This window comes from Bacillus sp. AP50, assembly GCF_040492675.1.
GTDB classification, from domain to species: domain Bacteria; phylum Bacillota; class Bacilli; order Bacillales; family Bacillaceae_G; genus Bacillus_A; species Bacillus_A cereus.
Map to the genome: position 1 here is coordinate 1 of NZ_JBEUTW010000012.1, position 57,671 is coordinate 57,671.

The following is a 57,671-nucleotide window of genomic DNA, read 5'->3' on the forward strand; positions in this document are numbered from 1 at the left end:
GATGTGTATAAGAGACAGAACCAAAAGGAACTGTTCGCATTTTTAGAAGAAAATTAGCTCCAACAAAAAAAATGGTTATTTTTTCTTTTTATTGATATAATTGTTATATAGAAATATTCTTTATAAGGGAGTGTTCATAATGATTTGGATTTCACTAATCGTATTAGCTTATTTCATCATTCTCGTCCCAATACAGTACAACTACATTAAAATGCTCAAAGAAAAACAGAAAAAAATGAATGTCTCACAAAACGAACTATATGACAATATGTCTTATGAAGAATCCCAAGTACATTACCATTATCAAAGTAACGTATTTACAATACCTGCTTCGCTTGTCGCAAGTATTATTTATAAAGTGAAACATACAGCATAATATGTACGCTGTAAAATTATTGTTTGAGTCTGTTCATTCTAGTGAGCCTAATTCTACGAAAATTGATGGGCATTATGAAGAGAATCACAATACACTTTTTGAAGAAAGCATTATTCTTGTTAAAGCAAACAGTTTAGAGGATGCTCACGAACTTGGTAAAAAAATTGCTATGCAATCTGAAGATACGTACGATAATATGTACGATGAGCAAGTAACGTGGACGTTTCGAAAAGTGTTGCATGTGTTTGAATTAGACGATACCCCCTTTGAAACTGGAAAAGAATTGTACGCAAGATTTTTACACGTTAAGAAAAATAAAGCGGTGGATACAGTCGTACAAAAATACTATCCTGAATCCGAAAAAAAGCTCACAGCAAATGCTGTGAGCTTTTTTATACTTACTTCGTTGAATCTCTAAATTGGATACGGTGAGGTAATATAACAGTGTGATCTTCCACTTTTTCTTTGTTCATATACTTTGTTAATAAACGCATTGCTACTGCACCGATATCATACATCGGTTGAACAACTGTTGAAAGCTGCGGACGAACCATTAATGCAAGACGTGTATTATCGAAACCAAGTACTTCTACGTCAGTTGGTACGTTTAATCCAGCGTCTTGTGCTGCATGGATTACACCTAGTGCCATTTCATCAGAAGACACGAAGATTGCTGTTGGCTTTTCATCATTGCTCCAAAGCTTTTCGAATGCTTCAATACCTGAGTCATATGTGTAATCTCCATCGATTACAAGATTTTCATCATATGAAATACCTGCTTCTTCTAAAGCTTTTTTATAACCTTGTAACTTCTTCGCGCTTCCCGCTTTATCAATGAAAGGACCAGAGACGAAACCGATACGTTTATGTCCTTGCTCGATAAAGTGCTTCATTGCATCATAAGCTGCTTGTGTATAATCAATATTTACTGATGGCGTTTCATTTTGCTCATCAAATGACGCTGCTAATACAATTGGTACTGGAGATTTTTTAAATTCTTCAATGTGAATGTCTGTAATATCTTCACCCATGAAAACAATTCCGTCCACTTGTTTTCCAAGCATCGTATTTAATAAATGGAACTCTTTCTCTTTGTTTTGATCAGAGTTACTTAAAATGATGTTATATTTGTACATTGTTGCGATATCTTCAATTCCACGTGCAAGTTCTGCATAAAACGTATTTGAGATATCAGGAATAATAACACCTACTGTAGTTGTCTTCTTACTTGCTAGTCCACGTGCTACCGCATTCGGGCGGTATCCTAAACGATCAATTGCTTCTAATACTTTCTTTCTTGTTGTAGGCTTTACATTTGGGTTACCGTTCACAACACGAGATACGGTAGCCATTGAAACGTTTGCTTCGCGCGCTACATCATAGATTGTTACGTTCATCTCATCGCACACTCCTTCTATTTTTGTTATCTATTTTTATGTATCGGTTACTTGAATGAAAAAAAGACATCAACTCTATTTGCAGATGCCACCAATCGTCCCGAGTTCTTCCTTTTACTAATGATACGATAAAAACGCAGGCTCATACAATATTTTCCCGCAAAAGTTTCGAAAAAATTCGCTTCTTTTCTCGTATTTTCGTATTTTTTATGAAAAAAGGGCATTTTTTGTAAAAAAATAGATGTTTCCTAAGTAGAAATCTTATTTTAAGCAGTACGATAGTAAATGAAATTTATATCGGCGATTTTTCGAATATATCGACTATAACTCGAAATATATCAGCGATTTTCCAAATATATCGACCGCAACTCTAATTATATCAGCGATTTTTTTAATATATCAACTTACCAACAAAAATCGACAATGACAGTCGCTATACAATAAGAGAAAGCTGTTCCAAAATCCCTTTTTGGAACAGCTCATTAAAAGTTTTTATAATTTACTTCCAAATGATTTTAATTCATTCATAAAATCATTGAACTGCGGTATATTCATTTGCTGCGCCGCATCTGATAAAGCTACAGCTGGATCTGGATGTACTTCAGCCATAATTGCATCTGCACCAATTGCCATCGCTGCTTTTGCAGTTGGTAAGAGAAGGTCACGTCGCCCTGTAGAATGCGTTACATCGACAACGACAGGTAAATGTGTTTCTTTCTTTAAAATCGGCACAGCGGAAATATCAAGCGTATTACGCGTCGCTCTTTCATACGTGCGAATACCTCGTTCACATAAAATAATGTTCCCATTTCCCTTTGCCATAATATATTCTGCCGCATTAATGAATTCTTCAATCGTTGCTGATAGACCACGTTTTAATAATACTGGTTTATTTACAGCACCAGCTGCCCTTAGCAAATCAAAGTTTTGCATATTGCGAGCACCAATTTGAATAACATCAACGTAATCTAATGACATCTCAATATCATTCGGATTTAAAATTTCACTAATAACAGCCAAATCATATTCATCTGCTACCTGGCGCAAAATTTGTAATCCCTCTAATCCAAGACCTTGAAAATCATACGGTGAAGTACGTGGTTTGAACGCACCACCACGCATTAATTTCAGACCTTGCTCTTTCATTGCTTCAGCAACTTGACGTACTTGTTCATAACTTTCCACTGCACACGGTCCCATAATAAAATGCTGATTTCCGTCACCAATTTTTTCACCATTAATTTCAACAATCGTATCTTCTGTTTTTTTCTTACGAGAAACAAGTAATGCTTTACGATGATCATCTTCTTGTAATTCTAAACCAGCTTGAAAAATTTGTTTGAAAATATGTTGTAAAGTCGAAGTTTCAAATGGACCATTATTATTCTCTGCAATTAAATCCAGCATATTTCTTTCACGTACAGGATCAAAACGTTTCACACCTTGTACTTCTTTTAAATTACCAACTTCTTGTACGAGACGACCTCTTTCGTTTAGTAACTCTAATATTTGTAAATTAAGTTGATCAATTTCAGAACGTAAACGACCTAATTGTTGTGATGCCATAAGAAAGCCACCTCTTTCAAATTCCTATATGTTACTTTTTTAAGATAACTTATTATAGCTGATACATATACGATTGTCACACGATATACAGCAATGAATTACCATCAAAAAACGTTGTATATTTTCATTTAAAATAAAAAAAGACAGTTTACATACTGTCTTTTTTACAAGAAGGAAACAAACGGTTTATCACTGTTTTTCTCTTTTATAATCACAGCCTCGATTTTACTTTCGGACTTGATCTGTAATTGTACTTTCGCATCTTTAGGCAATTTGTCTAACATACCTTGCGCAGCCAATTGGGTAAGAGCCATTAATTCTGTTTTACCGTTATATTTAATAACAATATTCATATTTAATGTATCCATTTGATCTTTCTTATAAGAAACTTTAGCGTTGACTGGAATAAAATCTCCATTAGAAAAACCTTTTATTTCCTTAGCAAAGTTATTTATTTTTGTATTATCTTCTCCATGTGCTTGTGTAAATTCATCAGAAGGATATGAATACGACTTTTCATCAATTGTACTCCAATTTCCAAGGTTCGTATCATTCTTTTGAACAGTAGCACTAGCAATATACGTACCATTTTTTAAAGAACTAGTACTTTCTTGCTTAAAGATAGCAAACGTAATTGGAGATTTGTTATACTTATCATTTTTGTTAATAGCTTCAATAAGTTGTTTAGCAACTTCAGTCCCTTTAGACATAGCCTCTTCATTCGATACACTTGAAGACATAGCTAAGCCAATCATAACACCAGATAAACTTAATTCATTTGAATTCTGTTTTCCGAAATAGTCTTGTTCTATAATATTCGTCAAAACTGGCGCTTCTACTTTCGCAACTAATTCATCAATTAGTTTCTCTGGAATATACTGGTTTAATTGCAGTACGTGACTCTCTGTATCAAATTGCTGCGTTGCAATATTTATTAAACCATTTTCATACTCTGCTAAATCTAATTTAGAATTTGTTTTTATATTAGCTGTATTAATAACCTTTTGTTCTTTTAAAGGAATAACAGTTCTATAATAATCTTTAGAAACAGCAGTTCTCGGAATCATACTTTTTTCTTTTGTATCTTTTTGTATAACTTCATCCTTCTTACTAATCGTATTACTATTGTTACTACAAGCTCCCAGTAATAAACTTACGACTGCGAAGGATAATGCCATTTTCTTCATTACTTAAAACCTACTTTCAACAATCTAGTTATTTAGTTTGAACTATTAATAGTGTACCACTAAATATATTTCAACAAAAACAAAAAAAAGAAGCAAGCACCTTTAGCTTGCTTCTTTTTACTTTATATTCTCTTCTAAAGCATCTTTTTTAATATTCCAATGAGATGTATTCCATACTACCATCCCATCTTTTATGTATAGCACTTGCGGTGATTCATGTCTAATACTGTATTGTTCTGCAACACGATTTGACACATCTCTCGCATCTTGTACGTATAAGTAATACGCTGGCACTTCTCTTTCTTCACTGCAATACGCTTGAAATTCTGTGTATGCACCGTGACTAATCGGGCATGTCGTACTATGTTTAAAAAGCACATACGGCTCATTCTTTTCTACTAAGACTTCAAGCTCTTCAATTGTTTCAAGTTTTGTCATATTCATCACGATTCACCTCTCATACGAAATCTAGAGCGCTTCTCTTTCTTTTCAGCTTTTTTCTCAATTCTTTCTAATTTACGCTCTTCTTTTTCAACCTTCTTCTCTTGTCTCGACGCACGGTAATGATTGTATACTTCAATCGCCGCACTGCTCCACTGTACAACTTGCGCTACTTTATCAGCGTTATTTTCAATTTCGTCCGTTACAGAGTCTGATACATTACGAAGCTTCGTATTTAAAGATTGGATTGTCGTTCCAATCCCATCTACACCCGCTACCACTTTATTTAATGACTGTGACTTCTGTTGAATATCATCAGCTAACGCATTCGTTTTATGTAATAATTGCTCTGTCTCTACGCTAATTCCTTGCATTTGCTTTTCTAAACCTTCTAACGTGCTTGCAACGTTTTCCAACGTCTTCTGAACCGATAACAACGTTCTGCATACATACACTACTAATACTGCGAAAGCAACCGCGATAATAGCCGCACTTACATATAAAAGAACTTGCATTTCATCACTTCCTTTATCTTTTTCATACTTTCCCCTATTATACAATCATTTTCCGTTTCATTCTAATCCCTATCTCATCATTAGAATTTTCATACTTATTCGTTAACTGTAACATAAATCATTCAACAAATTCCACTAAGTAGGTTACAATAGGAGAGGATACATAATTAGTAGGGAGGCTTTACATATGAAAGATCCACGTATTGAAAAGTTAGCATACAATTTAATTAACTACTCTATCCGCTTACAAAAAGGTGAAAAAGTATTAATTGAAAACTTTGGCTTACAAAAAGAACTTGTAACTGCACTTGTAAAAGAAGCATATGCAGCTGGTGGTTTCCCATTCGTCTCTTTAAAAGATCATCAAGTAGATCGCTCTTTATTAATGGGTGCTACTGAAGAACATTTCGAACAAATCGCTGCATATGAAGCAAGCGTAATGAAAGACATGGACGCTTATATCGGTCTTCGCTCTGGCGATAATATTAATGAACAAGCTGACGTTCCAAGTGAGCGTATGAAAGTTCATGGCCAAACAGTTGGTAAAAAAGTTCATAGAGATATTCGCGTTCCAAAAACACGTTGGGTTGTTCTTCGCTACCCAAATGCTTCTATGGCACAGCTTGCTAAAATGAGTACAGAAGCTTTCGAAGACTTCTACTTCGAAGTATGTAACTTAGACTACGGTAAAATGGATAAGGCAATGGATAGCCTTGTTACATTAATGAATAAAACAGATAAAGTTCGTTTAACTGGTCCTGGAACTGACTTAACATTCTCTATTAAAGACATTCCAGCAATTAAATGCTCAGGCCATTTAAACATTCCAGACGGTGAAGTATACTCTGCACCAGTTCGTGATTCTGTTAACGGTACAGTTTCTTACAACACACCATCTCCTTACAACGGTTATACATTTGAAAATGTACAACTTAAGTTTGAGAACGGTCAAATCATTGAAGCAACTGCAAACGATACAGAGCGCATTAACAAAATCTTCGATACAGACGAAGGCGCACGCTACGTTGGTGAGTTCGCAATTGGCGTAAACCCATACATCTTACATCCAATGGGAGACATCCTATTCGATGAAAAAATCGATGGCAGCTTCCACTTCACTCCTGGACAAGCTTACGACGATGCATGGAACGGCAACAACTCGAACATCCACTGGGATTTAGTATGCATCCAACGCCCTGAATACGGCGGCGGCGAAATTTACTTCGACGACGTACTAATCCGTAAAGACGGACGCTTCGTTGTACCTGAACTAGAAGCTTTAAACCCAGAGAACTTAAAATAATAATAAAAACGCTCGGAATTTTCGCCGAGCGTTTTTATTTCTTTCCTACCATTTCTATTTTCACATGTGGATTTTCTTTCTCTATAAGCCCCAAGAATTCATCCATATTTTGCGGCATCGCAACCATATGTACTTTATATGCATTCGTCGTAATTTCAAGAGACTTTCCGACCTGACGTATAATTCTCACATCTTTTAATACAATATCATCATTTAAAATACCGTACTTTAATACGCCATTTTCTACTTTATGTTTTTTAATAAATACTTCCCAAACGAGTGGTACATTTACAATGAAGCATAAACCCATCCCAATCAACGCTGACATCCAATGCGCTTTATTGGTGAAAAGCATGACAATTGGATATATAAACATAAACGCTAACGTAAGACAAACGAAAATGACTACTGACTTACTTCTTTGAATTGGAAAGTTCATACCTACACCCCCTAACCCAAATTATACTACTATTTCCATTTTGCTTCATAGAAAAAGGCCATTTCTAAATGACCTTTTACACAATGTACCTATAAAATTTCTTATCTACCTGTAGCACCGGAAAGTTTTTCGGCAACTCGTCTATACTCACACTTTCAAAACCATTCTTTTCATAAAAACGATGTGCCGCTAAAAATTTTACTGTTGTTCCTAAGTAAATATCTTTCAATTTTTTATCCTCAGCCCATGAAATTGCTGTTTGAAGCAACATATGTGATGCGCCCCATTCTTTTCCGCGAAACTCTTTCTTCACGAACATTTTTCTTAACGCTACTTGATGATTCTCAATATCTAATAAAGCTACTGTTCCAACTACTTTCCCATCATAAATTGCTACCCAAAAGTTTCCTTGATCCTTTTGATAGAATGTTTCTATTTCAAGTAAATCAGGTTGCTCTTCTTTCGTAATTGAAACATTATACTCTTTTTGCTGAATATGAACGATAAGATCTACTACTTCCTCTTGAAACGTACTTTCATACGGAATAATGCATATCTTCTCGTTCATCGAATCTCCTTCCACTCTGAAGCTAGTAAACTATATACAGCGATATCGTGAAAATGATCATATAGCCATTCATCATCTCTTAAAATGCCATCTAACTTAAATCCTAAACGTTCTGGAATAGCGCGGCTTTTCACATTTTCAACACCGCATCTAATTTCCATTTTATTTAATTTTAAATTCTCAAATGCATAGTGAAGTACAGCCTTCACACTACGCGTCATAATACCTTTCCCGCCAGCATCTTCTGCAAGATAATATCCAAGACTTGCCGCTTTCTTCCCCCAACTTACTGGGTGAATGCCTACCATCCCAACGAGCTTTCCTTTGTAACGGATACCACTTTCAAAACCGTCTCCCTCTGCAAACTTCTTTAACCACATCGGACAAATCTCATCATACGCATCAGCAGATTTGGTCCCATCTACCCAAGGAAGCCATCTTCGTAAATGATTACGGTTTTGGTCTATTAATTGATATAGTTCCTCCTTATGATGCTTCTCTAATAACTGTAATTCGATTTCATCGTCTACTCGAAGTGTGAACATGTTTTTTAGTCCCCTTTTTAGTTTTCTTATTATTCTAACACTTATATTTCAAAACACGTACCAATATATCAACGATTTTTGAAATATATCGAACACAACTCCATATATATAGACGTTTCAACATTAATGCACAACCACGACAACAAAAAAAGACGCATAGCCAAGCTATGCGTCTTTCCTATTACTTCTCTGCAACTTGAACTTCTTTTACGTAAGCTGCTTCGAATTTTTGGATGTCTCCTGCGCCCATGAAAATTAGAACGCCGTTTTTATGTTTCTTTAATACATCCGTTGTTGTATCTGTAATTAGTTCTGCACCGTCAATACGCTTTTGCAGATCTTCGATTGTTAATTCACCTTTGTTTTCGCGTGCTGATCCGAAAATATCACATAAGTATACTTGATCAGCTTTGCTTAGGCTTTCTGCGAACTCATCTAAGAACTTTTCTGTACGTGAGAATGTGTGTGGCTGGAATACAGCGACAATTTCACGCTCTGGATGTTTTTGACGAGCTGCTTCAATCGTTGCATTAATTTCTGTCGGATGGTGTGCGTAGTCATCGATAATCACTTGCTCTCCCATCGGCTTTTCATTAAAGCGACGTTTTACGCCTTCAAAAGTTGTTAGCTGATGCTTAACTGCTTCTACATCAACATTTTCATAATGGCAAAGTGCAATTACTGCTAATGCATTTAATACGCTGTGATTGCCGTATCCTGTAATTTTGAACGTGTCATAGTACGTATTACGAACGAATACATCAAAAATAGTACCATCTGTTCTCTTTTGGATGTTGCGTGCTTGGAAATCATTATCTTCTCCAAATCCATAGAAAATAACAGGTACTTTCGCTTGAATTTTTTGAAGTTCTTCATCATCTCCACATGCAATAATGCCTTTTTTCACTTGCAATGCCATCTCTTGGAATGCACTGAATACATCATTGATGTCTGCAAAATAATCTGGATGATCAAAATCAATATTCGTCATAATTGCATAGTCTGGATTATAAGACAAGAAATGACGACGATACTCACAAGCTTCAAATACAAAATACTTACTATTTTCTACCCCATGCCCTGTTCCATCTCCAATAAGGTAAGATGTTGGGTGTGCACCTTGCATTACATGGGCTAACAAACCTGTTGTTGATGTTTTTCCGTGTGCACCAGTTACAGCAACACTTGTGTATTGGCTCATCAGGTCACCTAAGAAATGATGGTAACGATGGACTGGGATGTTTAATTCTTTTGCTGCTACGATTTCTTCATGCGTATCAGGAAATGCATTTCCTGCAATAATCACTTGTCCTTCTTCTACATTATTCTTATCAAAAGGAAGGATCGAGATACTACGCTTTTCCAACGCTGTTTGTGTAAAGAAACGCTTTTCATAATCAGACCCTTGAACAGTATGCTTCATATCATGAAGAATTTGCGCTAATGAACTCATTCCTGTTCCTTTAATTCCTACAAAATGGTAAACTGTCATCTTAAAGAACCTCCAACATTTCGAACTAATACAACGGCCTATCTATAAGACAGTATATGAATCTTTTCTTATTTTGGTAATCATCATACATTTTTGATGTAGTGAAGTTATTCTTCCCTTCACTTATCAGGATAAACTCGTACGTACTTCTTTATATATCCATAACAAGTCCATTATAGCAAAAAAGAAGCCGCTATACTATGATAACAGAAAAACTGATAGGGTCAATCACCTATCAGTTTTTCTCTCTTTTACATCTCTTCTCTTTTTTCTAATTGAACACGCTCTAAACGTGGGTTTGGACGATATTTACGACCAGCTTTTGCTTCTGGTTTCCCATTTAATTCTACATTATCACCAGTAAAGCCAATATTCATTTTTAATAAGCTACTTCCTACCCCGTATATGTCAACAGGTACGTTTTGAGCTTCAAATTCACGAATACGCTTCTCATCAAATCCACCAGTTACAACGATGTCTACATGCTGGAATCCTTCTTCATCAAGTGCTTTACGAAGTGCGAATACAAGCGATGGGTTTACACCACGTGGATCGAATGTTCCAAGTACTTCTGGGTGGCGAATGAAGTATTGATCAATCATCGTGCGGGACGTATCTACACGTACACCTTTTAATGTTGATCCAAATTCACGCGCTACGCGAAGTGCATCTGTAATGACATCATTGTTGTAATCAATTAATACAACTAATTCATCTTCTGGGAATTTCTTATGATATGCTTTTGCCGCTTCTACAACATCACCATTAAACATTTGAATTAATGCGTGAGGCATCGTCCCCATACCACTTTTGCCCCACCATTCATTCATCGCATGCGTCGCTTGTGCGCTCATACCTCCGATGTATGCTGCATAACCGTCACCAGCTTGTTGTGTATAATGATCGTCACGATCTCCCATGAAAATAACTGGTTTTTCTTTATCTACGCTACGCGCAGCTTGGACAACGTTATATACGTTTGTCGCAACCGATGTACGACGAGCTAAAATCCCATCAATGACACCTTCTAAAAATCCGAAATTTTCATAAGGACCATGAATTGTTAACACTGTTTCAAATGGACTAATTTTATCGCCATCTTTTAAAGAGTTAATCTCAAGTTCCTCAGGATTTTTAGCGAATGTTTGTAGCAATGCAATTACTTCATCCGTTCCGCAAAGAACTGCATTTTCCTTTTGGAAAAATTGCATCGTTACAACACTTTTCGGGCGAAATTCTTCGATGATTTCTCTAGTCTTTAAAAAGTAAACGGCAGAGAACCACCCTTCTCCAACACGTTCGTCAAATTTAAATGTTTTATTTGTTAGTCTATTTATTTCACCTTTTAATTTTAATTCAATTTCTTTCATGTCGCTTTACTCCCTACTTTACTATCCAACATTTTCTCTTAGTATACAGCAAAATCGTTTACTATACATTCGTTTCCTGCATAGCGGCAAATTCATCCTCAGAAATAAGGACATCTCTCGGTTTCGTTCCTCTACCTTCAGAAATAATTCCTTGCGATTCCATCTCTTCAATGAGACGTGCCGCGCGATTATAACCGATGCGGAATTTTCGCTGTACAGAAGATGTGGACGCTCCCCCTTGTTCTACAACAAATTGACATGCATCAAGGAACAATTCGTCTTCCGACTCAGCTTGTTCTGTTTTCGCTAATAAATCCTCTTGCTTAAATAAATAATTCGGCTTCATTTGCTTTTTCACATGATCAACTGTTTTTTCAATCTCATCATCCGATACATATACACCTTGTACACGAACTGGCTTAGATGTACCGTTCCCTAAGAATAACATATCACCACGGCCAAGTAATTTCTCCGCGCCCCCAATATCAATAATCGTACGCGAATCAACTTGAGATGATACAGTAAACGCAATACGCGTTGGAATATTTGACTTAATTAAACCTGTAATAACATCTACAGATGGACGCTGCGTTGCTACTAATAAATGAATACCACAAGCACGTGCTTTTTGCGCAATACGACAAATCGCTTCCTCAACATCACCAGGTGCTACCATCATTAAATCGGCTAACTCGTCAATGACAATAACGATATAAGGTAATGTCTCTCCTGGAATTTCTCGCTCACTTACAATCGTATTGTAGCGAGTTAAATCACGAGCACCAGCATGCGCAAACAATTCATAACGGCGTTCCATTTCCTCAACTGCCCATTTTAATGCAGCTGTCGCTGCTTTTACATCCGTAATAACAGGTGCTACAAGATGTGGAACAGAATTGTATGGTGCAAGCTCAACCATCTTCGGATCAATTAACATTAACTTCACTTCATGTGGTTTCGCTTTATATAAAATACTCGTTAAAATCGCGTTAATACACACACTTTTACCTGAACCCGTCGCCCCCGCAATAAGTCCGTGCGGCATTTTTCGAATATCCGTTACAATTGGATCCCCTGAAATATCAAGCCCCAGCGCAACAGTAAGCGGTGATTCACTCTTTGTGAATACAGGACTTCTTAAAATTTCGCGAAGAAATACTGGCTTACTTTCTTTATTTGGAACTTCAATTCCAATCGCACTCTTCCCTGGAATTGGCGCTTCAATACGAATATCTTTCGCAGCTAAACTTAACTTAATATCATCACTTAAATTTGTAATTTTATTTACTTTCACACCTGGGTCTGGCTGCACCTCAAAACGAGTTACTGCTGGCCCTTGCGATACATTAATAACATGTGCTCCAACGTGAAAATTATTAAACGTTGTATCTAATAATTCTTTCTGCTCCTCTAACCATTCTGTATTATCTAACGCTGATTGCTGTGGAATCGACAACAGCGCTAATGGCGGAACAGTGTATGTCGGTGGTGTGTGCAATACATTTCGCATATCGTTCTCTCTTTGATTTACAACATATGCTTTCTCTTGTACTTCCGTACTTGAAATTGGCTTTTGTACTTGCTCTACCACTACTTGCTGTATTGGTTGTTCTTCCACTTGTGGCTCTGCTACTACTTGCTGCATTGGTTGCTCTTCCACTTGTGGTTCTGCTACTACTTGCTGCACTGGGCGTTCTTCCACTTGTGGTTCTGCTACCTCTTGTTGCACTGGCTTATTCTCTACTCGTACATTAGCAGAAGGCTGCATTGCATTTGCTCTAGCTGCATGTCTTTCCATTAATCGTGTTCTATCTTGTTTCAACATAACAACATTAAATGGTACATGACGCTTTTTCTCACGTTTTGGTTCTTCTTTTTGTACAACTGGTTGTTCTTCTGCGACTGGTGTTTCCTCGGCAACTGGTTGTTCTTCTACGACTGGCGCTTCTTCTACAACTGATTGCTCTTCTACGACCGGTGCTTCTTCTACAACTTGTTGCTCTTCTGCGACTGGCGCTTCTTCTACAACTGGTTGTTCTTCTGCAATTAAAACATCCGCAAAGCTTTGAACATCTTTCTTCGTTTGTTCATCAGCCTCAGCAACATGTATGAATTCACTCTTTTGTTCAATTGCTTCATCTTCTTGCTGAATTTCCTCAAGTGCTACAAATGTCTCTACTACAGGCGCGTTTATTTCTGCAATTACTTCAGCTTCTTCTGACTCTTCTGCTTCCGCAATTACTTCTACTTCTTCTGACTCTTCTGTTTCTGTAATTACTTCCACTTCTTCTGACTCTTCTGTTTCTGTAATTACTTCCACTTCTTCTAGCTCTTCTGTTTCCGCAATTACTTCAGCTTCTTCTAGCTCTTCTGTTTCTGTAATTACTTCAGCTTCTTCTGACTCTTCTGTTTCTGTAATTACTTCCACTTCTTCAGGTGCCTCTGTTTCCATAACTACTTCTTCAAACTCTTCCGTTTCTGCAATTACTTCTACTTTTGACACTTCTTCTGGTATTTCCACAATGATTGTTTCTTCAAGTTTTTCTTCTGCTTTGACAATCACTGATTCTTCTGGAGCTTGCTTTTCTACTTCAATAGTAGGTTGTTTTATTTCTGTATTACGTTTAATTTCTTCTGATAATATTGTATCCTCGTGCTCTACTTTAGAAGCTACTAATTCTTCTTGTAGATTGTTTTCGTTTAACACCACTACATCTTTTTCTAGCTTAGCACTTTCCATCTGCTCAGCTACTGTTTTATGAAGTAATTCATCCGCTGAAACTTCCTGCGGTGTACTCATTTCTTGAATCACTTCTTTTTCTTCTACTAAAGGCACTTGGCGTTCAATTTCATAACCGTTTTTCTCTAGCCATTGATCAACTACTGACTTTTCTTCCTTTTTATTCTCTTCATATTGTTGCTCTCCTTGCTGGTTAGCAGCTCTATGACTAGAAGAAGTTGGTGCTTGTCCTTCTGAGAAATCAGATAATGTATATCCTTTTTTCTCTAACCATGCATCAACGACTGATTTACCCTCTACAGATATTTCAAGGTCTTCTCTTTCCTTTACTTCCTCCTGCTTTTCTTCCTTTTTCTCTACTGAAGGACGATTATATCCATAAATTGGCGAAATCATTTCTGTTGGCCGAAATGGTCTACGGTTACTCTCTTGCGCTGGTGTAGATGCTTTCTTTACGACAGACTCCCGCACCGGTTCATATTGCACTTCCGGCTCTTCATATGTAGAAACTACCTTTTCCACATACGGTCGTCTGCTTCTTTCCACCTTTATTCCTCTTTGGGCAGTCGGTTCTTCATATGTTACTCCTTGAACAGGTTGTTCTTCGAAGCGATTTACTTCGCTTTCATCCTCTTCATCGAACCCATTATCCGGTACTAAAGGAAAACGGCATTTACCTGCATTCCTACTTGCCATTTGTGCTTCTCTTGCTTCAGTGTAGTGGTTTACACGAGGAATTTTCGGCTGACTTTCAATTTGCTTTGGTACTTCTTTATTCATCGCTGTTTGTTCTTCCTCTTTGTTAAACAGCTTTTTCATCCAATCTAACATGCTTACCACTCTTTCTACTAAATAGTAACATCCTTTATTGTATCAGCATTCGGCAAAAAGTGCAGGTAAAATTAAGCATGTCATATTTATCCATAATATTCTAATTTACGAGTGTTTTCATATAAAAAAACGCAGTCTTTCATGTAAGACTGCGTTTAAGCTTTACTCTTCCGATATTCATCTACACTATCCGTTACACTTTGCAACAAGGAATTTACATACTGCGAGTCAGATAATTTTTTATCTTCTTCAGGATTTGACATAAACCCAAGTTCTAATAGTACACCAGGTACTTTGGACCAATTAAATCCAGAAAGATCATCCCTGAATTTAATTCCATTCACTTTCACTTGTTGATTCTCTCTCATTTTATTTACAATCGTTTGAGAGATTTGAAGACTTTCCGCATAAATCTCTTTCGTATACGGACTTCCTTCTGCCGGCGTCAATACAGCGAATCCACTTTGGTTTGGATTTTCAGAACCATCTGCATGAAGACGTAAAAATAAATTAGCCTTATGATTATTTGCGAATGTCGCCCTTTCTTTATTACTTATATCAACGTCTTGTGATGTTCTCGTCATTAATACTTGTATCCCTTTTGCTTCAAGCTTTTCTTTTAATAAAAAAGCCATTTCTAATACAAGTACAGCCTCTCTCTTTTTCGTCACAACACCTGTTGTACCGTCTGTCACTTTATATTTTTGCGTTGTTGCCCCTGGTCCAATCGGCTCTAAATTTAAATTCGCTTTTTGTTGATGCCCTGGATCAATAACGACGAGAAACTTCTCTTGTTTTTCATTACTCTCTACTTTTTGTTCATTATTTTGCACTGGTTGCTCAGTCGGCTGCACTGGCGTAGTTTCTTCTTTCTTTTCATCAGATGATACTTCCTCTTGCTTATGTTCTACTTGCTCATTCGTTTGAATTGCTTGCGATTCTTCGTTCTTTTCTTGCTCTTGCTGCTTTTCTACCGGTGCGTCTTCTTTGGTATCTTTGTTTTTCTCTTGTATAGAAGATGTAGTTTCTTTTTTCGGCTGCCCTTGTGAACAACCGGCCATATATATTCCAATGAATGCAATCATGCTCATTATTTTTATATACTTCATACTTCTCTCCCATCACTTTGCACCGGATTCAAAGTTTTTCTTATAATTGCCCTATAATCTCATCTATATTTCCAATATAAACTGGTTGCCATTTTTCTGTACCACGTTCTGCAGTATAAAGCGGATAAGCGTCATCATCTATATTTACGAAAACTGGATCGCCCATATCCGTTTCATATCCAATTGTAATCCATTCTTCTTTCCATTTTCCGTGTTCTTCACTTATTAATGAATTTTTATGTTTATCGTATCGGTAACCGATTTGTCCTTTTTCTAATTCACTTTCACTAAACAAATATATTTCATAAGTACCTAGCTCAACATCTTGCTGTTTTGAAGTTTCAATTCGTTTTAGAAGTTCTGCGATTTTTGGTTGCTGTTTCATACTTCTATCCCCTTCTACTTTTCTAAATTTTAACTAGATTGTTTATAAAATACAATATAGATTTTAAGAAAAAAGGTGACATCCTTATCATATTAACGATTTTTTAAATATATCTATCACAACTCTCAATATATCAACGATTTAACACGAAATTTCGATTTACCGACAAAGAATGACAAGAAAAGAGAGGCTGTCCAAAAGGACACCCTCTCTTTTCTTATATCAATTAAAATTTAAACTCTTGTCCAACTTCAAAGCTATCTTCTAATACAAGAATACCTTTCTCTTGTGGAGCGTCTGGAAGCTCTAATTCACGTGCAGAGCAAATCATTCCAGAAGAAGGAACACCGCGAAGTTCTGCTGGTTTAATTAACATACCGCTTGGCATTACAGCACCAATTTTTGCAACGACAACTTTTTGTCCTGCATCAACGTTTGGTGCGCCACATACGATTTGTAATGTTTCTGTACCGATTTCTACTTTACAGATGTTTAGCTTATCAGCATTTGGATGCTTTTCTTTTTCAGCTACATAGCCTACAACAAATTTCGGAGAAAGATCTGCTTCTACTGTTTCTTCAAAGCCATTCTTCGCTAAAATTTCGTTGATTTTCTCTACAAGCTCTTTCGTTAATGTAAGGTTGCCTGTTTCTTTTACTTCTAAGTAAGAAGATGCATTAAAGATGTTGAATCCTGCTGTCTCGTTGCTTTCACGATCGTATACGCGTGCAACATCTCCTTTGCGATCAAAAGTACGGTTCTCTAAAGTAATATCTTGTAAGGCAACAATTAAAGTGTCACCAATTCCTTCAAGGTTGTAAAAAACGTTCACTTCGTTCATCCTTTCTCTTTTCCATCTGTCTTCTTCCGATTTTTCGCTAAAATAAAGATTGGTTCAAATTCTCCATCTTCATATACGAATGAAAGTGATGTAATCGGAACATGCCCTTCGGCAAAAAATTTCATTGTCATTTGTGCAATAATATCATAACCGATTTCGTTGACGATATCAGCAATAATTAATACATCTTGGTGAGGAACAGCAACAACCATGTCACCAGAAATCTTTTCACGCATCGATTGTAGTAACGATTCGTTTAAAATACGAGTCGCGTCATACCCATCATTTGTGTTTAAAAAGTAGAATGTATTCCCCGCTACTGTGTCTTGTTTAAATTCATAACCTAATGAGCGTGCGTTGAATAATGCCATTTCACGCACTTGCTGTTCTGTAAGTTCTAATTTTTGTAATAGACGCTCGTCAATTAGTCGATACGTTTTATTCGAATCTAACGCATAGTAAATACGTGTTTCCGCCGTATGATCCGTCATAATAAACGGATTTCCTTCTTCTGCTTGTTTCGGGAAAGAAGTAGAGCGAATAACAGGTAAAATTTTCGCTCCGCTATTTTCTTCTTTATGCATCGCAATTAGCGCTTCTTGTACGTAATAAGCAACTTCTTCAATTGCCTTTTCTTTGTTCACTTCCCATTTTGCCACAACTCCTGGAAGCGATACGTTAATACCTTTTTTGGAGTCTTTTTGTTCAATACGTAAAACTTCTTTCTCACTATCATACTGAAAGTCCCATTCTGGGCGAGATAATTTCTTTATTAACTCATCTTTCATCTTTTTACTTGTCATCTTCATCTCTTTTTCCTCCCTTCCAAAAAAATAACCTCCCCCGCGAAGGTAGAGGTTGTTTTACAATTCAATTGGCAAATTGCCTTATTTTAAACCTTCAATGAACTCTTCGATTTGTTCTTGTGTTTTACGATCTTTGTTTACATAGCGACCAGTTTCTTCACCTTTATTGTACGCTACAAAGCTCGGAATGCCAAATACGTCTAATTTTACGCATAGATCAATAAACTCATCGCGATCTACATAGTAAAATGAGAAATCACTATATTTCTCTTCTACTTCTGGCATAAATGGGTCTACAAAGCGGCAGTCTGGGCACCATTCTGCTGAGAACATAAAGACTACATTCTCTTCATTTTTTAACTGTTGGAATTGCTCCATGCTTTCTAATGACTTCATCTATATTTCCTCCTCTAACGGGTACATTTTTCATGTTATAATCTTTCTTTTATACTACCATACATCGCGCACGGTGCAAGGTTTATGCTTGCTTTTTGTCATACTTATATTGCCCAACTAACAACTTAACAACGTGTACAAATAATTCCGTACGGTCGACATAATCATCTGTAAAAATACCGATCGCACCTTCGTGACTACGAATATCTTTTCGCTGCACAAACTCTTCCATCACTTCGCTTAATTCCTTACCATCTTCAAGAGGTGCTAAAAAATCGTCTGGTAACGTAATACGCGCTCCTCCGGCCACAAATACTTTCCCATCACTTGTTGCTAGCGCGCCCCAGTTACACATAAATAAACCGTGCTCCGTTTTCATTACGCCGCCTTCTAGCCCAATCCCAATTGGAGCTTCTCCGTCCTCTAGCGCTCGCTTCGCTCTATTGATCGCTCCTTGCATCGTCTCTTCATCTGAGAAAGGCTGAGCTGATACTCCTGACGGAACAGAAAGAGATGTAATTTCAGCATCTTTCCAAACCTTCTCCACAGCGCCAACCTTCGTTTTATTCTTCGATCCAACTACTACTTTCATTTCGTTCACCTCTATAAAAATTCATCATTCTATTCTAATATCCGCTTCGGCACAAATTAAGTACCAACCACTACCACACACCATCAGGGAATTCCTTCTCCCCATAAAAGAAGGTCGCTTTCTACAATATTACTGGTCCTAAACACAAAAACAGGCTTCTTCTTTCTTCCTACCCGCGGTCTTAATACATCATTCGAGCACCCATTAGGCACTAACCGCCACCACTCATCGCTGGGTCATCTATTCAACCTAAAAAAAGAAGGGTTTTTCGCCCTTCTTCTCTACGCGTTATTCTTAATTGTCTCTAACGTCGTTTTATCTGTTGTTCTTACAAGCTTCGTAATTAATTCTTTCGCCGCTGCATAATCATCAACATGTAAAATTGAAGCATGTGTATGAATGTAGCGTGCACAAACACCAATTACTGCTGATGGGATACCAGAGTTACTTGTATGTACACGGCCCGCATCTGTACCACCTTGTGAAATAAAGTATTGGTACGGAATGTTGTTTGTTTCTGCTGTATCTAAAATGAATTCGCGCATTCCTCTATGTGTTACCATCGTGCGATCATAAATACGAAGAAGAGCACCTTTTCCTAATTGACCGAACTGCGTTTTGTCACCAGATGCATCGTTTGCTGGACTTGCATCAAGCGCATAAAAAATGTCTGGTTGAATCATATTTGCAGCTGTTTGTGCTCCGCGGAGGCCTACTTCTTCTTGTACAGTAGCACCAGAATATAATGTATTTGGTAATGTTTCATCTTTTAATTCTTTTAACAATTCGATTGCAAGACCACATCCGTAACGGTTGTCCCAAGCTTTCGCCATAATTTTCTTTTCGTTTGCCATCGGCGTGAATGGGCAAATCGGCACGATTTGTTGTCCTGGTTTTACACCAATTTCAATCGCATCTTCATAACTATCTGCACCTATATCAATTAACATATTTTTTATATCCATCGGTTTTGCACGTTGCGCGTCACTTAATAAATGAGGAGGAATAGAACCAACAACCCCAATAACAGGACCATTCTTCGTCATAACTTGTACACGCTGTGCTAATAAAACTTGACTCCACCATCCGCCTAACGTTTGAAAACGAAGCATTCCGTTTTTCGTAATTTGCGTAATCATGAAACCTACTTCATCCATATGACCTGCTACAAGAACACGCGGGCCAGTTTCGTCCCCTTTTTTCAGACCAAATACGCTCCCTAAACCGTCTTGTACAATTTCATCTGCATATTTGCTTAATTCTTGTTTCATAAAACGGCGTACATCATGTTCAAAACCTGATGCACCTTGTAATTCTGTTAACGTACGAAATAATTGTAATGTCTCTTTATTCACGAAGTCCCCTTCTTTCAAACCTTAGTAGAATACCCCTTTTATTGTAACGAAATTTTCGAAATGTTTCTAGTTTCTTCTTTTTTAGCTGTATTTGCTTTATAATTATTATCGGTACACTATTTTTATTTTATAGAATTGAGGTGAATATATGAGCTGGAAAGGTTTAGTAGCAGGTCTTGGCGTTGGGTTCGCAGCTGGTTATCTCGTTGCAAACAAAGTACAAGAACAATCCCATATTTCTTCAGAAAAAGCATTGAAAATGGTGAAACAAGCATTAAGTCATAAAGGTGAAATTACTGGCTCTTGGGTACATATGGTTCCAGAGACATTTGAAAAATATGATGTCGCATATGAAGTTTATCGCGGCGGTCTTACAACAATGTTAAATGATATACAAGAACGATTTGAATTTTTAGTTGATGCTAAAACAGGTACTGTTTTAGAGGTTATAGCAGCATAAAAAGGAGGGTTCCCATTAGGTGAACCTCTTATTTTTTTGAAATTGCGGGTATTGATTAAAATTATATCAGCGATTTTCCGAATATATCGGCGCAACTCAATTTATATCAGCGATTTCCCAATTATATCGGCGCAACTCAATTTATATCAGCGTTTGTTTAAATATATCGACTTACCGACAAAACCCGACAATAAAAAAGAGGCTGCTCCAATAAATATGATGGAACAACCTCCTATTTTTATGCTTCTATACTCGTTTTCCGTTCTATTTTTTCTACGATATGCCCTTCCTCATTCCACTTCACAGCGCGATAATATGCGTCATGGTAAAACGTAAACCATGCCTCTTTTTCAGCACCATACTTCATCCACTTTTGCTTATTTTCAATCGAGGTCATCGGATAATCGTCGTATGCCATTACCCATAATACATTTTGATGTGCGTGCGTCGGTAATAGGTCTGCTAAATGAAGCATCGTTTCCCCATGGCTTTCTAAAGCAATAACTGCATGTCCATCACTATGACCACCTGTATGCGCCATTTTTATTTCATCTGTAATTTCTATTTCTTGCTGGAACGTAACAACTTGATCTACAATCGGCTCCCAATTTTCCTTCCAATATGTATTACGGGATCTAATATTTGGGTTCCTCATTTCATTCCACTCTGTTTCACTTACGTAAACTTTCGCGTTCGGAAACGCTGGTACAAGGTGATCACCTTCCCATTTTGTTAAACCAGATGCATGATCAAAATGAAGGTGCGTCATTAAAACATAGTGAATATCTTCTGGCTTTAATCCTAGTTTTTCTAATGATTCATAAACCGATGATTCTTCTGTTACACCTTGATTCCGCTTCATCTTCTCATTCAATTTACCGTTTCCTATTCCGGAATCAATGAGCATATTTCCGTCTTTCGTTTGCAAAAGTAACGGATCTGTTCGTAAATAAATATGATTTGTATCATTATGTTTATACTTACGTGACCAAAGTACTTTCGGCACAACACCAAACATCGCTCCCCCGTCTAAATGTGTATTCCCGCCTTTTAACCACGTTACTTTTATATCTCCAATTTGTAACTGTTCCATTACACATCCCCCTTTCAATTAATCTTAACATAAAATTCTGATTATTTTAGATGTAAAAAAACCTATGCATTACTGCATAGGCTCTGTACGATATTTTGCTTCAACTCGGTAAATACGATGACCTTTACTAGAGAATTTCTCTTCGTATTCAGTCATGATGTTACCTTCAAAGTCGCTGTTATGAAGATCTAAGCTTAAGTACGTTAGTAACATACCATACTCAGCCATACTCATAAGAGAATATTCAAATAGACCTTGGTTATCTGTTTTGAAATGAATTTCTCCGCCTTCTACTAACACTTCTTCGTAATTACGTAAAAATGTTTTATACGTTAAACGACGCTTCGTATGACGTTTCTTTGGCCATGGATCTGAGAAGTTTAAATAAACGCGATCAATTTCACCTTTCGCAAAGAAAACTGTTAAATCTTCAGCATCTTTATTAATTAACTTTAAGTTTGGTAATTCTTCTTCAATTAATTTATCAAGTGCATCTACAACAACACTTGTGAATTTTTCAATTCCAATATAATTAATATGTGGATTCGCTTTTGCCATATCATACATGAAGCGGCCACGACCTGTACCTACTTCAATGTGAATTGGTTGTTCGTTTCCAAATACTTCTTTCCAGCTACCAGCGCGCTCCTCTGGGTTTCCGATTACGATATGTGAATATTCATTAATTCGATCCATTGCATACGGTTTATGTCTTAAACGCATAGATGTTTCCCTCTCTTTACATAGCTATTTTAAAGGAATAATTCCTTCTTTCTTTTTTAATCAATCTACCAAACAAAAAACCAAGTACGTACGAGCACTCGGTCCGTTTCTTTCAAGTATAAGATGTACCATTTTGATAAAAACTACATACAGCATTAAACATTCCATGACGAAACAGCTTTTTCTCTTACATTTGAAGAGAAAAACAATCGAAAGGATGATCCGTTCATGCCAATTAATCAACAACATCAATTAGAAGTGCTGAAAGATATTTTAGTCAACCACCAAAGTGATTGCTGCGGGACAGTTTCAGAATGCGAGCAATTAGAGCGCCTCATTCAATCGTTACTCGCAAACGATAATATAAGTAGTGACGCTAAAACAATGCTAAACGATGTATATTCTTATAGTCAATCGGGTAAATCTTCCTCTAATTTGGACAACCATATTTCCAATAATCAAGAACAACTTACTCAGTGGATTGCTGGAATGGACAATTTTTCTTAAGTATTATTCTGAAGCAAGTAGTTGCTGTAAATATTGATGCCAATATTCAGCTTCTGCTTGCTGTTTTTTTGTTGTATGCCATTGAATAGACAAAATCGTTTGTGCTATCACATACCATCTCATACGCCTAAGCAGCGATTCATCCATTTCAATATCATAATAACCGAGCCACTCACTCCACTCCTGGCGCGGAATGTACCAATATAATAACATACCGAGGTCTAGAGCTGGGTCAGCAATTACAGCTCCATCCCAATCAATTAAAAACAATTCATCTTCATCCGACAATAGCCAGTTGTTATGGTTTACATCACAATGGCATACAACGAATTCATTGTATTCAATAGCTTTTAATGAATCCATTAAATATTGAAGGCCTTGCTGAATTGTTTCATCATCCCTTATATCTCCTCTTAAAACGAGTTGCAGTTGTTGTAATAACTCTTGTGCGTGAAGCGGCTGCTTCCCAAGTCTTTGAATCATCTGTACAAGCGCTTTAGAGGAGTGTATTTTCTTCAAAAGTTTCGCAACACGTTCTAGTTTCATATCTTCTGGCTCTAGCTTCTGTCCCGGAAGCCATTTTTGAGCAGAAATTACATCACCATTCGTTACCCTTCTTGTCCAAAGTAATTTTGGAACAATTCCTTCTGCTGACAATACCGCTAAAAAGGGCGATGTATTCCGCTTTAAAAATAACTTCTGTTGTCCGTTTTGCGCAATATATGCATCGCCCGTTACTCCACCAGCCGGTACAAGACTCCACTCTTTTCCTAATAATTGTTCCAACCATTCCATATTCATTACCCGTTAACAAATCCTTATCTTTTATAGTTATGAAAAGAAAAACCGCAACAGTTCTACACATGTTGTGGATTCATATATTTTACTGTAAATGAAAAGAAAAATTAGCCTAAGCCAAAAATCCTCTATTTTATTTTACAAAACCTGTCATAGAATGACAACTTATCAAAATCGTCACCTTTGTCAATTCTACATTTATTACATTCTCATCGTCAAGTAGCGATTTGTCACATTATCGTCAATATATACGTGCTAATTGGAGCGAGCCTAAGTTCCTTTCCTCTAAATGAAGAAATTGGCTCTATTTTCGCTTCGTTTTCGTTTACTAACACATGCCACGTTGCTTCTTTCGGAAGTTGCACAGTTTTAGCTTCTAAACCGCTATTAAATAAGACGATAATCTCTTTCCACGGCCCAAACGATTCTGCATGCTCTAGGTGATATGCAAGTACTTCTGTAGATGTTTGTAAAAAAGTCATATGTTTTTTTATAAGGTCTGCATTTTGTAATCGGAATGCCCCATGCTCTTTACGAATCGCAATTAAACCTTTTATATAGTTAACGGTTTCTATCTCTTTCTCTTTTTGATCCCAATCTAATTGATTGATCTCATCATTTGCATTATAACTATTTTCATTTCCTTTCTTCGTACGATAAAACTCTTGCCCTGCGTGTAAGAAAGGAATGCCTTGTGAAAGAATAACCATTGCGCTCGCTAATAGGTGACGTTTTTTCAAAATCGTTTCTGATTCTTCATTACTGCGCACTAGTTTATCCCACATCGTCATATTATCATGACATTCTACATAGTTAATGCTTTGCGCCGGCTCTAAAAACATCCCTGTTTCTTTCATACTTAAAAGACTTCCTGCTGCAATATACTGCAAATGATTACAGTCTACATGCCCACCAAATGCAAAACCACGCTTATTTATATGAAATGTACTCCCTTTTATCCCATCACGAAATTGATCATTAAACTGCGCGATATGTGGCATTTTCTTCGCATTATTTAACGTTGCTTTTTCCTCAAGAGGAAGCGGTGTTTGTAAATCCCATCCTTCTCCTAATAACAAAGCATCTCGTTTTATGTTTCGCACTTCTTTCTCTATCATATTCATTGTATCAACATCTAAAATTCCCATTAAATCGAATCGGAATCCATCGACATTGTATTCAGTAAGCCAATATAAAATAGACTCTACAATGAATTTCCTCATCATTTTCCGTTCAGATGCTATATCATTTCCGACTCCCGTCCCATTAGAAGGCATACCATCTTCACCATGACGAAAATAGTATCCTGGAACAAGCTTCTCAAATGATGATAGCTCTCTTTCATAAACATGATTATATACAACATCTATAATCACCCTAATACCTTGTTCATGAAATGTTTCAATTAGTTGTTTGCACTCAACTATCCTGTTATACGGATCAGAGGGGTTTGTAGCATAAAATCCTGTTGGTGCATTGTAATATAATGGATTATATCCCCAATTATAGGCGGACGAAGGATTCGCCTCATCTACACCACCGAAACAATATAAAGGTAATAATTCAACATGCGTAACGCCTAAATCTTTTATATGAGACAAACCTGTCAATGTCCCATTTCGTCCTGTTGTTCCTTCTTCCATTAGCCCTTTATACGTCCCTTTTTTACTCACTCCACTGTTCGGATGAATAGTAGCATCACGAATATGCAATTCATACAATATGGCATCTGTCATTGCTTGTAATGGTGGTAATTGCTCTCGTTTCGTTACAGTCGTCTTTTCTAAATCGATAACAATGCCATATTTTCCATTTACAGTCACTGACTTTGCGTAAGGATCCACCGCTTCGTTCCATATTAAATTAATACAAACAAGAAATGTATAGCGTGCTCCGTCTAAATCACCTTGTAATGTTTGAATCCAAACTCCGTTTTCTCCCCTGTACATTTCATGATCGGTATATTCTTTATCACTCTTATAAATTCTTACTTTCGCAAGCCTTGCAGTTGGGGCCCATACTTTAAATGTCGTTTCTTGTTTTTGATACACAGCACCTAAATCTGTACCTTCGTAATAATACTTTTCCTCGAAAATTTTTGTTCGAATAACAGCACCTATTTGTAAATCAGTTTCTTCATTCCGTTCATCTCGTACTGTATAATACTTCCCCACATCTAGCGGCTCTTCTATAAAGCACTCATACTTCGTTGCATCTGGAAGCGCAATAGTATGAGCAATCGGTAAATCTTTCACATTACTTCCTTCTTGCAAACGAAATGTCCGACTTGTTCCATACGCATGTGGGAGCAAAATTGTAATTTTATTCATTTCATCTAAATAGGCATCAAATGGACGTTTTACTTTCAACATAAAAAAATCACCATCATTCTCAAAGTTAAAATAAAGTGAAACTTTAATGAGCGAGAAAATTTTTCCATCCTCACTTATTATTAGCCTTCACCAATTAGGCGAGATAAAATGAGCTGCAAATGATAAGGCTTTTCTTATCAACAAGACTCTATACAGTAACTCCATTCTTCTCTATAGTATATTCACCTGCATAAAAAACGTTTTCAACATTCTATTTTTGTAATTTTATTTCAGCAATCGATTTATACTTCGGGGTTTCTTTCACGTGGGATTCGTATAAAGTAATTGTATCTGCTTGAAATGATATTTCAGGCACTTCTTTTATACTTTCTAAACGAAACTTTTCTTCTCCTATCCATTTACGAGCAACGGTAATATGCGGGTGATACGGGCGTATTTCTAGAGAAAATCCATTTTCTTCACAAATGGCATGTACTTGCTTTTGCAACTGAAACAAATCGTGATTCTCACTTACCTTCGCCCAAAAAATACGGGGCTGATCTTCCCTACCAAACGTTGAAAAACCTTGTAACGTGAACGATAGTTCTTTTGTTTCTGCAACTGTTTGTAATCCATTTTTTATTCCCTCTAATTGTTCCTCCGTTGCACTCCCTAAAAATGAAAGGGTAATATGATAGTCTTCTTTATGTACCCATGAACGAAATTGTAATTCCTCTTGCATGTCCTTTTTATAGTTATACAGCATTTCTTTTATATGATTCGGTAACGTAATTGCGACAAAATAATGCAGTTCCATGTACATCTTCTCCTTCTTTCTATTGTTGCTTTTCTTTCTTATCTCATTCAGGTAAAAAGAAGCCGCTCTCCAAAATAGAGAGCGGACATTATTTATATATCCATTACTTCGCTAATTCATGAATTGCTTGCGCGTAAATTGCTGTTGCTTTTAATAAGTCTTCAATTTCGATATACTCATCTTTTTGATGTGCAAGTTCTTCTTTTCCAGGGAATAGCGGCCCAAATGCCACACCAGCTTTTAATGAACGAGCATAAGTACCGCCGCCGATTGCTAATAGTTCTGCTTTTTCACCTGTTTGTTCTTCATACACACGTTGTAACGTACGGATTAATACGTGATCTTTATCGACGTGATGTGGGCGAGAATTAGAATAGTCAGCCACTTCAAAACCATGCGTACCAACATATTCTTTCAACTTCACAATTGTTTCTTCAAAGTTAGTTGTAACTGGGTAACGTACGTTTAGCCCTAAGTTACCACCGTTTTCTTTCGTATAAGAAATGCGACCGACATTCACTGTTAACGGACCGCTAATTTCATCTTTATAAGCAATAGTAGCTTTTCCACCAAAAATATCACCAGTAAATGTTTCTGTTGCAAATGTCGCAAATGCAGTTGCTTTTCCATCAAGTGAAACTGTAGTTAAGAAGTTTGCTAATAATAAACCTGCATTTTCTCCTTTTTCAGGAGTAGATCCGTGCGCTGAAATTCCTTCTATTTGCAACGTCACTGCATTTCCTTCTATAGTCGATTTCCCTATTTTTTTAGCAGTTTGTAAATACTCTTCATATGCTACTGTAAGTGCATTTACATCTTCTCCTGTAATAACCGCTTCTGCAAAATCAGGAACCATATTTAAACGGCGCCCTGAATCAAATGAAACAAGTTCATATGTACCTTTTTTCTCTTCACTACCATTTTGCACAACTTGTATGTCAGAAATTCCTTTTTCTGCATTAATAATTGGAAAGTCTGCATCTGGTGCAAAACCGATTGTTGGCATTTCTTCATTTTTAAAGTAGTGATCTACACATTTCCAATTACTTTCCTCATCTGTTCCTATAATCATACGAACACGTTTGGAAAGAGGTAAGCCTAATTCTTTCACAATTTTCATCGCATAATATGCTGCCATCGTTGGGCCTTTATCGTCAATTGCACCACGTGCAAAAATCTTTCCATCGCGAATATCCGCACTATATGCAGGAGTCGTCCAGCCATCTCCTTCTGGTACAACATCAACGTGACAAAGAATACCTACTAACTCTTCTCCTTGTCCCATTTCAAGATGACCTGCATATCCTTCTAAATTTTTAGAAGCAAAACCTTCAGTTTCTCCTTTATGTAACATGAAAGATAAAGCTTTTTCTACACCTTCACCGAATGGTGCGCCCTCTTTCGCCGATTCTTCTTCCCATACACTTTTAATTTGTAAAAATTGTTGTGTATCACGAATTAAATCATCTTTTCGTTTCGCAACTTCTTCTGTCCAATTAATTGCTGACATCACGCATCCATCCTTCACTATATTGTTTCTTTCATCATAACAAACCGAAATCTCTTATGCCATACACGAAAACTAAATACCGAACAATTGTAATATTTCAGATATTTCTTATTAGTTTTTCTTTTATTTTTTCAAAAAAATTTGCAGGAATTTGGCGTTTTACGTAGAATTTTATGTGTTAGTTGACTGACCATATATACAATGTCAACTACCAATATTTTTCTATATGAATATTTGTTAAATTTCTGTAAAATTTAAGTAGATTAAAGCATGAATTTTATCATGTAGAGTACAATGGTAGTAACGACCTTCTTTCCTGAATGGGGTCAAAAAAACTAGTAGAGGAGTGGTTTTCTCTTGAAACCTACAACTACTCGTATGCTAACACGCATTAAATCAATTTATATGTACATCAATGAAAACGGAACGGTAACGACGAAAGACCTTGTAGATGAGTTCGGGATCACACCGCGAACGATACAACGTGATCTAAATGTGTTGCAGTTTAATGAACTCGTGTATAGCCCTTGCCGCGGTAAGTGGACAACAACAGGAAAGAAAGTGAGAATGACCTCATAACGAAAAATAATTGTATGTAAATAAATACATACCCCTTTCTAATTATTAGAAAGGGGTCTTTTCTGCGCCTATAAAGGTACTACTTGTCAGTATCTACTTGATATGTTTTTAACATTTCTACTTCTTCATCTGTTAGCTCTCGGTATTGTCCAAGTTCTAGTTCTTCATCTAATACTAACGGACCCATCTCTGTTCTCTTTAGGTAGACTACTTTTTTTCCTACCGCTTCAAACATACGCTTTACTTGATGGAATTTCCCTTCCGTAATCACAAGCTCAATTTCAGAAATATCATCGCTTTTCAATATTGTAAGTGCACCTGGCTTTGTTTCATAGCCATCATCTAAAATAACACCTTTAGCAAACTCTTTTACATCCTCTTCTGTTACTACTCCTGCAACGTGTGCATAATATTTTTTCGGCACATGCTTTTTCGGAGATAATAATTGATGTGATAACTTCCCATCATTTGTTATCAATAAGAAACCTTCCGTATCGATATCAAGTCGTCCAACTGGGAACGGATCAAAGATTGCATCTTCTAATTCTAATAAATCTATTACTGTTTCATGATTATCATCTTCCGTCGCTGAAATAACACCTTGTGGTTTATGCATCATTAAGTAAACAAATTCTTTGTATTCCACAACTTCACCGTGAATCATAACTTCTTGCTCTTCTACATTTACATGAACTTTCGCATCTTTTACTGGCGTTCCATCAATTTTCACAACGCCGTCTTTCAATAATTTCTTTACTTCTTTTCTACTTCCATATCCCATATTTGCTAATAATTTATCTAATCTCACGTTTTTCACCTTCTTTATTTATCATAGAAAAGGGGACGTAATTACGCCCCTCTTGATTTCAACTTTATTTTAAATCTACTACCAAGTTTACGTTGAATTTTATCTAATGCTTCTCCGCCAAATACTCTTTCAAGTACTCCTGTGCGAATTGCTAACAATCCGTAAACAAGACCGCCAATACCTGCACAAATTGCAACTGTTATAAGAGCACCAATACGGCCATCAGGCGAAATCATGAAGGATAGAAGCCATTGTGATAGTTTTACAGCAACGACCATTATAAGTGTTAGTACTGCAATTTGGAATGTTCTTTTATATACAACACCGAATGAATAGTGTGCGTATTTTTTAATTTGTTGATTTGTGTACCAAACAGAAGCTAAGAAACCAACTGCTGTTGCTAGAATTGCTCCTACTGTACCGAAATAACGAATAAAGATTACGTTACATACAAATTTCAAAATAACGCCCATTATAAGCGCAATAATCGCATGCTTCTGCTGGTTAATACCTTGCAGGATTGCCGCTGTTACTGTAAATAAAGCGAATAACAACGCAACTGGTGCATACCACATTAATACTTGTCCACCTAGTGGATCTGAATCGTAAAACGCAGTATAAATTGGATATGCCAGTGAAGAAATACCGACAACTGCTGGCAATGTTAAAAACATATTCGCCTGGAATGTTTGTGTAATTTGCAATTTCAAATAGCGGTATTGTTTTTCAGTAAATGATTTTGTAATTGCTGGTACAAGCGTTAAACTAAACGCTGTTGCAAGTGATACAGGAATCATAATTAACTTATGCGTCCACATTGTGAAAATACCGAGAGCTCGCTCTGCGATATCACCTTGACCAATCGCCTGCATAATTGAGTTAAATGTCAATGTATCAATTTGTTGATATAAAGGAATTGTTAACCCAATTACAACGTAAGGAATCGCATATGCAAATAACTCTTTAAACAATTGAACGGTGCTTACTGTTGATTCTGGTACAGTTTGTTCAATTAGATATTGATCCAAATATTTTTTACGTTTTAACCAGTACCAAATTAACACACCGAGTGCTCCAACCGCTGAAACGAACGCAGCAAATGTCGCTACTCCAACTGCTGTTGCAACTGTACCGCCAAGTACTTTAATAACGATAAAACTACCTGCTAATAAAAAGACGATACGAATAATTTGTTCAATAATTTGTGAAACGGTAGTTGGTCCCATAGACTGGTGACCTTGGAAATAACCACGAATTAAACTCGCTGCTGGTACAACAATAAGTGCGAAACTTACAAGACGAATAATCGTCGTAACTTCTCCTACATTATTGTGTATACTTTGTTTACCAAGCATCGCTTCTGCAAACAATGGCGCCGTCATGTACAGTACTAGGAACGAAAGAACTCCTGTTACTATCATCATAACCATTCCCGAGCGGAACATTCTCCGGCTCGTTTTATAATCGCCAAGCGCATTATATTTGGAAACAAATTTTGAAACAGCAAGTGGCACACCTGCCGTTGCGATACTTAAAAAGATCGTATATGGAATGTATCCATATGTATAGAGCGTTCCGCCTTCTGTTCCTACTAATGCATGAAACGGAAAGACGTAAATCATGCCTAAGAACTTTACTAAAAATGTCCCTAGCGTAACAATAAGCGTTCCGCGCAGAAATTTCGAATCGGACATACAAAAATCCTCCTACATCTACATAAAGTGAAACTATAATTAGTTGGAGACTTCTCTCCTACTCCTTATTAGTTGAACCATTCGAGCATTTACAGGCTAACAGACTCCCTATTTACTTCTCCTAAATCTTGAGGTTTTAGTCTTATCGCCTACAAATGGCAGGATAGTGCTGAACTCTAACTTTTGTATTGTACCACAATTCTCTCATTAAGCAGTACTTCACTCTATTTTTCTTTTAAGGGAAAACATGCTATTCTTTTAGGCAGGAAATGTAGGAAATGTAGAAAATGAGGTCGATATATTATGCATTATGATGTTATTGTCATCGGCGGCGGTCCTTCTGGGCTAATGGCTGCAATTGGTGCTGCAGAAGAAGGCGCAAATGTCTTACTTCTTGATAAAGGAAATAAACTTGGGCGTAAACTTGCAATTTCTGGTGGCGGACGCTGTAACGTAACGAACCGTCTACCACTTGATGAAATTGTTAAACATATACCAGGAAACGGTCGCTTCTTATACAGCGCTTTTTCTATTTTTAATAATGAAGATATTATTACATTCTTCGAAAATCTTGGTGTTAAATTGAAAGAAGAAGACCATGGTCGCATGTTCCCTGTGTCAAACAAAGCACAATCTGTTGTAGACGCACTTTTAACACGATTAAAAGACTTAGGTGTAAAAATTCGTACAAATACGCCTGTTGAAACGATTGAATATGAAAATGGTCAAACGAAAGCAGTTATACTGCAAACAGGTGAAGTGTTAGAAACAAATCACGTCGTTATCGCTGTTGGCGGAAAATCAGTTCCTCAAACTGGATCTACTGGAGACGGATATGCTTGGGCTGAAAAAGCGGGTCATACAATCACAGAATTATTCCCAACAGAAGTACCTATCCTTTCAAACGAGCCGTTTATACGTGACCGCTCATTACAAGGCCTTGCTTTACGTGATATAAACTTAAGTGTATTAAACCCGAAAGGAAAAGCTATCATTTCTCACAAAATGGACATGCTCTTCACTCATTTCGGCCTATCCGGACCCGCTGCTCTTCGCTGTAGTCAATTCGTCGTGAAAGCACTGAAAAAGTTTAAAACGAATACAATACAAATGAGTATTGATGCATTGCCAGAGGAAAATAGTGAGCAACTATTTCAGCGCATGCTGAAACAAATGAAAGAAGATCCGAAAAAAGGAATTAAAAACGTTTTAAAAGGTTATGTTCCTGAACGTTACTTCCTATTCTTATTAGAAAAAAATGAAATTGACGGTAGCGAACAAGCTGGACAAGTTTCTCACGAAAAGATTCGTGCACTTGTGAAAGACTTTAAAGAGTTTACTGTGAATGTAAATGGTACGCAGTCAATTGAAAAAGCATTCGTTACTGGCGGCGGTGTATCCGTGAAAGAAATTAACCCGAAAGAAATGTCTTCTAAATTTACGAACGGCTTATATTTCTGCGGAGAAGTTCTTGATATTCACGGTTATACTGGTGGCTATAATATTACATCAGCCCTTGTTACTGGTAGAATTGCCGGAACGACAGCTGGAGAAAACGCGAAAATGCAGTATTAAAAAAAGAAACAGGGATTCCTGTTTCTTTTTTTATAGGTACATGAAATTATATGAGCAATTCCACAAATATATCAGCGATTCCGCAACTTATATCGGCGATTCCCCAAATTTATCAGCGATTCTGCAACTTATATCGGCGATTTTCCAAATTTATCGACTTACCGACAAGAAGCGACAAATATCTGCTCCATGTAACTTTCCATTGCTTTTTTGTTGCTTTATTTACCTTAGTACCTTTATATTTTATATTGTTGAATATTTAAAAAAGGGTAAGGGGAAAACAAATGAGAAAAAAAGTCATGATGTCTTTAATGTTAATGACGTTTCTTTCTGCGGTAGAAGGAACGATTGTTAGTACAGCAATCCCTCGTATAACGAGTGATTTGTCAGGCGTCGAACTTGTTAGTTGGGTATATGCAATTTATATGCTTGCAACAGCTGTTTCGACTCCAATATACGGAAAGCTCGCTGATTTATTTGGCCGTAAAAAAGTTTTACTGATCGGAGCTACAATCTTTTTAGTCGGTTCTGCACTTTGCGGAGTCGTTACATCGATGGAACAATTAATCTTTTTCCGCGCGCTTCAAGGTATCGGTGCTGGTGCTGTTATGCCAATCACAATGACGATTATTGGAGACTTATATAGCGAAGCGAAAGACCGCGCGAAAGCACAAGGTTGGATGAGTGCCGTTTGGGGTGTATCCGGTGTTATCGGACCGTTAGTAGGTGGATTTTTAGTTGATTCCCTTTCTTGGCGCTATATTTTCTTCCTAAACGTTCCATTCGGAATTATCGCTTGCTTAATGATTGCAATTTACTACAAAGAATCTATTAAAGCTGCTAAGCATCATATCGATTATCTTGGTGCAACAGTCTTCTCATTAAGTACAATCGCTCTACTATATGCATTATTAACAGGTAGCAGTAAGCAAAACTGGGGAGACATGACAATTATCGGCCTATTAATCTTTGCCGCTATTTCATTTATTATTTTCTTATTCATCGAGAAAAAATCTCCAGAACCATTAATTCCGCTAGCACTTTTCTCTAACCGTACATTATCTACGATAAATATATTAACTCTTATTGCTGGCGCAATGATTATTAGTATTACAATGTACCTTCCAATTTGGAGCCAAGGTGTATTAGGGAAAAATGCTACAGAAGCTGGACTTATTTTAATGCCAATCCCTGTTATGTGGACATTTGGCGCTATTTTCTCTGGTAACTTAGTAGGCAAATTAAAAACGAAACAAATCATTTTACTTGGAGCTAGCATTTTATCAGTCGCTACGTTCTTATTATTTACACTATCAACAAATTCACCATCGTTCCTTATTTATGTAGCAGTCGGATTATTCGGCTTAGGAATGGGGCTTGTGACACCGATTTACATGGTAACAATTCAAGCAGCCGTACCAGCTCATACACGCGGAACAGCCGTTGGTTTAAACACATTTATTAATACATTCAGTCAAACGTTAGGTGCTGCAATCTTTGGAACAATCTTTAATACGATGATTCATGCACGCGGCATTAAAAACCTTGATCTTGTATCTGGTGGACACGGCGGGACTACAGCAAGTGTAGCCACTGAATCACAATCCGCATTAGCAGCAAGTGTACACGTCATTTATATGAGTACTTTCGTATTAGCAGTATGTACATTAATTATCGCTTGGCTTTTATTAAAGCCAGCTACACAAACAAGTGAGCAATAATAAAGAGGATGACCATTTCGGTCATCCTCTTTTTACTCTTCATTCTCCACAATATGTTTCAGCATGGACAATTTATTATCCCAAAAACGTTCATAATACGAGAGCCACTGCTGTAATTCCTCTAATGGCTCTGGATGCAAGCGATATATCTTCTCTCTTCCGCTCTTTCTTCCACTTACTAAATTCGCTTCCGAAAGAATATGAAGGTGCTTTACAACCGCAGTACGACTCATCGGAAAATGATCCGTTATTTTGGAAATCGGTAACTCTTTGTCACTTAATAACCGTATTACTTCTCGGCGGGTTGGATCAGCAATTGCTTGAAATACATCATATTTCGCTGCTGACGAGGACACTTAGCCTTCGACAACCTTTTTCAGTTTTTCATTTACAATCGCTACCCAACCACCGCTCATTCTATCGCGAATAATAGAGCTCTTCGCATTTGCTTTCGGAAGAATTTCATCAGGATGTTTCCAGCCGCCGTGAATTAACGTAAATTCTGTTTTGTTATCTCCTAAGTCTTTCAAATTAAATGAAACAACCCAGCCATCTGTATCCCATGAGAAAGATAAATAGTTTGGCTCATCAATCTCTAACACTTTACATGGTGATGGCCCAAATGGTGATTGCACATGAAATTCATGTCCTACCTCTAATACAAAATCATTTGGCATAAACCATGACGCAATCCCTTCTGCAGTTGATACTACACTCCATACCTTTTGAATAGACGCGTTAAAAACGATTGTTTGTTTAATATCATTTAATGTATTTTGTTGTTCCATTTTCATTCTCCTTTACTCGGCGTTATAACATAACACCTTTTGGTTATACTTCGATAATATAACACCTTTTAGTTTCATGTCAACGCTAATTCTTTTACTGTTGAGAAATTCTCAACATTTTTTCAACAGGACAAACACCCTCTTAGCATTTCCTCATAATATACTCACAAAGGCAATACAAAATAAAAACTTCTCTCAACATGAAACTCCATCATTTATCTTGAGAGAAGCGCCTTACTTATATCATGCGTACTTCGTCTCTCCTCCTTCCCTCAAGGGACAATACGCGAGATATGACAAATCAGAAGGAATATGCCCACCATTTGAGTAGGTAGTTATTTCTCTTCTCCTCAACATTTCCTCAGGAGCGAAATGACTACCGACTCACTTTTTTCAAACAAAAATAAAAAGGGGATGAAAGCTATGTTCTATTGCATTAACTGCTCTGATATTCATCATGAAAAACATCCGAATGATAAAGTATTCAAAAACGGTTTTTATATTGATCCATTTTTAGGTGATCGTTATCACCTTGGTATGTGTAAAGATGCCCAAAATCATGAAACAGGGGAGCCTCTTTTAACGACAAAGAAATTAGGCACACCCCAATCTATTATGAACGTATTACCGACACATGTTGTCCCAACATAAAACATAAAAAAGAGCTGGGTGAGCCAGCTCTTTTTTATGCTTTATAAACGATCATTGCTGAAAAACAATAAATTTGGTTTTCATCGTCGTTAATGGAAACACCAACTTGATACTTAATATCTACAAAGTTGCTATCATCAATCTTTTTCAAAAACACATTCACAGCGTCTTCTAAGTCTTTTTCGTGACTTTCATCAAAAACTTTCACACGAATCATGTTAACACCATCCTAGATCGCAGCCCTCCGCCGCTTGATTATTGCCACGGTGCGTATCTATGATGCGATAAAACTTTCCATTCTCATATATATATCCGTCTTCTAACACATATTTTTTATCTTCAGTATAGACATAAAACTTACCTATCATAAATTTACTCGTATATAATTCCAAATAATTTGGTCTAAATTTAGCTACAACTTTATTTGTAATATCAATTTTTATTGTGCGCCCCACCTTCTCTCCCTCCTTTGCAAAGAACGGATTTAGGTATATTGTATTAGCGCTTTTACATTTTATGCTTAAAAATAAGTGGATATGCCTTCTTTCTCACCTGTACTATTTTTCTAAAAAAATCACTATAAAGTGAAACTTTAATCAGCGGAGGGGTTTATTCATCCTCCACTGATTATCAGCCCGCCCCCCCACCTAACTTCTTTGCTTTCGCTGAATTTTGAGGTGGGGGTCTTATTGCCCGTTAATGCGGGATAAATAAGTTCAAAAAAAACATAAAAAAAAGCACTTCACCTTATTGACTCTAATATAAATGTTATGTTATTATATAAAATTTGACATTTTTACATGCGTATGCTATCATTAAAAGTGGTTACCACATATGGAGGTGGATGATTTGTTTCAAATTGGTGATAAAATCGTTTATCCAATGCACGGTGCAGGAATTATCGAAGCAATTGAAGAGAAAGAAATATTAGGTACTTCACGTCAATATTGTGTGATACGCATCATTAGTAAAGATATGCAAGTAATGCTTCCGATGGAACAATTAAAAAAATCAGGTATTCGTTATATCGTTGATCGAGGTACGTTAGATGATATACTTCTTGAATTTCAAAACGGGGAGTCAGACCCATCACTCTCATGGAAACAAAGATATACAATGAATATGGAAAAAATGAAAAATGGCAATTTACAAGATAGCGCAGAAGTGGTTCGGGATTTACTTCGCCGTAATAAAGAGAGAACATTAAATGCGAGCGAAAAACAAATGCTAGATAATGCACGAAAAATGATGATCAGCGAAGTCGCGCTCGTACAAAATGTTACTGAACATCAAGCAACAGAATTTCTTCAAGATACAATTAATCATTAATTTTAAAATAGCCGAACGCTATTTTTTTTGTAAAAAAGGACAAAGAGATAAACTCTTTGTCCTTTTCATATTACCCACGCCCAGCTTGAAACGATGGGTATAAAGTCATTCCACCATCTGCAAATAACGTAATTCCAGTTACGTAACTCGCCTCTGATGAAGCAAGCCAAGTTGCTACTGCTGCGATTTCTTCAGGTTTTCCAATATAGCCCATAGGTATCATACTTTCTACGTCAGCACGTTTTTTAGGATCAGCAAACTTTTCGGCATTAATTGGCGTATTAATTGCACCTGGCCCAATATTATTTACTCGAATACCTTTTGGCGCATATTCTAACGCTAGCGTTTCTGTCATCAGTTTAATGCCACCCTTACTTGCTGCATAGTGCACAAATAGTGGCCACGGAATTTTCTCATGAACACTAGACATATTAATGACAGACCCTTTAATATCATGTTCTACAAAATATTTAATCGCTTCACGACTTCCTAAAAAAGCACCTGTTAAATTTGTATTAATTACCCTATTCCAATCTTCAAGCGGCATTTCATGCGACGGTACCGCGTTTTCTATCCCTGCATTATTAATCATAACGTCAAGCGTACCAAACTCTTTCACAGCAGATTGAATGAGATTCACAACATCTGATTCGACGGTTACATCACCTTTTACAGCAATCGCTTCGCCGCCTACCTTTTTAATTTCTTCTAACACATCATTCGCTTCTGATTCTCGTGAGCGATAATTAATAACCACTTTCGCTTTTTCCTTAGCAAACCTCACTCCCATCGCTCTTCCGAGACCAGTTGCTGATCCTGTAATAACGACAACTTTCCCTGCTAAATCACTATACATTTCCATACCTCCTTTAACTTTTGGCTATACCTAACATAATTCCGGCTGCGATAATAAAAACGATACCGACAACGATACCCGTTAATTGACGTTTCGTTTTCTTTTCACCTAATATAAGGATCCCACCAAGCGTGGAAATAATAATTCCCATTTGCGATAGCGAGAAACTTGTTGCGACTCCAACACGCGGCTGTGAAATGAATAAAAACATATTTCCAGCTGCCCAAATTAATCCTGGAATAATATTGCGAATTGCATATTTATTAAATGGATGATGTTTAAAGGTAAGCAAAATCCCACCTAACACCATACCAACCGCTTGTGGCAACAAAGCCGACCAGCCATCTACGTTAAATAACCTAATTACTACTACGTAAACTAAATAACCGACTGTTGAAATTAATAAAATTACGATACCTCTTTTAAAGTTTGCTGCTTGCTCTGCATTCTTTTCTTCTTCACTTTGAAGCGATGTTAAAATAACACCGATAATAATACAAACGAGCGCTAAAACCCCAAGAACGACCGATATTGTCGTGGACCATTCATGAAATACGATAACGCCAAATAAAGTCGTCGCGACTAATTGAAGTCCTGTTGAAATTGGCATCGTCCTCGAAACACCCATTAAATCAATACTTTTCAATTGATTCGCCTGACCAAGCGCCCAAAATAAACCTGACACAACTCCAACTCCGATAACGGTAGGTGTTAATACTGGCTTCATAAAAATATAAACAACAATTGAAAAAATAAGTGCTCCAAATGTTGTTCCGAGCGTTTGACTATACGGGCCCCCGCCCAGTTTTACGTTAAATAGCACAATACTTCCCCAAAATATAGCTGGTAAAATCGCTAAAAATATATCCATCACTCATTACCTTTCTTTACTAAATGCCATAGATTATCACTCTAAGTCGTTAGAGTGAGCTTTTATTTTTTCTTTTTCCCGTTCACAAACTTTTTCTGCAATAGCGTCAGAAACATTCTTTTCTCGCTCCACTTTCTTTATCTTTACGTGATCTAAATGATCTTCCAAAGTAAGCGTAACTTTATCGTTCGGCGGATTATGCGCTCCTTGAAATGTAAGAAATTGTAGCTTCAATTCGTATCTAGGAACAAATTCATCTTTCTTGCCGAGACGCTTTATATCTATAACTGAAGCACATTCATATTGATCTTCTGTCACTTGTCTAATAACTGAATAGTACCTATTTGATAATGCACTCTCTAAAAGCTGTTCTCTTGATTCTTTCGCGAAAGAATCGCTTGGAGAAGAGAAAAAGGCCACACATAGCATTGTGATAACGACACATATTTTTTTCATAGTTCCCTCCTTGTTCTATAGATTAGTGTTCTCAAAACTGCCATAAAAAAACGACTTTCCCTATGTAGGAAAGTCGTTTTAATAAATCCAATATTAACCACCGCTCACTGGTGGAATTAGTGCAACAACATCACCAGATTGGACCCTGTCATCTTCATTTGCGTATTCTTCATTAATCGCAACCATAATTGGCTCTGAAACTGGTACATTATATTCGTTCGCAACAACATCTTTTAACTGTGCAACCGTAATATTTTCTTTCTCTATTTGTAATTCACTTGTCCCTGCTTCTTCTTGCAAGTGCGCAAATAACAATACTCTAATCATACTTATAGCTCCTTCCCAGGCTCTCCCGCCGGATATGGTGTTTTTTCTAATTGATCACCAATCCATGAGTCACCATCTTCCCAAAACTCCTTTTTCCAAATCGGAACAATTTGTTTTATGCGTTCCATAATATATTCGTTCGCTTCATAAGCCGCTTTACGGTGTGGTGTTGAAACAGCAACAACAACCGCTATATCAGAAATTTGCAACGTACCGATGCGATGTGTAATCGCAACATATGTACCTGGCCATTTCTCTTTCACTTCCAAGCCAATTTTCTCTAGCATCTTTTCTGCCATCGTCTTATAAGCAACATACTCTAAGTATAATGTACGACGCCCTTTCGTAAACTCTCTAACCGTTCCAATAAATGTTGTAACAGCACCGCATTCACGTCGAATTACTTTCTTCGTTACTTCTTCAATTGAGATTTCTGTATCAATTACTTCATAATATGTATTTATCATTTCGCACTCCTAACCGTTTGTAAAAACCAGTCTATGTACAACTCTTCTTCTGTTATATGAAATACTTTATATTCTTCTCGTATATTTGCCGGAACATCATACCACGTAATAACCGCCACTATATTTTCTACTTTATGTAAAAGCTCAATGTCTTCCGCAGAACGAAGTAACACTACTTTCGAGTAATTCTCTTTTTTATAGCCTTCTATTAAAATTGTATCCACTTCAAAAAACTCATATAAGCGAATAATTTCTTGCAAGGACCATTTCTTTCTTAGTGAAGAAAGTGAAAGCAATCCAGCACCTTCTACACTACTTACGACAGCACCAGCTTTACGGTGTCTTTCGCTATCTTTTTGCGCTACTTCTGGAAAGCCTCCGTGCCCGTGATGTTTAATTGTAGCAACTTTCATTTTTCGTTCAGCTAATGCATGCACCACTTTCTCAACAAGTGTTGTTTTCCCGCTATTTTGATATCCTACTATTTGTAAGATTGAAGGGGCTTTGCCCATGGCCAATCACATCCCTCAGAGTGCTCTAACAATAATACGGATACTTTCATTCCGGTCTCAAATCCTCTCGTTCCTCCAGGTAACACGATAAAAGCATTCGCATCTGCAAGTGAAGATACCGCACTCGATTTATCTAAACCAACTGGCATCGCTTGTAACGCCCCGTCCACAATTGTTACGTTCGCTCTTACGAAACGAGTAAATGGATTTGGCTTTGGAAAATCTTTTTGTAAAATAGCATCCGCTCTATATACGTGAGGTTCCTTCGCATACAAATACGTTTTTATAATTGGATGCACAAATAATTCAAAGCCTACATAACAAGCAGACGGATTTCCTGATAAACCAAAGAGTAACTTTCCATCAACTTCAGCTACTGTCGTTACACTTCCGGGCCTCATGGCTATCTTATTAAAGAGTACATTTGCCTGTAACCTTTCATAAATAGCTGGTAAGTAGTCATAATCTCCTACTGATACACCGCCTGTTGTAATTAAAATGTCGACCTCATCCACCGCTGATTGAACAGCTGTAAAACATGCATCTAACTCATCCGCGAGTTGACCATAATAACGAACTTTCCCGCCAGCTTTCATAATTTGAGCTGCGATCATATACGAGTTACTATTTCTAATTTTCCCCGGTTCTAACGGCTCATGTACTTCTAATAATTCACTTCCTGTCGTTACAATACCGACAACAGGCTGTTTTACAACTTTCACAGTGCTATATCCAAACGTTGCTAATAAGGCGGCAACACCTGGATTAATTGCAACGCCTTTCTGAACGAGAACTTGATTTTGTTTTATATCTTCTCCTTTAAACGACACATTGTCACCGTTATTAAAAGGGCGTTTTAACTTCATATATGTTTTCCCGTTCTTCTCAAACCCTTCTGTCAGCTCTAGCATTACGACTGCATTGCAATCTTGTGGAATAGCTGCTCCTGTCATAATACGAACCACCTGAAAAGATCCTACTTCTTCTGTAAAAACAGAACCTGCCCCGATTTCTCCTATTACTTCAAATTCAACTGGATTCTCTTGAGTTGCTTCTTTCGTATCTTCTGCTCGAATGGCGAAACCATCGTAAGGGGAACGATCAAAATGAGGAACGTCATGATCTGAGACAACATCTTCCCCGAGAATTCTCCCGTAACTTTCCGTAATAGAAATTTCTTCTACTTCACCATGCTTTGCATATTTCATTACCCGTTCTACTGCCTCAGCAACTTGAATTGGAATTCGTTTTTCTACCATCGTTTCTCACCTCATATTTGCAATTTTTTTTATCTCGATTAAACTTTATATATTCAATAGAAATTACTTCAAGGAGGAATTCCATGTCTTCATTTACACACTTTAATGACCAAGGACGCGCGAAGATGGTTGATATAAGTGACAAAAAAGCAACCGTTCGAACAGCAATTGCGTGCTCTAGCATTGTCGTTACGAAAGAAATTTACGATAAAATCTCTCACAATGAAATTGGGAAAGGTGACGTATTAGCAGTTGCGCAAATCGCAGGCATTATGGCTGCGAAACGAACTTCTGATATTATCCCAATGTGCCATCCTTTACTATTAAAAGGTGTTGACGTTTCTTTCGATTGGAAACAATCAGAAGAACAATATCGTTTACTCATTGAAGTAAAAGTTAAAACAGAAGGTAGCACCGGTGTTGAAATGGAAGCTTTAACAGCTGCTTCGGCTACCGCTCTTACTGTGTATGATATGTGTAAAGCTGTCGATAAAGGTATGATTATCGGCGAAACCTACTTACTTGAAAAAACAGGCGGAAAAAGTGGAGATTATACGAGAAATTCATAATCCTTTCTCCGTTGAACCTAAAGGATTCCCTTTAGGTTCAACCTATATATCTTGCATATAAACTTTTCGCTACATTTATATCATTCGTCCCATGAATGAAAGCTCTGCCATCTGTAAATAAAACAAAACGATATTCTTCTACCGGAAACGACAATAAATAAGGTGTCGCCTTTATCTCTACGCTTCTTTGTAAGCGCTTTTTAATTTCTTCCAAATTAAAATTCTTCCGCACACCTGGACGAATTTGCACTGTATTTCGCCCACATAACACTTCTGTTTTCGTTTGTGCTTCAAATGTTAAACTCGGATATGTACGTAACCTTCCGCAAGATAAACAAGTATCTTTTTTCTGCCTATTCACTTTAAATGCCATCTGTTGATTATTCCAAAGATCAAATGATAACATCGTTTCACGAAGCGCTCCGTAGTCTTCTACTAATATTTTCAGCGCTTCCGTAGTTTGATGCGCAACTACTAATTGTACTGCCGGTTGTATAATACCAGCTGTGTCACATGTTGCTCCGCTCGCCGGATGCTCCATTAAACAGCGAAAACACGGTGTTTTCCCTGGTAAAATTGTATACGTTACTCCGTAGCTTCCAACGCACCCACCATATATCCACGGAATATTATACTTTTGTGAAATATCATTAATGAGAAGACGCGTTTCAAAATTATCTGTCGCATCTAATATTAAATCTACATCATTCACTAATTCTTCCATTTCTTGCACCGTTACATCTGTCACAACCGGATTTATTTCCACTTCAGAATTAATCGCTCTTAAATGCTCTGCTGCCGCTACCGCCTTCGGTTTATACTGCTTTGCATCTTCTTCTGTATATAGTTGTTGTCTTTGTAAATTACTCCATTCTACATAATCACGATCAGCAATCGTTACTTTTCCAACACCCGCTCTAACAATCGCTTCTGCATTTGCCGCACCGAGAGCACCAGCACCAATAATAAGCACATGCTTCTCTCTTATTTTTCTCTGTCCTTCTTCTCCAACACCAGAAAATAATATTTGTCTTGAATATCGCTCCTGCATGCGATCCCCCCCTTTCTTATCCTCCTATATAAGACATTTCGATTTTCGGACGATTTTTTGCACTTTCTTCTGTTCGTTCATCCGAATACCTATCTTTTCTATTCATCCATACATCTTGTATAACACTTAATAACTCCTCATCCGAAAGATTTCCTCTAAGAAGTTCTCTTACATCCAAACCCTCTGTCGCAAATAAGCACGTATAAAACTTTCCATCTGCCGAAATTCTCGCCCTCGTACAAGAGACACAAAATGACTCAGAAACAGATGTAATAAAACCAACTTCAACATTTGTTCCAACGTACCGATATCGCTTCGCAACTTCACCAAAGTAATGCGCTTCAGCTGGCTCAAGCGGATACACCTTATGAATCATCTCAATCAATTCTCGTTTTGTAACGACTTGATCAAAATTCCACCCATTTGTACTACCAACATCCATAAACTCAATAAACCGAAGCGTGATTCCTTGCTCTTTAAAATACGCAGCCATCGGTAGTACTTGATGATCGTTCATCCCTTTTTTCACAACCATATTTACCTTTACTTCCAAGCCCGCCTCTTTAGCTGCTATAATTCCCTTAATTACCGGTTTCGTATTAATATTTCGACCATTAATATTCTTAAATATGTCATCATCTATCGCATCTAAACTAACATTCACTCTATGTAATCCAGCTTCTTTTAATGCCTTCGCTTGTTTCGTTAAATGAATAGCATTTGTCGTTAACCCTATATCTATTAGCCCATCAATTTTCACAAGACGTGCAATAAGTTTTGTTAAATCTTTACGAAGCAGTGGCTCACCGCCAGTAAGTCTAATTTTCCGTACACCGATGCTAACAAATAATTTTGCCAAACGCTCAATTTCATCAAAAGTTAGTAAAAACTCGTCTTTCAAAAAAGCATATTCTGGCCCAAATATTTCCGCTGGCATACAATATGTACATCTAAAATTGCAACGATCAATGACAGATATACGTAAATCTTGAAGTGGGCGTCCAAAAAAATCTTTAACCATCTCCTGCATCGCCACCCTCCCTTTCTGCCAAATTTCTTTCTTTTCATTCTATTATAATATATTTTCGAACTGCGATGTTTTTGCTCAAGTGAATAAAGTGAAACTTTAAATAATTAGAGGGGATTCACTCCCCCTGGTTAACGAGGTTTACTTACAAATACAAAGATAAAAAAACCTTGAAACATAAAAGCTTCAAGGTTCTCTGCTTATTAACTTAATCTAATAATAGTCAGGGTAGCCCCTGGCGTTGCTGTAGATAATGTAGCTATTGCAACTACTCCAAATAACTGTAAGCTAACAGCAGCTCCAGCAGGCAAGTTAGCAATTATTGTTGCACTAAATGAACCAGTAGCAACTGTCGGAGCATTTATCGTTCCCGCAAGCGGACTGCCATTTACAGTTATACGAGAACTTACAAGTAATCCTGCCGTTAGATTAATTGTATAAGCTATATAATAATTCCCTGCATTCGCAACTGTAAATACAGTATTTCCTCCACTAACAGTAATTCCTGGACCAATATTTTGATTGTTCGGTAATGGTACATTCGTGCCACCTAATAAAACAGAAATAGCGGTTCCTGATGTATTATTCGCAAATGCATATGTTGCAGTTGTACTAACTCCAGTCGCCCCGGTCGCTCCAGTGGCTCCAGCTCCGGTTGGACCTGTATCTCCAGTTGGGCCTTGTGAACCGGTTGCTCCTGTAGCCCCCGTTGGACCTTGGATTCCTTGCGGGCCTTGAATTTTGCGGGCCTTGAATTCCTTGCGGGCCTTGTGGGCCGGTCGGACCTATGTCACCTTGTGGACCTTGGATTCCCTGTGGGCCTTGTGCTCCTGTTGCTCCTGTCGCTCCTTGGATTCCTTGAGGACCTTGTGGACCTTGAATTCCTTGCGGGCCGGTTGGACCTATGTCGCCTTGTGGGCCTTGAATTCCTTGGGGACCTTGTGCTCCGGTTGCCCCCGTTACTCCTTGGATTCCTTGAGGACCTTGAATACCCTGTGGACCGGTTGGACCTATCTCTCCTTGAACACCTTGGATTCCTTGCGGGCCCTGTAAACCCGTCACTCCGGTTGCTCCCGTTGCTCCTGTCGCTCCTGTCACTCCAGTTGAGCCTGTCGCCCCGGTATCTCCTGTTACTCCTGTTACTCCTGTCGCACCTGTTGCTCCTGTCGGGCCAGGTGGTCCACCTGATGGACCTGTCACTCCTGTCGGACCTGATGGCCCCGTTGGGCCGGTCGGTCCTGCTGGTCCTCCTGACGGACCAGTCACCCCTGTTGGACCGGTTACTCCTGTTGGACCGGTAGTTCCTTCTCCCGTCGCTCCGGTTGCCCCCGTATCTCCTGTTGCTCCCGTCGGACCTTGTATCCCTTGAATTCCTTGTGGGCCTTGCACTCCTTGTGCACCTGTTGCTCCTTGAATCCCTTGAATTCCTTGCACTCCCTGTGTCCCCATCGGACCGGTTGGACCAATCACCCCTTGTATACCTTGCACTCCTTGGGGGCCCTCTGGACCGGTTGCTCCTATTTCCCCTTGTATCCCTTGAATTCCAGTTGCTCCTTGTGCTCCAGTTGCTCCCGTTATCCCTTGCACACCTTGGATTCCCTGTATTCCTTGTGGACCTTGTGGGCCTGTTGCTCCTACCGGTCCTTGAATGCCTTGTATCCCCTGAGGACCCTCTGGACCCGTTGCTCCAACTGGCCCTTGAACACCTTGTATTCCTTGCGGGCCCTGAAGTCCTTCTGGGCCTTCTGGACCTGTTGGACCTATTTCTCCTTGTATCCCTTGGATTCCAGTTGGACCTTGTGGCCCAGTCGGACCTATGTCACCTTGCGGACCTTGGATTCCCTGTGGACCTTGTGCTCCTGTTCCCCCTGTCGCTCCTTGGATTCCTTGAGAACCTTGTGGGCCTTGAATTCCTTGTGGGCCGGTTGGACCTATGTCGCCTTGTGGGCCTTGAATCCCTTGCGGACCTTGATCTCCAGTGGCCCCCGTTACTCCTTGAATTCCTTGGGGACCTTGAACACCTTGGGGACCCGTCGGACCTATCTCTCCCTGCACACCTTGGATTCCTTGCGGACCTTGCAAACCCGTCACTCCGGTTGCTCCCGTTTCTCCTGTCGCTCCTGTCACTCCAGTTGAGCCTGTCGCCCCAGTATCTCCTGTTACTCCTGTCGCCCCGGTTACTCCTGTCGGGCCAGGTGGTCCACCAGATGGACCTGTTACTCCCGCCGGACCTGATGGCCCCGTTGGGCCAGTCGGTCCTGCTGGTCCTCCAGATGGTCCTGTTACCCCTGTTGGACCGGTTACTCCTGTTGGACCTGTAGTGCCTTCCCCTGTCGCCCCAGTTGCTCCCGTATCTCCTGTTGCCCCCGTCGGACCTTGGATTCCTTGAATTCCCTGTGGACCTTGCACTCCTTGTGCGCCCGTCGCTCCTTGAATTCCTTGTACTCCTTGCACACCTTGGGGACCCATCGGACCTGTTGGACCAATCTCCCCTTGAGCACCTTGCACTCCTTGGGGACCCTCTGGACCCGTTGCTCCTATTTCCCCTTGTATCCCTTGAATTCCAGTTGCTCCTTGTACTCCAGTTGTTCCCGTTATCCCTTGCACACCTTGTATTCCCTGTATTCCTTGTGGACCTTGTGGACCTGTTGCTCCTACCGGTCCTTGAATACCTTGTATCCCCTGAGGACCCTCTGGACCCGTCGCTCCAACTGGACCTGGCACACCTTGAATTCCTTGCGGCCCCTGAAGTCCCTCTGGGCCTTCTGGACCTGTTGGTCCTATATCACCCATCGGACCTTGTATCCCTTGAACTCCCTGTGGCCCTGTTGCTCCTGATGGCCCTGGTACTCCTTGTATTCCTTGTGGACCTTGATCTCCTGTTGCCCCTGTTGCCCCTTGAGGCCCTATAGCCCCCTGTATACCTTGTGGACCTTGATCTCCTGTTGCTCCCGTTGCCCCTTGAATACCTTGAACTCCTTGTATTCCTTGTTCACCAGTTACTCCCGTCGGACCAGGAATACCTTGAATACCCTGCGGACCTTCTGGACCTGTTGGCCCAATTGGCCCTTGAATCCCTTGGATTCCTTGCAAGCCCTGTGCTCCCGTGCTTCCAGTCGGACCTGTACTTCCCGTTGCTCCTGTTACCCCTGTACTTCCTGTAGCTCCAGTATTCCCAGTTGCTCCAGTCGCACCTGTACTTCCACTCGGTCCACCGCCCGGACCTGTCGCACCAGTCGGCCCCGTCGGACCAGGAGGTCCTCCAGATGGTCCAGTTATCCCAGTTGGACCTGTTATTCCAGTCGGGCCTGTTATCCCCTGACCAGTTGCTCCGGTTGCACCTGTATTTCCACTCGGTCCTTGTGTTCCTTGTATCCCTTGTGCTCCTTGTATTCCTTGTGGACCAGTTACACCCGGTAACCCTTGGACGCCTTGTATTCCTTGAGGTCCCTCAGGTCCCGTCGCTCCAATTGGCCCCTGTAATCCCTGTATCCCTTGTATACCTTGTGCCCCAGTCGCTCCCGTTGGACCAATCGGACCTTGTAACCCTTGCACCCCTTGAGGTCCTGTCGCTCCAGTTTCTCCTTGTGGTCCTCTCAATCCTTGTGGGCCCTGCTGTCCTTCTGGTCCAGTTGCACCTATTGGCCCAACTGATCCTTGTATCCCTTGCACACCTTGAGGTCCTGTCGGGCCCATCTCCCCCATCGGACCTTGTAATCCTCTTGGTCCTTGAGGTCCTGTTGGGCCTTGTGGACCGGTTGGACCAGTAATCCCTATACCTGTAAACCCAGTTGGAACAGGGGGGAAAGTAGGCCCAATAAGTTCGGGTGGAATTCTAAAATTAGAGCTTAACGAATTTTGCTTCCGATTATTATCACGATTCTTCACACTTTCACCACCTACAAACCATCTTTTTCATAATAAATAAGCCTCTTCTTAATCTATTTACAAAAATAATTTCCAAGACTATTTTTATTTTAAATAATAAAAACTCCCTTAATTTCTTAAGGGAGTCCTGCAATTGAATCCATATTATCTGTATTAGGGACAGCTTGCGCTATACTCGATGTATTTACATTTTGCCCCATATTTGCTCCTGTTACAGTACCAGCAGGAGTGCCCCTTGTATACGTCGTCGTCACCGAATCTCCCGGCTGTAAACAAAGCTTCGTCTCCGTCCCTATTACTGTAACAACATCAATCCAAGTACACCCCATTGAACCACTATATGATTTCGAAGCAGTAAATGAAGTGTCACTCAAATTATCACCGGTAAATATATTTCCAGTGTTATTCACAATAACAAACTCTTTTATATGAGCAGGCATAATTACACTCTACCTTTCCTCTATGAACCTAACGTACGTGTACTCGTTGCCAAAGGCGGAAGAAATACTGATGTTCTAATGACCGCTTCTGGCTGCCTTTTTCCATTTAAAAAAATAGCCGCACTTGATCCTCCAGCACCTGCATATACTTTTGCTACAGCTAAAGGTGAGAGATCATAACAGTCACCGACATTAACAGCTCCTGTATTATTAATAATTTTTACTTTACGCAAATTAATCCCCATTTACCCCTCCTCCTTTTTTATACTGTATGCAAAAGAAAAAAACTTGAAACAGACTCGTTTCAAGTTTTTTTCAATTAACTATTTCGTTTCACCTTCATATTGAAGCATACCGCCAACCATGTTCACTGTTTTAAACCCTTGTTCATTTAAATAATGACATACATTTTCACTGCGCATTCCTGAACGACAAATAAAGATATATTCATTCTCTTTATTAAAGAAATCTACTTTATGTGGGATATCGCCCATTTTAATATGTACAGCTTCTGGAATCTTTCCTGCCGCTACTTCTTCATCTTCTCTTACATCTACTAAAAATAACGTTTCTCCATTTTCTAAACGCTCTTGCACCTCTTCTGTAGTAATTGTTTTAACTTCTGTCATATGTAGTTCCTCCTTATATACAATAAAACCTTTAGTTTCTTTTTCACAAACATTCTCTACCAATTTTAGCATGCAAAAGAAAGAACGCAAAGAATCGAAAAGCTATTTCTCAATTTTCTCGTAAAACTTATTCTTTACAAACATAACTAGCACATTGTATCCTCAATATACTTGTTTTATGAAAGGAGTCGATTAAAATGACGCTTTTTCTTTTCATTATAGGCATTGTGTTCTTACTCGCTGCAATTATTGTACTTAGTATGAAAAATAATAAAAAGATAAAATCGCCACAAGAAATGTCATTCTTATTTCTATTGCTTAGCATAGCGTTTTTCGGTATAGCAATTGCTACATATATTTTCCGTCTACAAATCATGTGAAAAAAGGTGCCTACTTCAAACACTGCACCTTTTCCCCATCATTTTCCTTCTACACAAAACTAGATACTTTCCGATTCAAAAATTCATAAACTTTCTTTTCGAATAAATGAATATCCAATGCTCCTGCCATATGCCCATTTATACTTTCTATCTCATATACTTCCGCATATTTTCCTTGTTTTTGCAAAATATCAACCATTTTATAATTATAACGAGACGGCTGAAGCAAATCTTGTTTACACGGAATCATAAGTACATTCGCTTCTATGTTAGAAAGAGATTCTTCTAGTGAAGAAAACCCATGTGCAATATCATGCAATAAAACTGCCTTCGCAGTATATATCCATGAATTTGCATCTACTAACTCCATACTTCTATATGTCGCTTTATTTATTTCTTTTTCAAATGATGTTAGTGTAGCAAACTTTTCATAAGGTTCTATCTCTATACTATTACGAGGAAATGCCATTTCATAAAAATGCTCATCAAACGCGTTCATAAACATCATTCTATTTGCTAAATGAAGCCCCTTTATCGGCTGCTGTTCTCCATATTTCCCCTCTTTCCAACTTGGATCCAGTTGAATTGCTTCAATCGCATTTTGCGCTACGTTTACTGACGTAATAATTGGATTTTGTGGGTTCGTAATAACGCCAATCATCCGCTCTACCATATGTGGATAGTGAACCGCCCATTGTTGTGCAATCATCCCCCCCGCCGACGGTCCGATTACAGCGTGTAACCTTGAAATTCCCATACCTTTTATTAACTCATATTGCACACAAGTTACATCAAGAAATGTAAAAATCGGAAAATCCATAGCATATTCTTCTCCAGTTTCTGGATTAATTGATTTCGGTCCTGTTGTAATTACATATGGATTCCTCACCTGCACATTACAAAGATTATCCGTACATATAACAAAATACTTATTTGTATCAATTGCTTTTCCAGGTCCAATTAGCCCATCCCACCAACCAGACTCCTCATCATGCACTGTATATTTTCCTGCCGCATGACTTGTTGCACTAAAATAATGACAAACCAAAATCACATTTGACCTTTCTCTATTTAAAGTGCCATATGTCTCGTATCCCATTTGAACAGGAATTTCTCTGCCATTTTCAAACGTAAACCCTTTTAAAACAAACTTCTCCTTTTTTACAATTTGCACAGACTCTCCCTCTCCCCGTTATAGTATGAACTGCTTACTAAAGTTTTTTTTCTATGCAAACTAATCTCCTTCTTCTTTTCATAAATAAATGAATAATATACAAAATTAGCCACAAAATAGCACTATATTACAAGATTAAAGAGGGCGTACATATGATTTGGAATTGGTTACGTAAGAAAAAAAAATCAAATAAACCAGAAGCAAACGAAACAGATAATCAGGAGCAGCATTCTAACAATCAAGAGGATGATAACAAAGAACAGACTAGAAGTATGAAACATAATAAAGGTAAAAATAACGAGCAAAAAGATTCTTCTCAGAATAAGCAACAAAGTGCTAAACAAGATGATTCCTCTCAGGATAAGCAACAAAACGCTAAACAAGATGATTCCTCTCAGGATAAGCAACAAATGATTCGTCTCAGGATAAGCAGCAAAGTGCTAAACAAAATGACCCTTCTCAGGATAAGCAACAAAACGCTAAACAGGATGATTCCTCTCAAGATAGGCAACAAAGTGCTAAACAAGATGATTCGTCTCAAGATAAGCAACAAAAGATGATTCGTCTCAAGATAAACAACAAAGTGCTAAACAAGGTGATTCGTTTCAAGATAAACAGCAAAACGCTAAGCAAGATGAACCTTCTCAAAGTAAGCAACAAAGCTCTGGAGGTAATAGTATTTATGACTTTACAAAACCAGAAAAAGATCGTATTCATTCTTTACAAAATTTAATAGAGAAGCTGAAAAAGTCTAGTGATTTTGTAAATTATCATACATCCGACGATGAAACGATGCCTTATTGGATTTCTTACTATCGCCCTTCACTTGATGGAGAAAAATTACAAAAGTATTTAATGCCCACTCTTTTAGAACGACCTAACGCATCACTAGAAGAGCTTAAGGAACATATCCCGATGAGCGGCATTACAATTACGAACGACTTACAAAAAATTGAGGATATGGTTTTAAAGGGGCATGCGATTATTCAATTGAATCAGCAAGATCAAAAATGTATGCTTGCAAACATTGCAATTGATAATTATCGTGCACCAACCCCTCCTTTAAACGAATCAACTGTTATTGGTCCGCAAGAAGGTTTCGTAGAGGATATTGATACAAACATTAATTTAGTTCGAAAACGTCTTCCTGTTTTAGATTTACAAACAAAAGAAATGATTATCGGCGAGTTTTCCAAAACAAAAGTTGTCATGATGTATTTAGACAACCTTGCTGAAAAAGATAATGTAGATTTTCTAGAAGAGTCATTACGCGCTCTTGAATATGATCAAATTAATGATAGTGCTTATTTACAAGAATTAATGGGTGAAAAATCGATTTTCCCTCTCTATATCAATACAGAACGTACTGATAGAGTTACAAAAGCACTAATTGATGGAAAAATCGCTATTTTTGTTGATGGTTCTCCAAGTGTTTTACTAACACCCGTATCCTATTTTGATTTTTTCATTTCACCAGAAGACTATAACGTCTCCTGGATGTACGCTACATTTTCAAGGATTTTAAGATTAATTGCCGTTCTATTTTCAATTTGCGCTACACCGTTATACGTTGCAGTTTTAAATTATCATTATGAACTTATTCCAAGTGATTTACTTGAAACCTTAATTTTATCAAGAGCACAAGTACCATTCCCACCTTTAATTGAAGCACTCTTTTTAGAACTTGCGATCGACTTACTGAGAGAAGCTGGCGCGAGGTTACCGATGAAAGTTGGTCAAACGCTCGGTATCGTAGGGGGTATCGTAATCGGACAAGCATCTGTACAAGCAGGTTTAACGAGTAACATTTTATTAATTATCGTTGCACTATCAGCACTCGCTTCCTTTATTACACCTATTTATAAAATGGGTAATGCGGTTCGATTACTACGTTTCCCGTTTCTCATATTTGCAGAAATAGGAGGACTTTTCGGGATTTCACTTGGATTTATCTTTTTATTTACCCATCTATTTAGACTCACTTCTTTACGCAAGCCGTACGCTTTATTTTATCCAACAAGACAACAATCTGTTAAAGATTCTTGGATTCGTTTTCCTTTAACAATGATTGATACAAGAGATGTACAAGCAAGGCCACAACATGTAAAAAAAGCAGCGAAAGGAATTTCAACAAAGCATAGATCAGACTTTGATGATTAAGAAATGAGGTGCATTCGATGAGTAAAGTTCAAGAAAAATATCAAATATCTCCTATCTTTGTTTTCTTCTTAATTCACGGTGCACAGTTCGGTGCTGGCGTTCTCGGCTTCGCTCGAATCATCGCAAAGGCCGCTGGATACGACGGATGGATGGGAGTTATAATCACAGGAATTTTAATCCACATTCTTATATGGATGATGTATGTCTTATTAAAAGAAACAAATGGGAATTTAGTTGATTTACATCGGCAAACATTTGGAAAATGGCTAGGAAATGGCATTAGCATCATCTTTATGGCTTATTTTTTAATCGTTAGTATTTCAGTCATCCGAACATATGTTGAAATTATTCAAGTATGGATGTTTCCTACCGCTTCTACCTTTATGTTAACACTCTTTTTATGCTTAGTTAGCTATTACATTATCTCTTCTGGATTTCGTGTAATTACCGGTATTTGCGTCATCTCTGTTGGTGGTACATTAGGATATTTATTTCTAAGCTTATTCGTTTTGAAATATTCACATTGGGATAATTTACTACCTATATTCACACATTCTTTTTCAGACATTTTAAAATCCGCTCAACTGTCAATCTACAGTATGACCGGTTTTGAGATTTACCTCATGGTGTATCCATTTGTGAAAAAGCCTATGCAATCTCATAAATACGCTCAGTTTGGAGCACTATTTTCAAATCTTCTATATTTATTTAGCACCCTTTTAGCCTTTGCATTTTTTAGTGAAAAACAATTGTTAAAAACGATATGGGCCCAACTTTCTATGACCCAAGTTATTCAATTACCATTTATAGAAAGACTCGAATATATTGCAATTTCAGGCTATGCACTCGTTATTATTTCAAGTTTTATCCTCCCTTTATGGGCGTCAATGAGAGCAACTCATGAAATATTCCGTGTAAAACAAAGGGGTGTTTTAATTGCTTTTATCTTTATCACTCTCATTGTTTCGCAACTTTTAACAAACAGACACGATATTAATAACTTTATTAGTAATGTATCAAAGGTTAGTTTTTGGCTCATTTATGTATACATCCCAATCCTATTTATTATTGTGTGGGTGAAAAGAAAATGGAAAAAATCAAAAGCACAAGCAAATTAATACTTATTTCTTGTATAACATTCTTCAGTCTAATTGGATGTTTACAAAAAAATATTATCGACGATGTACAACTTATTCAAGGATCCGTATTTGACGTTGCAAAAGATAATAAAGTAAAAGTGACATTCGTTTGTCCCATTCAAAAAAAAGGAAATAAAGTTCAAGTTTTTGAAGGCAGTGCAAATGCGGTAAAACAAGTAAAAGCAGACACATCTTTAGAGTCTTCTCAACCTTTTGCTAGTGGACAAATGCGTGTCGCTCTATATACGATAAGACTTGCCAAAACAGGAATGTCTACTTCATTCGATACATTACTCCGAGATGTGAATATAGGGAACGCTTTATATGCTGCTTTATTAGATGGGAATGGTACTGAACTTTTAAAAGGCAAATATTCGACTTCATACAACGTTGCAATTTATATAAAAAAATTGCTAGAACATAACATGGAGACCGGACCTTTACCAGCGGATAATCTACATATAGGAGCATTTCGCTATTATCAAGAAGGAAAAGACTACTATATTCCCATTCTAAAGAAGCATGGTGATAAAATAAAAATTACCGGAATTGGCCTTTTTAAAAAGGATAAATATATCGGTAAAATTGCGGAAAAAGATATGTTCATATTTAAAGGACTATTAGAGAAACATAAATTAGATTCACATGAATTTAAAACAGATTCTGCGTACGTAATGATTAATAATATTCGTTCTGTTCCAACTTACGATATAAAAATTAAAAACGGAAAGCCTTCTTTTTTCATTCACGTTCGTCTTGATGCACGTATTCAAGAACTATCAAAACAAATTAACTTAGAAAATAACAAGAACACAAAAAACATTGAAAAAGATGTACAAAAACAATTAGATAAACAAGCTGCTAAGTTAATTAAGCAATTTAAATCTTTAGGCGTCGATCCTCTCGGGCTAGGTGCAAAGTATAAACAACATTATCGCCCATTCAAATTAGAAGAATGGAGACAAATGTATAAAGATGTTCCGGTTCATATAAAATACACCGTAAATATTACAAATTCTGGTGTTATTGAATGAGAAATGATTGAACTCCTCTCTCCAGCATGATACAACGGAGAGAGGAGTTTTTTATTATCAAATAGAGAGAGAAGATATTTATGGGGGAGCTTATGTCTAAAAAATTAGTAAAGCCTATTTTAAATGGTATTTTATTTCTCGGCGTCTTTTTATTTGCTCATACATACTTAAAAAATGTTTCCTTCACACGTTACTTACTTGTCGTTATACCAATGTTACTCGTCGGTATTTTTGGCATCGATCTTATTTCATCGCTTTTAATAAAAAAAGAAGAATAACGAGCGAACATCTTATTTCGATAAGATGTTCTTTTCATTTCATAATCACCTTATGTTACAATAAACTTCGGCATAACGTAAGAAAGGATGAAACAACATGACAAACGAAAAAGGTTTAGATAAAGGATACGAACTTGTTGCGAAAATGCATGAAGTATTCGGACATCCTGTGACAAATACTCCAACAAAATTAACAGAAGAGCGTGCAAAAATCCGTGCAAGTTTTATGCAGGAAGAACTAGAAGAATTTCTAGAGGCAACGACTGTTGAAGATCAATACGATGCACTGATTGACCTTATTTACTTTGCATTCGGAACGTTTGCAGAAATGGGCGTACGTCCAGATAAAGGATTCGAAATTGTAAACAACGCCAACATGGCAAAACTATTCCCTGATGGGAAGCCTCGATTCCGTGAAGGCGACGGTAAGATTCTAAAGCCAGAAGGCTGGCAAGCACCGGAACCACAACTTCGTGCTGAAATTGAACGTCAGCGTCAAGAAGCTGAAAAAAACTGCTAGGATTTCCTAGCAGTTTTTTATTATGGCTTTTTTTCTGCCAATCATTAATGACCCACGTGCCCTGCGTGTCCTGCTGCTCCACTAATACTAGCTGCTCCTGCTGCTGCCCCTGCTCCTCCTGCTCCAATTCCACCTGTCCAAGGAGAAGATTGTTGTTGTTGTTGATATTGCTGATATTGTTGGTGCTGTTGGTGCTGTTGACCTTGGTGTCCATGATGTTGACCTTGGTGTCCATGATGTTGGCCTTGGTGCCCATGATGACCGTGTTGGCCTTGATGACCTTGGTGATGGTGGTGACCTTGGTGTCCATGATGTTGGCCTTGGTGGTGATGTCCATGGTGACCATGTTGGCCTTGGTGAGTTTGATAAAGAACAGCTTGCGGATGAATGTGGTGGTGACCGTGGTGATGTACTTGTTGCCCCTGATGACCATGTTGACCTTGATGATGGTGATGACCATGATGGCCGTGTTGACCTTGATGGTGGTGATGACCATGATGGCCGTGTTGACCTTGATGGTGGTGATGTCCATGATGGCCGTGTTGACCTTGATGGTGGTGATGTCCATGATGGCCATGTTGACCTTGATGGTGGTGATGATGACCATGGTAGCCGTGAACTACTTGCGGATATCCACCTACTCCTCCTGCTACAACACCTACTCCCGGTACAGGAAATCCTGTCTGTACTCCTCCAACGAAAGATGGAAATGCAGTTGGTACGCCTACTGGTACTCCTCCCGCTGCTCCGCCAACAAATGTTGGGATTCCAGTTTGCACTCCGGCTACCGATGATGGAAATCCTCCTGTTAATGTTGGAATTCCAGTTTGTACACCCGCTACTGATGTAGAAAACCCTCCAGGTGTTCCGCCCATCCAGCTCGGAATTCCACCGTATCCTTGTTGTCCTCCTCCCATTAACATCATTTGTTCATAACTATCCGATCCACTCCCGAAGAAACCATGTGGTGCATTATTGTCCATCCCTTTCATTCCTTTCACCTCTTCTACTCAAT

60 protein-coding genes and 2 pseudogenes are annotated in these 57,671 nt (G+C 38.0%); 17 read left to right on the top strand and 45 right to left on the bottom strand.

The window, feature by feature from the left end; genetic code table 11:
* Positions 1-139: 139 nt before the first annotated feature.
* Entirely contained in the window at positions 140-376 is a 237-nt protein-coding gene (locus tag ABWK52_RS01410; protein ID WP_098541191.1) for a DUF3949 domain-containing protein, read from the top strand.
* A gap of 1 nt (position 377) precedes the next feature.
* Positions 378-794, top strand: a complete 417-nt coding sequence (locus ABWK52_RS01415) for a DUF4288 domain-containing protein (protein ID WP_050428231.1) — start codon at positions 378-380, stop codon at positions 792-794.
* Here the strand turns inward: ABWK52_RS01415 and ccpA are convergent.
* The 5 genes from ccpA to ABWK52_RS01440 form a co-directional block, all read right to left on the bottom strand.
* On the bottom strand, positions 775-1,773 hold the full coding sequence (gene ccpA / locus ABWK52_RS01420) for a catabolite control protein A (RefSeq protein ID WP_001103297.1): 999 nt from the start codon (positions 1,771-1,773) through the stop codon (positions 775-777). The two genes, ABWK52_RS01415 and ccpA, sit on opposite strands and share 20 nt — an antisense overlap.
* A gap of 492 nt (positions 1,774-2,265) precedes the next feature.
* Entirely contained in the window at positions 2,266-3,339 is a 1,074-nt protein-coding gene (locus tag ABWK52_RS01425; protein ID WP_000168204.1) for a bifunctional 3-deoxy-7-phosphoheptulonate synthase/chorismate mutase, read from the bottom strand.
* A 164-nt stretch (positions 3,340-3,503) separates the two neighbouring features.
* Positions 3,504-4,526, bottom strand: coding sequence for a CamS family sex pheromone protein (locus tag ABWK52_RS01430; protein WP_000738025.1), 1,023 nt, complete (start codon positions 4,524-4,526; stop codon positions 3,504-3,506).
* Between the two features lie 117 nt (positions 4,527-4,643).
* Positions 4,644-4,970, bottom strand: a complete 327-nt coding sequence (ytxJ, locus tag ABWK52_RS01435; protein WP_001057469.1) for a bacillithiol system redox-active protein YtxJ — start codon at positions 4,968-4,970, stop codon at positions 4,644-4,646.
* Entirely contained in the window at positions 4,970-5,482 is a 513-nt protein-coding gene (locus ABWK52_RS01440) for a DUF948 domain-containing protein (RefSeq protein WP_001197720.1), read from the bottom strand. The genes ytxJ and ABWK52_RS01440 overlap by 1 nt, the downstream gene beginning before the upstream one ends.
* Before the next feature lie 187 nt (positions 5,483-5,669).
* On the opposite strand from ABWK52_RS01440, the gene ABWK52_RS01445 reads away from it, so the two are divergent.
* On the top strand, positions 5,670-6,785 hold the full coding sequence (locus ABWK52_RS01445; RefSeq protein WP_098541193.1) for an aminopeptidase: 1,116 nt from the start codon (positions 5,670-5,672) through the stop codon (positions 6,783-6,785).
* Positions 6,786-6,819: 34 nt separating this feature from the next.
* On the opposite strand, the gene ABWK52_RS01450 is transcribed toward ABWK52_RS01445, so the two are convergent.
* The 13 genes from ABWK52_RS01450 to ABWK52_RS01510 form a co-directional block, all read right to left on the bottom strand.
* A complete protein-coding gene (locus tag ABWK52_RS01450) occupies positions 6,820-7,224 on the bottom strand; it encodes a PH domain-containing protein (protein ID WP_001010629.1) in 405 nt (134 codons plus the stop codon).
* A 76-nt stretch (positions 7,225-7,300) separates the two neighbouring features.
* Positions 7,301-7,792: a GNAT family N-acetyltransferase gene (locus tag ABWK52_RS01455; RefSeq protein ID WP_098541195.1), complete on the bottom strand. Its 492-nt coding sequence runs from the start codon at positions 7,790-7,792 to the stop codon at positions 7,301-7,303.
* Positions 7,789-8,337: a GNAT family N-acetyltransferase gene (locus ABWK52_RS01460; protein ID WP_000494658.1), complete on the bottom strand. Its 549-nt coding sequence runs from the start codon at positions 8,335-8,337 to the stop codon at positions 7,789-7,791. Before ABWK52_RS01460 ends, ABWK52_RS01455 begins: the two co-directional genes overlap by 4 nt.
* A gap of 181 nt (positions 8,338-8,518) precedes the next feature.
* Positions 8,519-9,829, bottom strand: a complete 1,311-nt coding sequence (gene murC, locus ABWK52_RS01465) for a UDP-N-acetylmuramate--L-alanine ligase (RefSeq protein WP_000219468.1) — start codon at positions 9,827-9,829, stop codon at positions 8,519-8,521.
* Positions 9,830-10,080: 251 nt separating this feature from the next.
* Positions 10,081-11,199, bottom strand: coding sequence for a nicotinate phosphoribosyltransferase (locus tag ABWK52_RS01470; RefSeq protein WP_000658370.1), 1,119 nt, complete (start codon positions 11,197-11,199; stop codon positions 10,081-10,083).
* A 61-nt stretch (positions 11,200-11,260) separates the two neighbouring features.
* The gene (locus tag ABWK52_RS01475; protein WP_353771867.1) at positions 11,261-14,770 is read right to left on the bottom strand and encodes a DNA translocase FtsK; all 3,510 of its coding nucleotides are present in this window, start codon (positions 14,768-14,770) and stop codon (positions 11,261-11,263) included.
* A gap of 155 nt (positions 14,771-14,925) precedes the next feature.
* The gene (locus ABWK52_RS01480; protein ID WP_141537343.1) at positions 14,926-15,879 is read right to left on the bottom strand and encodes an N-acetylmuramoyl-L-alanine amidase; all 954 of its coding nucleotides are present in this window, start codon (positions 15,877-15,879) and stop codon (positions 14,926-14,928) included.
* Between the two features lie 40 nt (positions 15,880-15,919).
* Positions 15,920-16,264, bottom strand: a complete 345-nt coding sequence (locus ABWK52_RS01485) for a hypothetical protein (RefSeq protein WP_000813343.1) — start codon at positions 16,262-16,264, stop codon at positions 15,920-15,922.
* A gap of 226 nt (positions 16,265-16,490) precedes the next feature.
* Positions 16,491-17,105, bottom strand: a complete 615-nt coding sequence (gene ytpR / locus ABWK52_RS01490; protein ID WP_001006761.1) for a YtpR family tRNA-binding protein — start codon at positions 17,103-17,105, stop codon at positions 16,491-16,493.
* Entirely contained in the window at positions 17,102-17,914 is an 813-nt protein-coding gene (locus ABWK52_RS01495) for a DUF1444 domain-containing protein (RefSeq protein WP_000784588.1), read from the bottom strand. The genes ytpR and ABWK52_RS01495 overlap by 4 nt, the downstream gene beginning before the upstream one ends.
* Positions 17,915-17,992: 78 nt before the next feature.
* Positions 17,993-18,307 carry a thioredoxin family protein gene (locus ABWK52_RS01500; RefSeq protein WP_000838193.1) on the bottom strand — a complete coding sequence of 105 codons (315 nt, stop codon included), beginning with the start codon at positions 18,305-18,307 and terminating at the stop codon, positions 17,993-17,995.
* An 82-nt stretch (positions 18,308-18,389) separates the two neighbouring features.
* Entirely contained in the window at positions 18,390-18,899 is a 510-nt protein-coding gene (locus ABWK52_RS01505; protein WP_000869937.1) for a DUF84 family protein, read from the bottom strand.
* 281 nt (positions 18,900-19,180) lie between these two features.
* On the bottom strand, positions 19,181-20,254 hold the full coding sequence (locus ABWK52_RS01510; RefSeq protein WP_001031508.1) for a M42 family metallopeptidase: 1,074 nt from the start codon (positions 20,252-20,254) through the stop codon (positions 19,181-19,183).
* Positions 20,255-20,402: 148 nt separating this feature from the next.
* Here ABWK52_RS01510 and ABWK52_RS01515 point away from each other — a divergent pair, with 148 nt between their 5' ends.
* Positions 20,403-20,714 carry a PepSY domain-containing protein gene (locus tag ABWK52_RS01515; protein ID WP_000118543.1) on the top strand — a complete coding sequence of 104 codons (312 nt, stop codon included), beginning with the start codon at positions 20,403-20,405 and terminating at the stop codon, positions 20,712-20,714.
* 238 nt (positions 20,715-20,952) lie between these two features.
* Here ABWK52_RS01515 and ABWK52_RS01520 read toward each other — a convergent pair whose 3' ends face one another.
* Both ABWK52_RS01520 and trmB read right to left on the bottom strand, forming a co-directional pair.
* Complete coding sequence (locus ABWK52_RS01520) at positions 20,953-21,807, bottom strand: YtnP family quorum-quenching lactonase (protein WP_061654602.1); 855 nt, start codon at positions 21,805-21,807, stop codon at positions 20,953-20,955.
* A 69-nt stretch (positions 21,808-21,876) separates the two neighbouring features.
* Positions 21,877-22,530, bottom strand: a complete 654-nt coding sequence (trmB, locus tag ABWK52_RS01525) for a tRNA (guanosine(46)-N7)-methyltransferase TrmB (RefSeq protein ID WP_001239385.1) — start codon at positions 22,528-22,530, stop codon at positions 21,877-21,879.
* Between the two features lie 228 nt (positions 22,531-22,758).
* Between trmB and ABWK52_RS01530 the strand changes: the two genes are divergently transcribed.
* Complete coding sequence (locus tag ABWK52_RS01530; protein ID WP_001122235.1) at positions 22,759-23,037, top strand: YtzH-like family protein; 279 nt, start codon at positions 22,759-22,761, stop codon at positions 23,035-23,037.
* A 3-nt stretch (positions 23,038-23,040) separates the two neighbouring features.
* On the opposite strand, the gene ABWK52_RS01535 is transcribed toward ABWK52_RS01530, so the two are convergent.
* From ABWK52_RS01535 to pepV, 4 genes are all read right to left on the bottom strand, one after another.
* Positions 23,041-23,838, bottom strand: coding sequence for a phosphotransferase family protein (locus ABWK52_RS01535; protein ID WP_001986674.1), 798 nt, complete (start codon positions 23,836-23,838; stop codon positions 23,041-23,043).
* Positions 23,839-24,065: 227 nt separating this feature from the next.
* Complete coding sequence (gene pulA / locus ABWK52_RS01540; RefSeq protein ID WP_098541201.1) at positions 24,066-26,207, bottom strand: type I pullulanase; 2,142 nt, start codon at positions 26,205-26,207, stop codon at positions 24,066-24,068.
* 211 nt (positions 26,208-26,418) lie between these two features.
* On the bottom strand, positions 26,419-26,964 hold the full coding sequence (gene thpR / locus ABWK52_RS01545) for an RNA 2',3'-cyclic phosphodiesterase (RefSeq protein WP_000418996.1): 546 nt from the start codon (positions 26,962-26,964) through the stop codon (positions 26,419-26,421).
* A gap of 103 nt (positions 26,965-27,067) precedes the next feature.
* On the bottom strand, positions 27,068-28,474 hold the full coding sequence (pepV, locus tag ABWK52_RS01550) for a dipeptidase PepV (RefSeq protein ID WP_098541202.1): 1,407 nt from the start codon (positions 28,472-28,474) through the stop codon (positions 27,068-27,070).
* 357 nt (positions 28,475-28,831) lie between these two features.
* On the opposite strand from pepV, the gene ABWK52_RS01555 reads away from it, so the two are divergent.
* Complete coding sequence (locus ABWK52_RS01555; protein WP_000805512.1) at positions 28,832-29,053, top strand: DeoR family transcriptional regulator; 222 nt, start codon at positions 28,832-28,834, stop codon at positions 29,051-29,053.
* A 79-nt stretch (positions 29,054-29,132) separates the two neighbouring features.
* Here ABWK52_RS01555 and ABWK52_RS01560 read toward each other — a convergent pair whose 3' ends face one another.
* Both ABWK52_RS01560 and ABWK52_RS01565 read right to left on the bottom strand, forming a co-directional pair.
* Positions 29,133-29,861 carry a pseudouridine synthase gene (locus ABWK52_RS01560; RefSeq protein WP_001234946.1) on the bottom strand — a complete coding sequence of 243 codons (729 nt, stop codon included), beginning with the start codon at positions 29,859-29,861 and terminating at the stop codon, positions 29,133-29,135.
* 41 nt (positions 29,862-29,902) lie between these two features.
* Positions 29,903-31,555, bottom strand: a complete 1,653-nt coding sequence (locus tag ABWK52_RS01565) for a putative polysaccharide biosynthesis protein (RefSeq protein WP_001284029.1) — start codon at positions 31,553-31,555, stop codon at positions 29,903-29,905.
* A 303-nt stretch (positions 31,556-31,858) separates the two neighbouring features.
* Between ABWK52_RS01565 and ABWK52_RS01570 the strand changes: the two genes are divergently transcribed.
* Both ABWK52_RS01570 and ABWK52_RS01575 read left to right on the top strand, forming a co-directional pair.
* A complete protein-coding gene (locus ABWK52_RS01570) occupies positions 31,859-33,130 on the top strand; it encodes an NAD(P)/FAD-dependent oxidoreductase (protein WP_000558859.1) in 1,272 nt (423 codons plus the stop codon).
* Between the two features lie 284 nt (positions 33,131-33,414).
* Entirely contained in the window at positions 33,415-34,851 is a 1,437-nt protein-coding gene (locus ABWK52_RS01575; protein ID WP_097862835.1) for an MDR family MFS transporter, read from the top strand.
* A 32-nt stretch (positions 34,852-34,883) separates the two neighbouring features.
* Here the strand turns inward: ABWK52_RS01575 and ABWK52_RS01580 are convergent, their stop codons facing one another.
* Both ABWK52_RS01580 and ABWK52_RS01585 read right to left on the bottom strand, forming a co-directional pair.
* Positions 34,884-35,207: an ArsR/SmtB family transcription factor gene (locus tag ABWK52_RS01580; RefSeq protein ID WP_000098837.1), complete on the bottom strand. Its 324-nt coding sequence runs from the start codon at positions 35,205-35,207 to the stop codon at positions 34,884-34,886.
* Positions 35,208-35,639 (bottom strand): SRPBCC family protein, encoded by a 432-nt coding sequence (locus ABWK52_RS01585; protein WP_000437770.1) that lies wholly within the window; start codon positions 35,637-35,639, stop codon positions 35,208-35,210.
* A 423-nt stretch (positions 35,640-36,062) separates the two neighbouring features.
* Between ABWK52_RS01585 and ABWK52_RS01590 the strand changes: the two genes are divergently transcribed.
* Positions 36,063-36,290 carry a DUF3973 domain-containing protein gene (locus ABWK52_RS01590; RefSeq protein WP_000498988.1) on the top strand — a complete coding sequence of 76 codons (228 nt, stop codon included), beginning with the start codon at positions 36,063-36,065 and terminating at the stop codon, positions 36,288-36,290.
* A gap of 34 nt (positions 36,291-36,324) precedes the next feature.
* Here the strand turns inward: ABWK52_RS01590 and ABWK52_RS01595 are convergent, their stop codons facing one another.
* Positions 36,325-36,507 (bottom strand): sporulation protein Cse60, encoded by a 183-nt coding sequence (locus tag ABWK52_RS01595; protein ID WP_000621751.1) that lies wholly within the window; start codon positions 36,505-36,507, stop codon positions 36,325-36,327.
* Between the two features lies 1 nt (position 36,508).
* Positions 36,509-36,745, bottom strand: coding sequence for a DUF2553 family protein (locus ABWK52_RS01600; RefSeq protein WP_000533804.1), 237 nt, complete (start codon positions 36,743-36,745; stop codon positions 36,509-36,511).
* 379 nt (positions 36,746-37,124) lie between these two features.
* On the opposite strand from ABWK52_RS01600, the gene ABWK52_RS01605 reads away from it, so the two are divergent.
* A complete protein-coding gene (locus ABWK52_RS01605) occupies positions 37,125-37,619 on the top strand; it encodes a CarD family transcriptional regulator (RefSeq protein ID WP_000451446.1) in 495 nt (164 codons plus the stop codon).
* Between the two features lie 70 nt (positions 37,620-37,689).
* Here the strand turns inward: ABWK52_RS01605 and ABWK52_RS01610 are convergent, their stop codons facing one another.
* From ABWK52_RS01610 to moeA, 7 genes are all read right to left on the bottom strand, one after another.
* The gene (locus ABWK52_RS01610) at positions 37,690-38,475 is read right to left on the bottom strand and encodes a glucose 1-dehydrogenase (RefSeq protein WP_000286673.1); all 786 of its coding nucleotides are present in this window, start codon (positions 38,473-38,475) and stop codon (positions 37,690-37,692) included.
* Between the two features lie 13 nt (positions 38,476-38,488).
* Entirely contained in the window at positions 38,489-39,346 is an 858-nt protein-coding gene (gene glcU, locus ABWK52_RS01615) for a glucose uptake protein GlcU (protein WP_000350867.1), read from the bottom strand.
* A 36-nt stretch (positions 39,347-39,382) separates the two neighbouring features.
* Complete coding sequence (locus ABWK52_RS01620) at positions 39,383-39,802, bottom strand: DUF3888 domain-containing protein (protein WP_000717677.1); 420 nt, start codon at positions 39,800-39,802, stop codon at positions 39,383-39,385.
* Between the two features lie 93 nt (positions 39,803-39,895).
* On the bottom strand, positions 39,896-40,129 hold the full coding sequence (gene moaD / locus ABWK52_RS01625; protein WP_000621778.1) for a molybdopterin converting factor subunit 1: 234 nt from the start codon (positions 40,127-40,129) through the stop codon (positions 39,896-39,898).
* 2 nt (positions 40,130-40,131) lie between these two features.
* Positions 40,132-40,596 carry a molybdopterin synthase catalytic subunit MoaE gene (moaE, locus tag ABWK52_RS01630; protein WP_000611226.1) on the bottom strand — a complete coding sequence of 155 codons (465 nt, stop codon included), beginning with the start codon at positions 40,594-40,596 and terminating at the stop codon, positions 40,132-40,134.
* Positions 40,593-41,108, bottom strand: a complete 516-nt coding sequence (mobB, locus tag ABWK52_RS01635) for a molybdopterin-guanine dinucleotide biosynthesis protein B (RefSeq protein ID WP_000513645.1) — start codon at positions 41,106-41,108, stop codon at positions 40,593-40,595. The genes moaE and mobB overlap by 4 nt, the downstream gene beginning before the upstream one ends.
* A complete protein-coding gene (gene moeA / locus ABWK52_RS01640; protein WP_000229698.1) occupies positions 41,078-42,367 on the bottom strand; it encodes a molybdopterin molybdotransferase MoeA in 1,290 nt (429 codons plus the stop codon). Before moeA ends, mobB begins: the two co-directional genes overlap by 31 nt.
* 83 nt (positions 42,368-42,450) lie before the next feature.
* On the opposite strand from moeA, the gene moaC reads away from it, so the two are divergent.
* On the top strand, positions 42,451-42,936 hold the full coding sequence (moaC, locus tag ABWK52_RS01645) for a cyclic pyranopterin monophosphate synthase MoaC (protein WP_000094146.1): 486 nt from the start codon (positions 42,451-42,453) through the stop codon (positions 42,934-42,936).
* Between the two features lie 37 nt (positions 42,937-42,973).
* Here the strand turns inward: moaC and ABWK52_RS01650 are convergent, their stop codons facing one another.
* The 6 genes and pseudogenes from ABWK52_RS01650 to ABWK52_RS01675 all read right to left on the bottom strand — a co-directional run bounded on the left by ABWK52_RS01650 (position 42,974) and on the right by ABWK52_RS01675 (position 49,971).
* Positions 42,974-43,987, bottom strand: a complete 1,014-nt coding sequence (locus ABWK52_RS01650; RefSeq protein ID WP_001158103.1) for a molybdopterin-synthase adenylyltransferase MoeB — start codon at positions 43,985-43,987, stop codon at positions 42,974-42,976.
* A 16-nt stretch (positions 43,988-44,003) separates the two neighbouring features.
* Positions 44,004-45,017, bottom strand: a complete 1,014-nt coding sequence (gene moaA / locus ABWK52_RS01655; protein WP_001157117.1) for a GTP 3',8-cyclase MoaA — start codon at positions 45,015-45,017, stop codon at positions 44,004-44,006.
* 200 nt (positions 45,018-45,217) lie between these two features.
* A pseudogene (locus ABWK52_RS01660) lies at positions 45,218-48,902 on the bottom strand (BclA-related collagen-like exosporium protein).
* Between the two features lie 116 nt (positions 48,903-49,018).
* On the bottom strand, positions 49,019-49,342 hold the full coding sequence (locus tag ABWK52_RS01665; RefSeq protein ID WP_001110848.1) for a hypothetical protein: 324 nt from the start codon (positions 49,340-49,342) through the stop codon (positions 49,019-49,021).
* A gap of 20 nt (positions 49,343-49,362) precedes the next feature.
* Entirely contained in the window at positions 49,363-49,587 is a 225-nt protein-coding gene (locus tag ABWK52_RS01670) for a spore germination protein (protein ID WP_000512465.1), read from the bottom strand.
* A 78-nt stretch (positions 49,588-49,665) separates the two neighbouring features.
* Positions 49,666-49,971, bottom strand: coding sequence for a rhodanese-like domain-containing protein (locus tag ABWK52_RS01675; protein ID WP_000141207.1), 306 nt, complete (start codon positions 49,969-49,971; stop codon positions 49,666-49,668).
* A 197-nt stretch (positions 49,972-50,168) separates the two neighbouring features.
* Here ABWK52_RS01675 and ABWK52_RS01680 point away from each other — a divergent pair, with 197 nt between their 5' ends.
* The gene (locus tag ABWK52_RS01680) at positions 50,169-50,351 is read left to right on the top strand and encodes a hypothetical protein (protein WP_000171881.1); all 183 of its coding nucleotides are present in this window, start codon (positions 50,169-50,171) and stop codon (positions 50,349-50,351) included.
* Between the two features lie 49 nt (positions 50,352-50,400).
* On the opposite strand, the gene ABWK52_RS01685 is transcribed toward ABWK52_RS01680, so the two are convergent.
* Positions 50,401-51,525 (bottom strand): homoserine O-acetyltransferase family protein, encoded by a 1,125-nt coding sequence (locus ABWK52_RS01685; RefSeq protein WP_098541211.1) that lies wholly within the window; start codon positions 51,523-51,525, stop codon positions 50,401-50,403.
* Positions 51,526-51,677: 152 nt separating this feature from the next.
* Between ABWK52_RS01685 and ABWK52_RS01690 the strand changes: the two are divergent.
* The 5 genes and pseudogenes from ABWK52_RS01690 (at position 51,678) to ABWK52_RS01710 (ending at position 56,656) form a co-directional block, all read left to right on the top strand.
* Positions 51,678-53,685 (top strand): annotated as a pseudogene (locus ABWK52_RS01690) (spore germination protein).
* A gap of 17 nt (positions 53,686-53,702) precedes the next feature.
* Positions 53,703-54,803, top strand: a complete 1,101-nt coding sequence (locus tag ABWK52_RS01695; RefSeq protein ID WP_000049056.1) for a spore germination protein — start codon at positions 53,703-53,705, stop codon at positions 54,801-54,803.
* Positions 54,773-55,858: a spore germination protein GerHC gene (gerHC, locus tag ABWK52_RS01700; protein WP_000411387.1), complete on the top strand. Its 1,086-nt coding sequence runs from the start codon at positions 54,773-54,775 to the stop codon at positions 55,856-55,858. The genes ABWK52_RS01695 and gerHC overlap by 31 nt, the downstream gene beginning before the upstream one ends.
* Positions 55,859-55,950: 92 nt before the next feature.
* Complete coding sequence (locus ABWK52_RS01705) at positions 55,951-56,136, top strand: hypothetical protein (protein WP_000038781.1); 186 nt, start codon at positions 55,951-55,953, stop codon at positions 56,134-56,136.
* Between the two features lie 97 nt (positions 56,137-56,233).
* The gene (locus tag ABWK52_RS01710) at positions 56,234-56,656 is read left to right on the top strand and encodes a hypothetical protein (protein ID WP_000180554.1); all 423 of its coding nucleotides are present in this window, start codon (positions 56,234-56,236) and stop codon (positions 56,654-56,656) included.
* A 44-nt stretch (positions 56,657-56,700) separates the two neighbouring features.
* Here the strand turns inward: ABWK52_RS01710 and ABWK52_RS01715 are convergent, their stop codons facing one another.
* A complete protein-coding gene (locus ABWK52_RS01715; protein ID WP_050822135.1) occupies positions 56,701-57,648 on the bottom strand; it encodes a VrrB in 948 nt (315 codons plus the stop codon).
* Positions 57,649-57,671 lie beyond the last annotated feature (23 nt).

What these genes read in the sequence shown, in the direction of transcription:
- ABWK52_RS01590 (WP_000498988.1), top strand. Translation starts at nt 36,063, where the DNA reads ATGTTCTATTGCATTAACTGCTCTGATATTCATCATGAAAAACATCCG.
- ABWK52_RS01460 (WP_000494658.1), bottom strand. Translation starts at nt 8,337, where the DNA reads ATGTTCACACTTCGAGTAGACGATGAAATCGAATTACAGTTATTAGAG.
- mobB (WP_000513645.1), bottom strand. Translation starts at nt 41,108, where the DNA reads ATGGGCAAAGCCCCTTCAATCTTACAAATAGTAGGATATCAAAATAGC.
- ABWK52_RS01440 (WP_001197720.1), bottom strand. Translation starts at nt 5,482, where the DNA reads ATGCAAGTTCTTTTATATGTAAGTGCGGCTATTATCGCGGTTGCTTTC.
- ABWK52_RS01520 (WP_061654602.1), bottom strand. Translation starts at nt 21,807, where the DNA reads ATGGAACAGTTACAAATTGGAGATATAAAAGTAACGTGGTTAAAAGGC.
- ABWK52_RS01705 (WP_000038781.1), top strand. Translation starts at nt 55,951, where the DNA reads ATGTCTAAAAAATTAGTAAAGCCTATTTTAAATGGTATTTTATTTCTC.
- pepV (WP_098541202.1), bottom strand. Translation starts at nt 28,474, where the DNA reads ATGTCAGCAATTAATTGGACAGAAGAAGTTGCGAAACGAAAAGATGAT.
- ABWK52_RS01480 (WP_141537343.1), bottom strand. Translation starts at nt 15,879, where the DNA reads ATGAAGTATATAAAAATAATGAGCATGATTGCATTCATTGGAATATAT.
- ABWK52_RS01565 (WP_001284029.1), bottom strand. Translation starts at nt 31,555, where the DNA reads ATGTCCGATTCGAAATTTCTGCGCGGAACGCTTATTGTTACGCTAGGG.
- murC (WP_000219468.1), bottom strand. Translation starts at nt 9,829, where the DNA reads ATGACAGTTTACCATTTTGTAGGAATTAAAGGAACAGGAATGAGTTCA.
- ccpA (WP_001103297.1), bottom strand. Translation starts at nt 1,773, where the DNA reads ATGAACGTAACAATCTATGATGTAGCGCGCGAAGCAAACGTTTCAATG.
- trmB (WP_001239385.1), bottom strand. Translation starts at nt 22,530, where the DNA reads ATGCGTTTAAGACATAAACCGTATGCAATGGATCGAATTAATGAATAT.
- ABWK52_RS01695 (WP_000049056.1), top strand. Translation starts at nt 53,703, where the DNA reads ATGAGTAAAGTTCAAGAAAAATATCAAATATCTCCTATCTTTGTTTTC.
- ABWK52_RS01605 (WP_000451446.1), top strand. Translation starts at nt 37,125, where the DNA reads ATGGAGGTGGATGATTTGTTTCAAATTGGTGATAAAATCGTTTATCCA.
- ABWK52_RS01495 (WP_000784588.1), bottom strand. Translation starts at nt 17,914, where the DNA reads ATGAAGATGACAAGTAAAAAGATGAAAGATGAGTTAATAAAGAAATTA.
- ABWK52_RS01505 (WP_000869937.1), bottom strand. Translation starts at nt 18,899, where the DNA reads ATGAAAGTAGTAGTTGGATCGAAGAATAAAACGAAGGTTGGCGCTGTG.
- glcU (WP_000350867.1), bottom strand. Translation starts at nt 39,346, where the DNA reads ATGGATATATTTTTAGCGATTTTACCAGCTATATTTTGGGGAAGTATT.
- pulA (WP_098541201.1), bottom strand. Translation starts at nt 26,207, where the DNA reads ATGTTGAAAGTAAAACGTCCATTTGATGCCTATTTAGATGAAATGAAT.
- moaA (WP_001157117.1), bottom strand. Translation starts at nt 45,017, where the DNA reads ATGCAGGAGATGGTTAAAGATTTTTTTGGACGCCCACTTCAAGATTTA.
- ABWK52_RS01445 (WP_098541193.1), top strand. Translation starts at nt 5,670, where the DNA reads ATGAAAGATCCACGTATTGAAAAGTTAGCATACAATTTAATTAACTAC.
- ABWK52_RS01485 (WP_000813343.1), bottom strand. Translation starts at nt 16,264, where the DNA reads ATGAAACAGCAACCAAAAATCGCAGAACTTCTAAAACGAATTGAAACT.
- ABWK52_RS01710 (WP_000180554.1), top strand. Translation starts at nt 56,234, where the DNA reads ATGACAAACGAAAAAGGTTTAGATAAAGGATACGAACTTGTTGCGAAA.
- ABWK52_RS01415 (WP_050428231.1), top strand. Translation starts at nt 378, where the DNA reads ATGTACGCTGTAAAATTATTGTTTGAGTCTGTTCATTCTAGTGAGCCT.
- ABWK52_RS01570 (WP_000558859.1), top strand. Translation starts at nt 31,859, where the DNA reads ATGCATTATGATGTTATTGTCATCGGCGGCGGTCCTTCTGGGCTAATG.
- ABWK52_RS01680 (WP_000171881.1), top strand. Translation starts at nt 50,169, where the DNA reads ATGACGCTTTTTCTTTTCATTATAGGCATTGTGTTCTTACTCGCTGCA.
- ABWK52_RS01450 (WP_001010629.1), bottom strand. Translation starts at nt 7,224, where the DNA reads ATGAACTTTCCAATTCAAAGAAGTAAGTCAGTAGTCATTTTCGTTTGT.
- moeA (WP_000229698.1), bottom strand. Translation starts at nt 42,367, where the DNA reads ATGGTAGAAAAACGAATTCCAATTCAAGTTGCTGAGGCAGTAGAACGG.
- ABWK52_RS01425 (WP_000168204.1), bottom strand. Translation starts at nt 3,339, where the DNA reads ATGGCATCACAACAATTAGGTCGTTTACGTTCTGAAATTGATCAACTT.
- ABWK52_RS01475 (WP_353771867.1), bottom strand. Translation starts at nt 14,770, where the DNA reads ATGTTAGATTGGATGAAAAAGCTGTTTAACAAAGAGGAAGAACAAACA.
- moaE (WP_000611226.1), bottom strand. Translation starts at nt 40,596, where the DNA reads ATGATAAATACATATTATGAAGTAATTGATACAGAAATCTCAATTGAA.
- thpR (WP_000418996.1), bottom strand. Translation starts at nt 26,964, where the DNA reads ATGGAACTGCATTATTTTGTCGCAATTACGTTACCGAATCATATAAAA.
- ABWK52_RS01455 (WP_098541195.1), bottom strand. Translation starts at nt 7,792, where the DNA reads ATGAACGAGAAGATATGCATTATTCCGTATGAAAGTACGTTTCAAGAG.
- ABWK52_RS01500 (WP_000838193.1), bottom strand. Translation starts at nt 18,307, where the DNA reads ATGAAGTCATTAGAAAGCATGGAGCAATTCCAACAGTTAAAAAATGAA.
- moaD (WP_000621778.1), bottom strand. Translation starts at nt 40,129, where the DNA reads ATGATTAGAGTATTGTTATTTGCGCACTTGCAAGAAGAAGCAGGGACA.
- ABWK52_RS01675 (WP_000141207.1), bottom strand. Translation starts at nt 49,971, where the DNA reads ATGACAGAAGTTAAAACAATTACTACAGAAGAGGTGCAAGAGCGTTTA.
- ABWK52_RS01410 (WP_098541191.1), top strand. Translation starts at nt 140, where the DNA reads ATGATTTGGATTTCACTAATCGTATTAGCTTATTTCATCATTCTCGTC.
- ABWK52_RS01535 (WP_001986674.1), bottom strand. Translation starts at nt 23,838, where the DNA reads ATGAATATGGAATGGTTGGAACAATTATTAGGAAAAGAGTGGAGTCTT.
- ABWK52_RS01430 (WP_000738025.1), bottom strand. Translation starts at nt 4,526, where the DNA reads ATGAAGAAAATGGCATTATCCTTCGCAGTCGTAAGTTTATTACTGGGA.
- ABWK52_RS01515 (WP_000118543.1), top strand. Translation starts at nt 20,403, where the DNA reads ATGAGCTGGAAAGGTTTAGTAGCAGGTCTTGGCGTTGGGTTCGCAGCT.
- ABWK52_RS01575 (WP_097862835.1), top strand. Translation starts at nt 33,415, where the DNA reads ATGAGAAAAAAAGTCATGATGTCTTTAATGTTAATGACGTTTCTTTCT.
- ABWK52_RS01585 (WP_000437770.1), bottom strand. Translation starts at nt 35,639, where the DNA reads ATGGAACAACAAAATACATTAAATGATATTAAACAAACAATCGTTTTT.
- ABWK52_RS01670 (WP_000512465.1), bottom strand. Translation starts at nt 49,587, where the DNA reads ATGGGGATTAATTTGCGTAAAGTAAAAATTATTAATAATACAGGAGCT.
- moaC (WP_000094146.1), top strand. Translation starts at nt 42,451, where the DNA reads ATGTCTTCATTTACACACTTTAATGACCAAGGACGCGCGAAGATGGTT.
- ytpR (WP_001006761.1), bottom strand. Translation starts at nt 17,105, where the DNA reads ATGAACGAAGTGAACGTTTTTTACAACCTTGAAGGAATTGGTGACACT.
- ABWK52_RS01715 (WP_050822135.1), bottom strand. Translation starts at nt 57,648, where the DNA reads ATGAAAGGGATGGACAATAATGCACCACATGGTTTCTTCGGGAGTGGA.
- ABWK52_RS01530 (WP_001122235.1), top strand. Translation starts at nt 22,759, where the DNA reads ATGCCAATTAATCAACAACATCAATTAGAAGTGCTGAAAGATATTTTA.
- ABWK52_RS01470 (WP_000658370.1), bottom strand. Translation starts at nt 11,199, where the DNA reads ATGAAAGAAATTGAATTAAAATTAAAAGGTGAAATAAATAGACTAACA.
- ABWK52_RS01620 (WP_000717677.1), bottom strand. Translation starts at nt 39,802, where the DNA reads ATGAAAAAAATATGTGTCGTTATCACAATGCTATGTGTGGCCTTTTTC.
- ABWK52_RS01610 (WP_000286673.1), bottom strand. Translation starts at nt 38,475, where the DNA reads ATGTATAGTGATTTAGCAGGGAAAGTTGTCGTTATTACAGGATCAGCA.
- ytxJ (WP_001057469.1), bottom strand. Translation starts at nt 4,970, where the DNA reads ATGAATATGACAAAACTTGAAACAATTGAAGAGCTTGAAGTCTTAGTA.
- ABWK52_RS01665 (WP_001110848.1), bottom strand. Translation starts at nt 49,342, where the DNA reads ATGCCTGCTCATATAAAAGAGTTTGTTATTGTGAATAACACTGGAAAT.
- ABWK52_RS01650 (WP_001158103.1), bottom strand. Translation starts at nt 43,987, where the DNA reads ATGCAGGAGCGATATTCAAGACAAATATTATTTTCTGGTGTTGGAGAA.
- ABWK52_RS01595 (WP_000621751.1), bottom strand. Translation starts at nt 36,507, where the DNA reads ATGATTCGTGTGAAAGTTTTTGATGAAAGTCACGAAAAAGACTTAGAA.
- gerHC (WP_000411387.1), top strand. Translation starts at nt 54,773, where the DNA reads ATGGAAAAAATCAAAAGCACAAGCAAATTAATACTTATTTCTTGTATA.